This is a genomic window from Pseudomonas sp. DF11 (genome assembly GCF_058148565.1).
In genome coordinates, this window is sequence record NZ_JBYVYN010000012.1 from 57,672 (window position 1) to 113,445 (window position 55,774).

Below are 55,774 nucleotides of genomic sequence, written 5' to 3' on the forward strand. Positions count from 1 at the left end.
GCCATCATCTGCCTGCGCGGCGGCTACGGCACGCCCCGCCTGCTGGACCGCATCGACTTCGACCTCCTGCGACGCAACCCCAAGCCATTCATCGGCTACAGCGACATCACCGCCCTACACCTGGCCATCAGTCGTTACGCAGGCTTCGTCACCTTCCACGGACCTTTGCTCAACGCCGATCTGCTGGGCGACAAGGAACCTCCAACCGTCACCTCGTTTTTCAGCCTGCTGCGTGGACAGTTGAAGGCCGGTGGCACGCTGGACCATCCCGCCGCATATCCATTGACCACCGTCGAGCCGGGCGTTGCCCACGGGCGTCTGCTGGGGGGCAACCTGTCGATGATCGCCGCGACCATGGGCACGCCCTATCAAATCGATGCCGACGGGGTGATCCTGTTCATCGAAGACGTCAACGAGCCGCTGTATCGCATCGACCGGTTGCTGACCCAGCTACGCTTGGCCGGCACGTTGCACAAGCTACGCGGTGTGTTGGTGGGGGACGTGGCCGGGGTCGACGTCGAGGCGTTGAACCGCTTGCTCAAGCAGACCTTCGAACCGTTGCGCATTCCGGTGTTGTCGGGTTGGCGCAGTGGGCATTGCGATCCGAACCTGACCTTGCCCATGGGGGCGTTGGTGACGTTGGATGCGGGGGAGAAGAGGTTGGTGTTGGAGCAGGATGTGGTGGTCAGTCGCTAGTCATGTAGCGCCTGCGAATCAGTCATCGCGAGCAGGCTCGCTCCTACAGGTTGACCGCGAACACCTGTGGGAGCGAGCCTGCTCGCGATGGCGGTCGCCGCCATAAGCTGATTCAGCGGCTACGCAACGCCTCCAGCAACTGGTGCGTCGGATACCCATCCGCCGGCCAGCCGAACGACTGCTGGGCGCTGCGGATGGCCTTGCGGGTGTTGGCGCCGATGATGCCATCGGGGTTGCCCGCGTCGTAGTTGTGCTTGCCCAGCAGGGTCTGCAGTTCGATGCGTTCGCTGCGGCTCAGGGGCAGGTCTTCTTTTGGCCACTGGCCATAGACCAGCCCTGCACCATTGAAGCGCTGTGACAACAAGCCAACCGCCAGGGCGTAGGACGATGAGTTGTTGTACTTGAGAATGGCGCGGAAGTTATCGAAGATCAGGAACGCCGGGCCACGATGACCGGCCGGCAGCAGCAGGGCCGCCGATAGCTGTGCTTGATCGGGGGTTATCGGCAGGCCGCCAAATTCTGAAACGCCCAGCCGCATCCATTCGGAGACAGGCTTGCGGATCGTGCCATCGGCCAGCGTGTAGTCGAAGCCTTCATTGAGCGAGACCTCGAAGCCCCACGGTTGACCACGTTGCCAGCCGGAGCTTTGCAGGTAATGGGCGGTCGAGGCCAGGGCATCGGTGGAGCTGCCCCAGATGTCGCGACGACCGTCACCATCGAAGTCCACCGCATGGGTGTTGTACGTGGTGGGAATGAACTGGGTCTGGCCCATGGCGCCGGCCCACGAACCGAGCATTTTTTCTGGTGTGATGTCGCCCTGTTGCAGGATTTGCAGGGCCGCGATCAGTTGCGCATGGGCAAAGCCCGGGCGCCGTCCTTCGTAGGCGAGGGTCGCCAGGGAGTTGATCACCGACTTGGTGCCCTGGAACTGGCCGAAGTTGCTTTCCATGCCCCACACCGCCACCAGCGCCTCGCGATCGACGCCATAACGCTGCTCGATGCTTTGCAGGACCTGGGCGTTCTGCTGAATCAGGCTCTTGCCCTTGTTGACTCGCAGTGGCGACAACGCGCCATCGAGGTATTCCCACACCGGGCGGGTGAACTCCGGCTGACTGCGGTCGGCCTTGATCACGCTCATGTCCGGGCTGACGCCGATAAACGCACGGTCGAACAGATCTCCACGGATCCCGGCGGCCAGGGCTTCCTTGCGAAACCCGGCCTGCCATTCAGCGAAGGTCTGGGTGGGCGCAATGGTCAGGTCTTCACCGTTCGGCACCACGGGCGGCACGATGGCCGGAGCGGTCACGGCAGGGGCGGTCTGGAGTGGTTGGGCGTCGGCGGCGGTAGGTTTTTCGGCGCAGGCGACAAGCAGGGCGACACTTGCGGCAACGATCATTTGGCGCAGTGGCCAACGACGAGAAAGACAAAAGGGCATGCACGGGTCCAAAAATACAAATCAGGTGCTGACCTTATCATGCGAAAGGGCTGTAGGGCTTGTCCGGTTGTTTCAAGCTGCCAGAAAGCAAGAAGCCTCCCAGTTGTCAGACTGGAAGGCTTCGCGGCGGTAGCTGCCCTTGCCCTTGGCGGGTCGTTCCTGGCGGCTGCGGAACAGGGGTTGGGCGACGATGGACTTGGCCTTGTTGGGGCCATGCCTGGATGGCTTTTTGCTCATGATGGGATCTCTCGTGGGGTGGTTTTTGCGGGGCAAATCATGGGACAGAGTTGGGAGGTTGTCCAGTCCCTGGGTTGTGCAAGCAGTGTCATCAGACGGACACGCAACTTGTGGTGGAAGATGACCTGTGGCGAGGGGATTTATCCCCGCTGGGGCGCGAAGCGCCCTCATTACAAACTGCCTGACACTCCACGGCGCCTAGTTTTGGGGTCGCTTCGCAACCCAGCGGGGATAAATCCCTTCGCCACAGGTGTGCAGTGTGCTTCTGCTGAGTGACTACTCAGCGGGCAAAGGGAGTCGCTGCCCGGCCATCAACAGCGACAACCGACTCAGGCTCATCCACGGCGAGCCCGCGGCCTGGCCCTTGATCTGCGCATCGATGCGCTGGGCCTCGAGCAGCAATTGCGCCCAGCGCGGTGCGGAATAGCGTTGCAGGGCCTTGCTCATCAGCGGTTTGCGTTTGTCCCAGACGGGCGGGCGGGCCTGACTGAAGGCTTTGTCCAGCGGTACACCCTGGCTGTATTGCAGGGACAGATTGGCCAGCAGGCGCAACTCCCGGGCCAGGGCCCAGAGGATCACCGGCGGCTCGACGCCTTCGCCGCGCAGGCCTTCGAGCATGCGCAATGCATGGGCGGCTTCGCCGTTGAGGATCGCATCGGTCAGCCCGAAGACATCGAAGCGCGCGCTGTCGGCCACGGCGGCCTGCACCGTTTCCACGGTGATCTGCCCGCCTTCGGCCATCAGCTTGAGCTTTTCGATTTCCTGGGCGGCGGCCAGCAGGTTGCCTTCGACCCGGGCGGCAATCAGCTCTACCGCGTCCTGGCTGGCCGAGAGGCCGGCCTGGGACAGGCGCTGGCGGATCCAGCTGGGCAACTGGCTGACATCCACCGGCCAGATCTGCACGAACTGGGTCTGCGGGCCTTCGACCAGGGCCTTGCCCCATTTGGTCTTCTGCGCGCTGCCGTCGAGTTTCGGCAAGCTGATCAGCAACACTGTGTCTTCGGCGGGGCGAGAGCAGTATTCGATCAGCGCGGCGGCACCCTTGTCACCGGGTTTGCCGGAGGGCAGACGCAGTTCCAGCAGGCGTTTTTCGGCGAACAACGACATGCTCGCCCCGGCTTGCAGCAGCGTGCCCCAGTCGAAACTGGCGTCGGCGGCGAATACCTGGCGTTCATCGAAACCTTGCTGGCGTGCCGCAGAGCGGATGGCGTCGGCGGCTTCCTGGCACAGCAGTGGGTCATCGCCACTGATGATGTAGACCGGCGCGAGGACGCCTTGCAGGTGTTTGCCGAGTTGAGCGGGAGCGAGCTTCATAAGGGCGGGCGAGCGGGGCGCCGGAGCGCCCCGCAAGGCTTATTCAGCCGGGATCTGCATCGGCGACTGTTGCGGGGTTTCCGCTTCAGCCTTGCGTGCCGCTTCCAGCGCATCGGCTTCGGCCTTGGCACGGGCGTCGGCGGTCTGTTGCAGTTGCTCCAACTGGGCCGGGCTCAGTTGTTGCAGACGCAGCATCATGCGCTGTACGAGTTCACGACGCATTTCGCCGCGCACTTCGATGGACTCCTGGTCAGAGCCGGTGATGTTGTTGCCGTCGTGCAGGTAGACCTTTTGCACCTGGAGCTTGTCGTCCAGCAGCGACAGGTCGTTGTGGCCGCGGATCTCATAGTTCAGCACGTTGGTCAGTTCGTACTCGGCCGAACGACCGGCGCCGGCATAGCTCAGGCTGCGCTGGCTTTGTTGTTCACCGGTCAGCACCAGCTTGTACGGTGCACCGCTGTAGACCTTGACGCCGCTGTTCTCCAGGGTCTGGCGCAGCATTTTCACGGTTTCGCCATAGGCGTCCCGTGCGCTGAGGTCCAGTTCCTTGACCGCCAGCTCGGTGGTGCCGGTGCCGCGCAGTTGGAAGCCGCAGGCGCTCAACAGGACCGCCAGGCCCACTACCAGCAGATTACGTTTGATCATCTTGTTGCTCCCCTTGAACCCTATGGGGGTCGACCATGCGACCCCGCAGGTTGTATTCGGCGCCAGGCTCAAGCCTGCGCCCGATCCAATTAGCTTGCGACGATGTTGACCAGCTTGCCGGGCACGACGATCACTTTGCGAATCGTCAGGCCATCGACGAAGCGCAGTACGTTTTCATTGGCCCGCGCAGCGGCTTCGACTTCTTCGCGCGTGGCAGCGGCTGGCATTTCGATCTGGCCGCGCAGCTTGCCGTTGACCTGGATGACCAGGGTCAGGCTGTCCTGGACCAGCGCGGTTTCGTCCACCACCGGCCAGCCGGCGTCGATCACCGGGTCGGCGTGACCCAGGCGATTCCACAGCTCGTGGCTGATGTGCGGCGTGATCGGTGCCAGCAGCAAGGTCACGGCCTCCAGGCCTTCGTGAACCAGTGCGCGATCCTGTTCGGTGCCTTGCGCGGCTTTTTCCAGCACGTTCATCAGCGTCATCACCTGGGCGATGGCGGTGTTGAATTTGTGGTTCTGGCCGACGTCATGGCTGGCCTGCTTGATGGCCAGGTGAATCGAGCGACGAATGGCTTTCTGTTCGTCGTTCAGGCGGCTGATGTCCAGTTTGCCCGGCAGGCCCTGAGTGACGTGGGCCTGCGCCAGGCGCCAGACGCGCTTGAGGAAGCGGTGCGAGCCCTCGACGCCCGAGTCGGACCACTCTGCGCTCATGTCAGGTGGCGAGGCGAACATCATGAACAGGCGGCAGGTGTCGGCACCGAACTGGTCGATCATCGACTGTGGATCAACGCCGTTGTTCTTCGACTTGGCCATTTTCTCGGTGCCGCCGATTTCCACCGGCAGGCCATCGGCAATCAGCTTGGCGCTGATCACTTTGGCTTTGCTGTCGCGTTCGAGTTCGACGTCGCTCGGGTTGAACCAGGTGTAGGCACCGTTGGCTTCGCGACGATAGTAGGTCTCGGCGATCACCATGCCTTGGGTCAGCAGGTTCTTGAACGGTTCGTTGGAACTCACCAGGCCTTCGTCACGCATCAGCTTGTGGAAGAAGCGCGCGTAGAGCAGGTGGAGAATGGCGTGCTCGATGCCGCCAATATATTGATCCACCGGCAACCAGTGGTCAGCCGCGGATTTTTCCACCAGGCCACCTTCAAAGTGCGGCGAGGCATAGCGGGCGTAGTACCACGAGGACTCGACGAAGGTGTCCATGGTGTCGGTTTCACGCTTGGCCGGGGCGCCACATTTCGGGCAGCTGCACTCATAGAACTCAGGCATGCGTGCCAGGGGCGAACCGGCGCCGTCGGGTACGACGTCTTCGGGCAGGACCACGGGCAGTTGATCTTCCGGCACCGGTACGTCGCCGCAGGTGTCGCAATGCACGATCGGAATCGGGCAGCCCCAGTAGCGCTGGCGGCTGATGCCCCAGTCCCGCAGGCGGAACTGGGTGCGCGAAGCGCCGAGGTTCTTCTTGATCAGGGCCACTTCGATGGCATCGAACGCGCCGGGGAAATCCAGGCCGTCGAATTCGCCGGAGTTGATCAGCTCGCCGTGTTCGCCGTAGGCGTCCTGCCAAGGGGCTGGGGTCTGGTCACCGGCGCTGGTGCGCACGACGGTTTTGACCGGCAGGTTGTATTTGTGGGCGAATTCGAAATCGCGTTCGTCGTGGGCCGGCACGGCCATGACCGCACCGTCGCCGTAGTGCATCAGCACGTAGTTGGCGACCCACACCGGGAGTTTCTCGCCGGTGAGCGGGTGCTCGACGAACAGCGAGGTCGGCAGGCCTTTCTTTTCCTGGGTGGCGACGTCGGCTTCGGCGACGCTACCGCCCTTGCATTCGGCGATGAACGCTTGCAGTTCGGGGTTGTTGCGGGCGGCCAGGGTCGCCAGCGGATGCTCGGCGGCCACGGCCACATAAGTGGCACCCATCAGCGTGTCCGGACGGGTGGTGAAGACTTTCAGGGCGCCGGCTTCGCCAATGGAGGCGACGTCGTAGGGGAACTGCACTTCCATGCCCCGGGACTTGCCGATCCAGTTGCGCTGCATGGTCTTGACCTGTTCAGGCCAGCCAGTCAGTTCGTCGAGGCTCTCCAGGAGTTCATCCGCGTAGGCGGTGATCTTGAAGTAGTACATCGGGATTTCGCGCTTTTCGATCAGCGCGCCGGAACGCCAGCCGCGACCGTCGATCACTTGCTCGTTGGCCAGTACGGTCTGGTCCACCGGGTCCCAGTTCACAGTGCCGTTCTTGCGGTAGATCACGCCTTTTTCGAACAGGCGGGTGAACAGCCATTGTTCCCAGCGGTAGTACTCGGGCTTGCAGGTGGTGACCTCGCGGGACCAGTCCACCGCCAGGCCCAGGCTACGCAGTTGGGTCTTCATGTAGGCGATGTTTTCGTAGGTCCACTTGGCGGGGGCCACGTTGTTCTTCATCGCGGCGTTTTCCGCCGGCATGCCGAAGGCATCCCAACCCATGGGTTGCAGGACGTTCTTGCCTTGCATGCGCTGGTAGCGGGAGATCACGTCGCCGATGGTGTAGTTGCGCACGTGCCCCATGTGTAGCTTGCCGCTGGGGTAAGGGAACATCGACAGGCAGTAGTAAGTCTCCTTGCCTGGCTGTTCACTGACTTCAAAGGACTTTTGCTCGTCCCAGAACGACTGGGCGGCGGCTTCGATTTCACGGGGCTGGTAGTGTTCGTGCATGGCTACTTTTGTACTGAATGGGGTGGCCCAATCCTCTTCGTTGCCATGCTGGACGCAGACGACGCCGAATGCGGCGTTTTCGATGCCCAGCCAAGCTGGAAGTGGAGTTACAGGAAGCGCCGTAGCATACATGACCGCGCTCTGCCGAGGGAAACCCTGATTGCTGGTCAACCGTTGCCAAACCATTGCCAATCATCGGCGATGACCGGTGTTCAGGGCCGTTGGTCGCGGCGCCCTGCCGGTTTGCCCAGCGAAGCTAAGCTTCTCAATGGGGAGTGAGTCTTATCTTCAATGAGGTGAGGGATGGTTGAATCACAACGAAAAGTCGCTACACCTGAGTTATATGAAAAACTGATCGATCGTCTCGGGGTGGCCCTGGACGCTGCAAGAACCGCCGGTCGCTTGCGTGATGAGCGCCCGGCAGAGCTGGAACTGCGTGGCTTGAGCCCCGCAGAGTTCGAACTGGTCAAGGCTTACCTCGAACAGGCCGGACATCAAGTTCCCACCAGTGGGGCCCAGGTACTCAAGCGTCTCGATGCGCCCCGTTCGGCCAAGGTTGTATGGCTCAAGGACCGGACGCCTGACAAGGATGCTGTAAAGGTCCGGTCGCTGCAGTTCAAGTAAAGCCGGATTCACGCGTGTCGCTCTTTTTGATTCAAGGTTTTTTCGAATCTGTTGTCGCTTTGCGTCAACCCACCTAGGCTTCGGGCATCTATGGAGATGCCCGATGCCGTTTCGCTATTTCATCAAACAACTTTTGTTGCCGCCCGGCATTCTTTTGCTGCTGTTGGCGCTTGCCTGGTGGTGGCGCAACTCTCGGCCGCGGCTGGCCCGCTTGTGCTTTTTCGTTGGGTTGGGTGGTTTCTGGCTGATGAGCCTGCCGGTGGTGGTGCAGTGGAGCGCCAAGGCGTTGGAGCGTGAACCGCCGCTATTGCTCAGTGATTGGGCGACCCTGGCCCAACGTGCCGACGCCATTGTGGTGCTCGGTTCGGGCCGTGAGCGCGGTGACCTGGCCTGGGGCGCCGACCAACCCACCGGCGTCGGCTTGGAGCGCCAGCGTTATGCCGCGCGCCTGGCCAAGGCTTCAGGCTTGCCGGTGCTGACATCCGGCGGCTTGCACTATGGCTCCCCGCCCAGCGAGGCCCAGCTGATGGCCGACTCGATGCAGGAGGATTTCGGCGTCAACGTGCGCTGGCAGGAGGGGCGTAGCCGTACGACCTGGGAAAACGCCCGGATGAGCGCCGAGATCCTGCTGCCGCAAGGCATCAAGCGGGTCGTGGTGGTGTCCCAGGCCTGGCACATGCCACGGGTGGTCTGGAGTTTTCAGCGGTCGGGGTTTGACGTGGTGCCGGCGCCGGTGGGATTCCTGGGGCAGGACAATGCCCGGCCGTTGGGCGGCTGGATGCCGGAGTTCAAGGCGATCTGGCAATCCGGGCAGTTGATGAACGAGGCGGTGGGGCTGGTGGGGTATTGGTTGTTTTACCGCTGAGGGCGGCGGTTGTGGCGAGGGGATTTATCCCCGCTGGGGCGCTAAGCGCGCCCATTCAAACTGTCTGGCACACCGCTGTCTCAGGCTTTTAGGGCTGCTTCGCAGCCCAGCGGGGATAAATCCCCTCGCCACAAGTTATCGAAAACCTTAAACGGTCTTGGCCATCCGTCCCGCCATCAACGCCCAGCCCAGCAGCAACACGCACAGGATGATCAACGGCCACGAACGCCATTGCAGGTACGGCGTCAGGTCGTGCATCGGCACCACTTCGCCATACAGGATGCCACGCTCGAATTGCGGGATTTGTGCGGTGATCTGACCGAAAGGGTTGATCAGGCCGGTCACGCCGTTGTTGGTGGCGCGAATCATCCAGCGGCCGGCTTCCAAGGCGCGCATCTGCGCCATTTGCAGATGCTGCAACGGGCCGATCGAGGTACCGAACCAGGTGTCGTTGCTGATGGTCAGCAGCAAGTCGCTGCGTGCCGAGAGGCTGGCGGCAAATTCCGGGTAGACCACCTCATAGCAGATGAACGGTGCGATCTGGTAACCCTTGGCCTGCAGCAATGGCTGGTCGGCCGGGCCCCGGGCGAAATCCGACATGGGCAGGTCGAAGAACGCGATCAGGCCGCGCAGGATGTCCTGCAGCGGTACGTATTCGCCGAACGGCACGAGTTTCTGCTTCAGGTAGGTGCCATCGCCTTCGCCGGTCACGGTGATGCCGTTGAAATAGCGCTTCTCGTGGCGCACCAGTTGGCGAATCGGTACGCCGGTGATCAACGCCGACTGCCGTTCGGCGGCGAAGCTGCCCATCATGTCCAGGTAGCCCTGGGCGGAGTCCTTGAGCACCGGCACCGCGGTTTCCGGCCAGATCAGCAGGTCGACGCGCTTGGAGGCGAAGCTCATGTCGCGGTACAGCGCCAGTTGCGCGTTGAGCTGCTCGGGGTCCCACTTCATGCTTTGTTCGATGTTGCCCTGGATCGCCGCGACGCTCAGCGGATCGCCCGAAGGGCTGGTCCAGGCATGCCCCTTGAGAGCCATGCCGGCCACCCATGGGCCGATCAGCAGCACTACGCCTGCTGCGATAAAACCTTTGCGCCGGCTGCGGATCAATCGGGGCGCGTTGTAAAGCAGCGCGGCGGTCAGGGCCAGGGTGAAGGAGATCAGCCACATCCCGCCCAGCGGCGCGAGGCCGGACAGCGGGCCGTCGAGTTGGCTGTAGCCGGAATAGAGCCACGGGAATCCGGTGAGGAACCAGCCACGGAAGGCTTCCTGGCCCAACCACAGCGCGGCGAACGCCAAGGCATCGGCCAGCGGCGCCTCGTTGCGACGCAGCCAGCGCGCCCAGAGCCAGGCGGGTAGGGCGAAGAACCAGGCGATGGCGGCGATGAACAGCAGCATCAGCAGCCCGGCGAGCAGCACCGAGGCGCCGCCGAAGTTATGGATGCTGACGTAGATCCAACTGGTGCCGGCGCCGAACAGGCCAAAACCGAAACACCAGCCCCGGCCCAGGGCCTGGCGCGGCGACAACTCGCGCAGCCCGGCATAGAACAAACCGACCGCCAGCAATGCCAGCGGCCAGATATTGAACGGCGCCAGGGCCAGGGTGGTGATCGCGCCGGCCGCCATGGCCAGCAGGTTACCGGGCCAGCCGGGGCGGGTTATCCAGCGCATTTTTGTCCTTAGCGGGTCTCGCAGGGGTTATCGGCCAATGGGGGAAAGGCGCAGCAGGTGAATCCGACGGCTGTCGGCATTCAGGATGCGGAAGCGCCAGGAACCGATTTCCGTGGTTTCGTTGCGCTTGGGCAGATGCCCGAAAGCGCTCATCACCAGGCCGCCGACGGTGTCGAACTCATCGTCGGAGAATTGGCTGTCGAAGAATTCATTGAAGTTTTCGATCGGCGTCAGGGCCTTGATCAGGAAGTCGCCGCTGGGCAGGGGCTTGATGTAGCTGTCTTCCTCGACATCGTGTTCGTCTTCGATGTCGCCGACGATCTGCTCGAGCACGTCTTCGATGGTGACCAGGCCGGCCACGCCGCCGTATTCGTCGATGACGATGGCCATGTGGTTATGGTTGGCGCGGAACTCACGCAGCAGCACGTTCAAACGCTTGGACTCGGGCACGAAGGTGGCCGGGCGCAGCAGGTCCTTGATGTTGAAGCTGTCGCCGTTTTCCTGAAGGATCAGCGGCAGCAGGTCCTTGGCCAGCAGCACGCCCATGACATCGTCATGGCTTTCGCCGACGACCGGGTAGCGCGAGTGAGCGGAGTCGACCACGGCGGGCAAAAATTCACGCGGGGTCTGGGTCGCCTTGATGCTGACCATCTGCGAGCGCGGAACCATGATGTCGCGTACTTGCAGGTCAGCGACCTGGATGGCGCCTTCGACGATGGCCAGCGCTTCGCTGTCCAGCAGTTTGTTCTGGTGTGCATCGCGCAGCAGCTCCAGCAGCTCCTGGCGGTTTTTCGGCTCATGGGCAAAAGCCTGGGTGAGCTTGCCCAGCCATGACTTCTGCCCGTTGCTCGATCGATCTTCGCTCATAGCGATTACTCTGAATCCTTTGTCGTTACAGGTTGATGTATCAGTGTTCGTCGCCGGCGTAAGGGTCGGGATGACCCAGCTCTGCAAGCAACGTTCGTTCCAGTGCTTCCATTTCTTCGGCTTCGGCATCTTCTATATGGTCGTAACCCAGCAGATGCAAGCAGCCGTGAATCACCAGATGGGCCCAGTGGGCCTCAGGGGGCTTGCCTTGTTCGGCCGCTTCACGCTCCACCACCGGGACGCAGATCACCAGGTCGCCGAGCAACGGGATGTCGAGCAGTTCGTCGGGAACGTCGGCGGGGAACGACAGCACGTTGGTGGCGTAGTCTTTCTGCCGCCAGGTGTGGTTCAGTTCGCGGCCTTCGGGTTCGTCCACCAGGCGGATCGTCAGCTCCGAGTCGGCGCTGCGTTGGCGCAGGGCCAGTTCGCACCATTGGCGGAACTGGGCTTCGCTGGGGGCGGCGTGTTCGCAGGCCACTTGCAGGTCGAGTTCAAGCATTGCGGCCATTGCCTTGGCTGTCGGCCGACTCTTGCTCGGCGCGATGCTCGAAACGCTCGTAGGCTTCGACGATGCGCTGCACCAACGGATGGCGCACAACGTCCTTGGGCATGAAATGCGTGAAGCTGATGCCCGGCACGTCCTTGAGCACCTGGATCACATGGTTCAGCCCGGACTTGGTGCCACGGGGCAGGTCGACCTGGGTGATGTCCCCGGTGATGACGGCGGTGGAACCGAAGCCGATCCGGGTCAGGAACATTTTCATCTGCTCGACCGTGGTGTTCTGGCTTTCGTCGAGGATGATGAAGCTGTTGTTCAGGGTCCGGCCGCGCATGTAGGCCAGCGGCGCGACCTCGATGACCTGGCGCTCGATCAGCTTGGCGACGTATTCGAAGCCGAGCATTTCGTACAGCGCGTCATAGAGCGGGCGCAGGTATGGGTCGATCTTCTGGGCCAGGTCGCCGGGCAGGAAGCCGAGTTTCTCACCCGCTTCGACCGCCGGTCGCACCAGCAGGATGCGTCGTACCTGTTCGCGCTCCAGCGCATCGACGGCGCAGGCCACGGCCAGGTAGGTCTTGCCGGTACCGGCCGGGCCGATGCCGAAGTTGATGTCGTTGGCCAGGATTTCCTTCACGTAGCGCTGCTGATTCAAGCCGCGAGGGCGAATCATGCCTTTCTTCGTGCGCAGGGCCACGGCAGGTTCCGACGGGGCGTGGTTGTCGAGTTCTTCGACAGCCGACTCTTGCAGGAACAGGTGGACCGTATCCGGCGACAGCTCGCTCCCCTTGGTTTCCCGGTAGAGACGGCGCAGCAGGTTTTCCGCGGAGGTGGTGTGCTTGGGTTCGCCGATCAGCTCGAACTGGTTTCCGCGATTGCGGATCTCGATGGCCAGGCGCTGTTCGATCAAGCGCAGGTGCTCGTCGAATTGCCCGCACAGATTGGCGAAGCGGCGAGCCTCAAAGGGCTCGAGAATAAAGCGATGTGGTTCGATGGGTGCGTTCAAGGTCGTTTTTAGCCGCCCAGGGGCAATTAAGGTGAAATCAAGGATAACGCCAGTAGGCTGGGTGCGAAAGCTCTTAAAAAGGGCAATCTGATTCCGGCGACCGACGTGGTCTTGTGTGGGAGCGGGCTTGCTCGCGAAAGCGGTCTTACATTCAGTGCATGTGTTGCCTGGTATACCGCATTCGCGAGCAAGCCCGCTCCCACAGGGAAAGCTGTTGCTACTGGACCAGCGAACCGCGCAGCGAGTGCGGTTGCGCGGCGTCGATGTGCACGTCGGCGAACTGGCCGATCAGGGCCGGGGTGTCGCAGCGGAAGTTGACGATGCGGTTGTTCTCGGTCCGGCCTTGCAATTCGCCCGGATCTTTTTTCGAGTAATCGGTCACCAGGATCCGCTGGATGGAGCCGACCATTTGTCGGCTGATCTCGAAACCTTGCTGGTTGAGACGGTGTTGCAAGGCGTTGAGCCGTTCCTTTTTCACTTCTTCAGGGGTTTCGTCGGCGAGATCGGCCGCCGGGGTTCCAGGGCGCTGGCTGTAGACGAAGGAATAGGAAAAGTCGAAGCCCACATCTTCGATCAGCTTCATGGTCTGCTGGAAGTCTTTCTCGGTTTCGCCGGGGAAGCCGACGATAAAGTCCGAACTGATGCAGATCCCCGGCACTGCCGCGCGCAACTTGCGCAGCTTGGATTTGTACTCCAGGGCCGTGTGGTTGCGCTTCATGGCCGCCAGGATCCGGTCGGAACCCGACTGCACCGGCAAGTGCAGGTGCTTGACCAGCTCGGGAACCTCGGCATGGGCCTGGATCAGGCTGTCGGAGAATTCCAGTGGGTGCGAGGTGGTATAGCGGATGCGGTCGATGCCATCCACTGCCGCTACCACGCGGATCAGCTCGGCGAGGTCCGCCAGGCGGCCATCATGAGTCAAGCCGCGATAGCCGTTGACGTTTTGCCCCAGCAGCGTCACTTCGCGCACGCCGTTTTCCGCCAGGTGGATGATCTCGGCAATCACGTCGTCGAACGGTCGGCTGACCTCTTCGCCACGGGTGTAGGGCACCACGCAGAACGTGCAGTACTTGCTGCAACCTTCCATCACCGACACATAGGCACTTGGGCCGTCGATGCGTGGTTCGGGCAAGTGGTCGAATTTTTCGATCTCCGGGAACGAGACGTCCACTTGCGGCAGCTTGGTGCTGCGGGCGGCGTCGATCATCTCCGGCAGGCGGTGCAGGGTCTGCGGGCCGAAGACCACGTCCACGTACGGTGCGCGATCACGGATGGCGGCGCCTTCCTGGCTGGCCACGCAACCGCCCACGGCGATGACCATTTCCGGGTTGGCCAGCTTCAGCTCGCGCCAGCGGCCCAGTTGGGAGTACACCCGGTCCTGGGCGCGTTCGCGGATCGAGCAGGTGTTGAGCAGGATCACGTCCGCATCTTCAGCGCGGGCGGTGACTTCCAGGGCCTGGTGTTCACCCAACAGATCGACCATGCGCGAGCTGTCGTACTCGTTCATCTGGCAACCGTGGGTTTCGATGTAAAGCTTCTTGGCCATGGACGGGATCATCACGTGATTCAAAGAACCGCGCATTATAGGGAACAAGTCCCCCGGTTCCTACCGCTGCGCGAGCAGTGGCTATGCTATAGTTCGCGCCCTCATTTTTACCCGCCGATGTGTTTCGCCAGCCATGACCAAACGTGAAGCTCCAATCTACAAGGTGATTTTCCTCAACCAGGGCCAGGTGTTCGAAATGTACGCCAAGCAGATCTATCAAAGTGATCTGTGGGGCTTCCTGGAAGTGGAAGAGTTCGTCTTTGGCGAGCGCACGCAAGTGGTCGTCGATCCGAGCGAAGAAAAGCTCAAGGCGCAGTTCGAAGGCGTGGTGCGCAGCTTCGTGCCGATGCATTCGATCGTGCGCATCGACGAAGTCGAACGCCTGGGCACCCCGAAAATCAGCGAAGCCCGCGGCTCGGTCGGCAATGTGATGCCGTTTCCGATGCCGATGCCTGAGAAATAAACCTGTCTAGTAAGTTAAACACCGTACTTTGTGGCGAGGGGATTTATCCCCGCTGGGCAGCGAAGCGCCCCAAAGCAGTCAACTCAATCTCTAATACCGATGTGTCAGGTTTTAGGGCCGCTTCGCGCCCCAGCGGGGATAAATCCCCTCGCCACAGGTGAACTCAGGGCAGCGGCGAGAAAGGCGTACGCCCGTCGGCGTTCTGCAATTCCATCAGGTATTTGCGAAAGATCTGCCCCAGCACCTGGGTCGCCACTTCCAGCTCGTCGCGGGGCATTTGCTCGGCGACTTCGTCGGCGGTGTCCAGGGCCTCTTCGGCGCCGTTGACCGCCGCCATCTTCAGGACAATATAGGCTTGGACGTTGTTGGCCGGCACGCCTTCGCCATGAAAGAACATGCCGCCGAGCTTGAATTGCGCCTGGGCATGGCCTTGCAGGGAGGCTTTTTCGAAGTAGTTGAGGGCCAGCTTGAGGTCGCGCGGCGCAGCCTTGCCTTCGTAGTAGAACTCGCCCAACTCGTATTGCGCTTGTGCATCACCTGCATCCGCCGCTTTTTGACAGGCGTCGAGTGCCGGTGCGAGATCTTGTGGCTGGGTGTTGAGCGTGCAACGGCCCAGCGCCGGGATCAACAACGAGTTGCCGCCTGCCTGTGCATTCGCCAGCAGGGGCTGAAGGAGCAACAGGCAGCCCAAGGCAAGGGTGCGGCCGGTGCGGTTCATGGGAATCGACTTACCTCTGAGGGGCGCGCGGACCCTCCGGGGGATCCAATAAGCGCGCATTATGAAATAAGCAGGGCCATCCTTACAAAGTCTTTACTCGTTTTTCTGCTGCGAGGGAATGCTAATAGCTGCTTCGGGCATAAATACGTAGGAAAAGGGCGGGGGAGTTGTCGGCAATCACTGACGCCAGCTTCAGCCGGCGTCAGTTATCCACAGGCTTACTTCAGCGCAGCGAAGGCTCGCTCGGCCGCATCGAGGGTGATCTTCAGCTCGGTTTCGCCGTGGGCGATGGAGGTGAAGCCGGCCTCGAATGCGCTCGGGGCCAGGTACACGCCTCCCTCGAGCATCAGGTGGAAGAAGCGCTTGAACCGGTCGGCATCGCTGGCCATTACGTCTTCGAAGGTGACGATGTCATCGGCGCCACTGAAGTACAGGCCGAACATGCCGCCGGCCTGGGTGGTCACGAACGGGATGCCAGCCGCGTCGGCACGAACTTGCAAACCGTCGAGCAGGCGGGTGGTGTAGTCGGTCAGTTCGGCGTGGAAGCCCGGTCGGCTGATCAGGCGCAGGGTGGTCAGGCCGGCGGCCATGGCCAGCGGGTTGCCCGACAGCGTGCCGGCCTGGTAGACCGGGCCCAGCGGTGCGATGCGTTCCATGATCTTGCGTTTGCCGCCGAAGCAACCCACCGGCATGCCGCCACCGATGATCTTGCCGAAGGTGCTCAGGTCTGGCGTGACGCCGTAATGGGCCTGGGCGCCGCCGAGGGCCACGCGGAAACCGGTCATCACTTCGTCGAAAATCAACACCACGCCATGCTGGTCGCACAGGCTGCGCAGGCCTTCGAGGAAACCCGGCGCCGGCGGTACGCAGTTCATGTTGCCGGCCACCGGCTCGACGATGATGCAGGCCACTTCCTGGCCAACTTCGCCGAGCATCTTCTCGACTTCCTCGAGGTCGTTGAACGGCAAGGTCAACGTGTGCTTGGCGAACGCCGCCGGTACGCCGGCCGAGCTCGGCACGCCCTGGGTCAGCGCGCCGGAGCCGGCCTTGACCAGCAGGCTGTCGGAGTGGCCGTGGTAGCAGCCTTCGAACTTGATGATGCTGTCGCGCCCGGTGAAACCGCGCGCCAGGCGGATCGCGCTCATGGTCGCCTCGGTGCCGGAGCTGACCATGCGCACCATTTCCATCGACGGCACAATCGAGCAGACCAGGTCGGCCATCTCGGTTTCCATCGCGGTCGGGGCGCCGTAGGACAGGCCGTGTTGCAGTTGATTACGCACCGCATCCAGCACATCCGGATGGCTGTGGCCGAGGATCATCGGGCCCCAGGAACCGACGTAATCCACATAGCGCTTGTCGTCCTCGTCGGTGACGTACGCGCCTTCGGCGTGCTTGAAGAACAGCGGGGTGCCACCCACGCTCTTGAATGCGCGAACAGGCGAATTCACGCCGCCGGGGATATGTTTCTGGGCATTGGCAAAGAGGGTTTCGGAACGGGACATGGTTGGGCTCTCGAAATCGGAAAATAGACTATTTGATCTGCAGCAGTTCGTTGAAAGCGCGGGCGCGGCGCGTCACTTCAGCGCTGCTGTCGGCACCGAACAGGCCGTGGACCACTGCCAGCAGGTCGACCCCGTGGGCCACCAGCGGGGCGGCATTCTCCAGGGTGATGCCGCCGATGGCGCAAACCGGAATATGCAGTTTGATGCGCGCCTGTTCGAGCAGTTCAAGGTTTGCGCTGGGGGCGCCGGGCTTGGTGTTGGAATTGAAGAAGCGTCCGAACGCGACATAACTGGCGCCTTCGCTGGCGGCCTGTTCGGCCAGTGCCAGGCTGGCGTGGCAGGTGGCGCCGACGATCGCCTTGTGTCCGAGCAGTGCCCGCACCGGCGCCAACGGGCCATCGGTCTGGCCCAGATGCACGCCGACGCCCAGGCGCGCAGCCAGTTCAGCGTCATCGTTGATGATCAATTGGGTCTTGTAGCGCTCGCACAGGTTGCGCAGTGCCTCGGCTTCGCGCAGGCGTCGGGCCTCGTCGCTGCTTTTGTCGCGGTATTGCAGCAGGGTCACGCCACCTTCCAGCGCCGCTTCGACATAAGCGAGGAACTTGCCGGCCAGCAATTGGCTATCGGTGATGGCGTAAAGGCCACGTAATTTCATTCCACAGGCCTCCAGTGTTACGAGCAGAAATCCAGCGGCAGGCGACGCGGTACGAACTGGCCTTTGCCCAGTTGTTCGGCATCGCGCAAGGTACGCCAGGTGTAGTCCAGCGCAGTCTTGACGGCACTGGCGAGCTGTTCGCCCTGGGCCAGCCGACCGGCCAGGGCGCTGGCCAGGGTGCAGCCGGAACCGTGGTAACTGCCGGGCAAGCGCTGGCAGGTAAAGGTTTCGCGACGGCCATCGCGGCTGTACAGGCGATTATGGACTTCATGTTCGTCGCCGTGACCACCGGTGATCAACAGGTGCTTGACGAAGGGCAGCAGTTTTTCCGCGCACTCGTCGGCGCTGCCTTCGGGCAGTTCGGCGAGGATGCGCGCTTCCGGCAGGTTGGGGGTGGCGATGACGGCCAGGGGTAGCAGGCGTTCGCGCATGGCGTAGCCGACCTCATCCTTGCCCAGGCGCCCGCCACCGCCGGCGCGCAGCACCGGGTCGCAGACCATGGGCAGATGCGGGTACGCCTGGAGCAGTTCGACCACCGTGTCGACCATCTCCAGCGAGCCGAGCATGCCCAGCTTGACCGCCGCGACCTGCGAGTCGTTGAGCACGGCATTGGCTTGCGCCAGCACCCACTCTCGATCGAGCACCCGGAAATCGCTGACGTTGACCGTGTCTTGCACGGTCAGCGCGGTAACGGCGGGGGCGGCATGACATCCCTGGGCGAGCAGGGCTTCGATATCTGCCTGCAAACCGGCGCCGCCACTGGGGTCGTGGCCGGAGAGACAGAGGACAACGGGGCGGGAGCTGTAGATATTCATGGTGCGCGAGCTTACCACCAAACCCCTTCGATCGGCGCACGCCTGCACCAGAGGAAAATTTATGTGATAGAGGAATTTCTTTGTGGCGAGGGAATTTATCCCCGCTGGGGTGCGAAGCGCCCCCCATTCAAGTTGTCTGACACACCGCAGTGTCAGGTTTAGGGCTGCTGCGCAGCCCAACGGGGATAAATCCCCTCGCCACAGAAACCATGTGCCAGGTCCAAACAGTCGAGCCCGGCTCCAAGGCGCTATTCAATCTGACCAAAGCAACAGCTCTATCTCAATGCTTGGCGCTGAAACGCCCGTTCTAGAGCCTTCTGTAGGAAAGATTTCAATGGTGCAAATTGGCCATCAACGGCTATGCTAGAGGTGGATCCAACTCATAACAGGTAATGCCGGTTTTACGTCTACTCAGGGAATGGGGGGCTTCCTGACTCAACCGGACAGGCCACGCTGGGGCTTAAATGCGCTATTTGCTGATGTTGTTGCTGTGCTTGTCCCCGCTGGCAAGTGCTCTGGAATTCGATGAATTTACCCAAAGCCTGCCCTTGGGCCACGCCCTGCAGGTGTTCGAAGATGCGGGCGGCACTGCCACCATCGATGATGTCCTGGCCCAGGCCGGCACAGGCGCCTTCAAGCCCCATGACAAAACCACGCTGAATGCCGGTTACTCGCGATCAGCCTTCTGGTTGAAAATCGACCTGCACTACCGTCCCGGCAATCCGGACGCCCAGCGCACCTGGCTGCTGGAACTGGCATACCCGCCGCTGGACCACCTGGATTTGTATCTGCCCGATGCCGCCGGGGCGTACCGCCTGGTTCGCCAGACCGGCGATGCGTTGCCATTCGCCAGCCGCGAGATTCGCCAGAACAACTACCTGTTCAGCCTGGATTTCAAGCCTGAGCAGCGGCAGGTCCTGTACCTGCGCTTGCAAAGCCAGGGTTCGATCCAGGCGCCATTGACGCTGTGGTCGAGCACCGCTTATCTCGAACAGCAGCCGGTGCGCTTGTACGTGCTGGGGATCATTTATGGCGTGCTGCTGGGAATGCTGGTGTACAACCTGTTCATCTACCTGAGCGTGCGCGATACCAGCTACCTCTATTACATCTTCTATATCGCCTCGTTCGGCCTGTATCAGTTGTCGGTAAATGGCGCGGCCGTGGAGTATTTCTGGCCGGACAATCCCTGGTGGGCCAACGCCGCGACGCCGTTTTTCATCGGCTGCGCGGGCCTGTTTGGCAGCCAGTTCGCCCGCAGCTTCCTGCAAACCGCCCGGCATGGCCGTTGGCTGGACCGCATGCTGCTGGCACTGATCGCCTACAGCGCGGTGGTGGTCGGCCTGTCGTTGATGACCAGTTATGCCTTGGCGTTGCGCCTGGCAACGGCGTTGGCACTGGTGTTCACCGTAGCGATCTTTGCCGCCGGGTTGTTTGCCTGGTGGCGTGGCCTGCGGGTGGCGCGTTATTTCATCATTGCCTGGTCGGCGTTTCTGCTGGGAGGCATCATCAATACCTTGATGGTGCTGGGTTACCTGCCGAACGTATTCCTGACCATGTACGCCAGCCAGATCGGCTCGGCCATCGAAGTGGCGCTGTTGTCCCTGGCCCTGGCCGACCGCATCAATGCCATGCGCGAACAGCAGGCCCAGACCCTGTTGGACGCGGGACAGAAACTCGAAGTGCTCAACCAGCAACTGGCCCACGGCAACAAACTCAAGGATGAATTCCTCGCCACCCTGACTCATGAACTGCGCACGCCGATGAACGGTGTGATCGGTTCCCTGGAGTTGATGGAAACCGTCGAGATGGACGAGGAACTGACCCAGTATCAGCAGACCGCCGCCGGTTCGGCGCGGGACATGATGCGCATGGTCAACGGCATCCTCACGCTGACCGAGTTGCAGGCTGGCAAGCTCAAGGTCTATCCGGCGCCGTTCAGCCTGCGTGGGGTGGTCGATGCGCTGCAGGTGCAGTTTGGTGCCAATGCCGCGGCCAAGGGCCTGGATTTCAAGGTCGACGTGGCCCCGGGCCTGGCGGACCGACTGCTTGGCGACAGCGGCAAACTGGCCCAGTGCCTGGAATGCCTGCTGGACAACGCCATCAAGTTCACCCGGGTGGGCGGCCTGGCGCTGCGAGTCAGTGGCAGGCCGACGGAGCTTGACCGGCTGATGTTGTCCTTTGCCGTGATCGACACCGGAATCGGCTTTACCGATTTGGGGGAGGCGACCTTGTACCAGCGTTTCTTCCAGCTCGATGGTTCGATGACCCGCGAATACGGCGGCCTTGGCGTGGGCCTGGCCATCTGCCGGCAACTGGTGGAATTGCTGGGCGGACGCCTGACCCATACCTCCGAACCCGGTCGTGGCAGCCGTTTTCATTTGGACGTGGAGTTTGACCTGGCCTTGCCGGCAGCTGTGCCGACGCCGTTTTCCTTCGGTGGTCGCCAAGGCTCGCGCCTGCCACAGGATTGCACGGTGCTATTGGCGGATGACAACAGCATCGATCAATTGGTCATGCGCGGCATGTTGCTCAAGCTCGGCTATCGGGTGCGCACTGCCGACAGCGGTCGCGCGGCGCTGGATCTGCTGCACGGCGAGAGCTTCGATGCGGTGCTGCTCGATTGCCAGTCGCCGCCGCTGGACGGTGTGTCGGTCTGCTGCCAGATCCGTACCTTGTCCGGTTGCGAGGAACTGCCAGTGCTGGTGGTCAGCCCGAACCTGGGGCAAGAGCGCTGCCCGTCGGGCGCGCTGATCGATTACCTGAGCAAACCAGTGAAGTTCGAGACACTGCAGGCGACGCTCCAGCGCCGTGTGCTTTGCCATGGGCAGGGTGAAAGCGCCGATATTTAGGCGGATATGACACTTTGTTCGGCCTGGAGGCGGTGCTTAACTGAATCTCCTGGCTGATCGAGGAGCCCTGTCATGAACCTGCACCAGTTCGCTGAAACCCACGACGTCACCAATCAGCCGCCATCGCTCGATGGCGCCAACCTGTACCGCATCGACCTGCCGTTGCAAGAGTGGTCGCGGCGTTTCGGCGCTGGCTGGGCGCAGGCGCGGATAGATGCGTATGGGGCGCTGGCCGGCGGGCCGTTGATGGAAGCGGGCTTCCTGGCCAACCAGAACAAGCCGGTGTTCTCCAGTCATGACCGTTATGGCCATCGCATCGACCTGGTGGAATTCCATCCCGCTTATCATCAGTTGATGCGTACCGCCGTCGAGCACGGCCTGCCCAGCTTGCCCTGGGCCCATCCACAGCCCGGCGCCCATGTCGCCCGGGCGTCGATGACCTATCTGCACAGCCAGGCCGAAGCCGGCACCGGCTGCCCGCTGACCATGACCTTCGCCAGCGTACCGGCGCTGCGCTTGCAGCCGGACCTGGCCGAACGCTGGCTGCCGAAGGTGCTGGCCACCGAATACGACCCACGCAACGTCGGCATGGCGCACAAGGCCGGGGTCACCATCGGCATGGCGATGACCGAAAAACAGGGCGGCACCGATGTCCGAGCCAACACGACAAAGGCTTATCCGGTGGGCGCCAGCGGCCCGGGCCAGGCTTATGAGCTGGTGGGCCACAAATGGTTCTGTTCGGCGCCGATGTGCGACGCCTTCCTCACGTTGGCCCAGACCGACAAGGGGCTGACCTGTTTCCTGCTGCCGCGTCATCGCCCCGACGACACGCGTAATCAGTTCTACATCCAGCGGTTGAAGAACAAACTGGGCAACTGCTCCAACGCCTCTAGCGAAGTCGAGTTCCGTGGCGCACTGGCCTGGATGGTCGGTGAAGAAGGCCGAGGCGTGCCGACGATCATTGAGATGGTCGCCATGACCCGCTTTGATTGCATGGTCGGCTCCAGCGCCCTGATGCGCCAGGCGCTGACCCAGGCCAGCCACCACTGCGCGCACCGCAAGGTCGGTGGCAAGCTGTTGAGCGAACAGCCATTGATGCAAAACGTCCTGGCTGACCTGGCGCTGGAAAGCGAGTCCGCGTTGGCCTTGAGCCTGCGCATGGGCCGGGCGCTGGACCACTTGAATGACGAGCACGAGGCCAAGTTCGCCCGGCTGGTGACAGCGGTGGGCAAGTACTGGATCTGCAAGCGCGCGCCAGCGATGATCAACGAAGCCGCCGAATGCATGGGGGGCGCGGGTTACGTCGAAGACAGCATCCTGCCGCGCCTGTACCGCGAAGCACCGGTCAACTCGACATGGGAAGGTTCCGGTAACGTGCAATGCCTTGATGTGTTGCGCGCCTTGTCCAAGGAGCCGGGCGTGCTGGAAGTCTTGTTCAGCGAATTGGGCGACGGCCACGGCGACAAGCGCCTGGCCAGCCACATCAACCAATTGCACGCAGCCTTCAAAGACACCGACGACATCCAGTATCGCGCCCGACAACTGACCGAAGACATCGCCGTGGGCTTGCAAGCCAAGTTGTTGCTCGAGGCGGGAAACAACGACATCAGCGACGCTTTCATCGCCAGTCGCCTTGGCTCGGCTGGCCGGGTGTACGGTGCTTTGCCTCGAGGCTTGAATGTCGAGGCCATCGTTGCCCGCTCGACCCCCCATGATTTCTAGGAAGACCGCAAACCCTTGATCCAGCATCTGTGGTGACTGACACACCGCTATCGCGAGCAAGCTCGCTCCTACGAGGGATTGGCGGTGAATGAAGGTTTTGTAGTCACTGGAGGTCAAGGGTGGGAGCGAGCCTGCTCGCGATGGCGTCGGCACATCCAACAGCTCTGGTGACTGACACACCGCCATCGCGAGCAGGCTCGCTCCCACAAGGGATTGGCGGCGAATGATCGAACGCGCCAATACGCCACTGTTCCCGTCAGACGGCGATGCAGGCAAGATGAAGGCCTGCAAGTCAGAACACAGGAAGCTGATCGTGACCGAAGCGTTTATTGTCGTTCAAACCGCCGAGCAAGCCGTGGATCGGCTGGCTGCCCTGCACGAGCGTGCGACCACCGCGCTGAACCAGGCGCTGATGCGTTATCTCAAGGACCGCGTCGAGCCGGATGCCGAGCAACGTGCGTTGTTTCGCTATCCGGCCTTGCGCCTGACCTATCACTGCCACGGCGAAGTCCCGCAAACCACGCGTGCCTACGCCAAGGTCCAGTTGCCCGGCACCTACAGCGTCACCGTCACCCATCCCGCCGCGTTCCGTAAGTACCTGCTGGAACAGCTGGTCCCGCTGATGCACGACTTCACCGTCACCGTGGAAGTCGGTGTCAGCGAGCAGAACATTCCGTACCCGTACGTGGTGGAGCAGGGCGATGAACTGGCCGGCTCCGGTGTAACCGCCGCAGTGTTGGCGCGGGTGTTCCCCAGCACCGACCTGTCGGCCGCCTCCGACGGTATCGCCGATGGCCTCTATGACTGGGAAAACACCGACCCGCTGCCTCTGGCGCTGTTCGATGCCGCGCGGGTGGATTTTTCCCTGCGTCGGCTGGTGCATTACACCGGCAGCGACTGGCGCCATGTGCAGCCGTGGATCCTGCTGACCAACTATCACCGCTATGTCGACCAGTTCATCGTCCATGGCCTGGAGCAACTGCGCAGCGACCCGCGCTTTGTGCGCATGGTCCTGCCGGGCAATGTGATCATCGACAAGAACATGGAGCACAGCGAAGCGTCGGCCATCGCCGCTGGCGTGGTCTGGCACCGCTACCAGATGCCGGCCTATCACCTGCAGACCAACGATGGCCATGGCGTGACCCTGGTGAACATCGGCGTTGGCCCGTCCAATGCCAAGAACATTACCGACCACCTGGCCGTATTGCGCCCGCATTGCTGGTTGATGATCGGCCACTGCGGCGGGTTGCGACAGTCCCAGACCATCGGTGACTACGTGCTGGCCCACGCCTACATGCGTCGCGATGGCATTCTCGACCGAGTGGTGCCGCCGAACATTCCGATTCCGGCTCTGGCCGAAGTGCAGATGGCTTTGCAGCAAGCAGCGGCGAATATCACCGGCGAAAAGGGCGACGAGTTGAAGAAACGCCTGCGCACTGGCACCGTGCTGACCTACGACGACCGCAACTGGGAGCTGCGCTGGGCCCAGGAGCGTCCGCTGATCAACCTGTCCCGCGCCGTGGCGGTGGACATGGAGAGCGGCACCATTGCCGCCCAGGGTTATCGCCTGCGGGTGCCCTATGGCACGTTGCTGTGCGTCTCGGACAAACCTTTGCACAGCGAGATCAAGCTGCCGGGTTCGGCCAACGCGTTCTATGAGCGCGCGGTCAACCAGCACCTGAAGATCGGCATCGAGGCGTTGGACTTGCTGCGCACCGAACTCAACTCGTTGCATTCGCGCAAGCTGCGCAGCTTCGACGAGCCGCCGTTCCGCTGATACGGCGGTGGTTATTTAGCGGTCAGGCCACTAGCATTAGCGGCCCTGACCGCTAGATGTTGTGTTCGCCATGTCACGCCCCCCACGCCCTGTTTCCCGCCGCCCTGGCGCGAAACCCCCAGCTTCCGCGCCGCGCCGTGTGGCCAAGGCCCCGCCAGCCGAGCCGAAGCTGATCCTGTTCAACAAACCTTTCGATGTGCTGACGCAATTCAGTGACGGTGAGGGGCGGGCGACGCTCAAGGATTTTATCGACGTACCGGGCATCTACCCGGCCGGACGGTTGGATCGTGACAGCGAAGGCTTGCTGTTGCTGACCAACGACGGGCAGTTGCAGGCACGCATTGCCGACCCCAAGCACAAGCTGGCCAAGACCTACTGGGTGCAAGTGGAGGGCGAGCCGAGTGCCGAGCAATTGCAGCGTTTGCGTGCTGGGGTGGAGTTGAACGACGGTATGACCTTGCCGGCCGAGGCCCGCCAACTGGACGAACCGCAACTGTGGCCACGTAATCCGCCGGTGCGTTTTCGTAAAAGCGTGCCCACGAGTTGGCTGGAGCTGGTGATTCGCGAAGGACGCAACCGTCAGGTGCGACGCATGACAGCCGCCGTGGGTTTGCCGACGCTACGCCTGGTGCGGGTCAGGATCGGCGACTGGACGATCGAAGGGCTTGACCAGGGCCAGTGGAAAGAAGTGCCGGCGCGCTTATAGCGCCCCGGATTCGATCAGGCCGATCACCACGCTCTTGATGACGAATGCGGCTACGCCGAGGCCCAGCACGAAAAACAGGATGAACGAGCCGAAACGTCCGGCCTTGGACTTCTTCGCCAGGTCCCAGACGATGAAGCCCATGAAAATGATCAGGATGCTGACCAGGCCGGTCATCATCCACTCTTCGAAAACAGCAGGATCCATCAGGACACTCCGGCGTGAGCGGGATTGAAAAGGCGCGGCGAGTATACGGCATGGGGGGCGGGCGAGGGATTGACCTGCGGCTGTGTGTCGCAGCTATTCATCGCGTGCTGTAGATTTTGTGGCGAGGGGATTTATCCCCACTGGGCTGCGCGGCAGCCCTGAAGCAGTAAATTCAATCTTCCCGGCACACCGAGTTGCCTGGTTTAGGGGCCGCTTCGCAGCCCAGCGGGGATAAATCCCCTCGCCACAAAAGCAGTCAGCTACGCAGATGCGTCAACGGCAGTTCAGTGCTATTGAGCACCTGGTTCAGCACAAAGCTCGAACGCACGCTGGTGACGCCATCGATGCGCGTCAGGTGTCCCAGCAGCAACTTCTGGTAATGGTCCATGTCCGGCACCACCACCTTGAGCTGGTAGTCCGCGTCCATCCCGGTCACCAGGCTGCACTCCAGCACTTGCGGCAGGTTACGGATGGCGGCCTCGAAGTTCTCGAAACGTTCGGGGGTGTGGCGGTCCATGCCGATCAGCACATAAGCCGTCAGGCTCAGGCCCAGCAGTTTGCGGTCGAGCAGGGCGACCTGGCGGGTGATGTAGCCGTCATCCTCCAACTGCTTGACCCGTCGCGAGCAGGGGGAGGGCGACAGGCCGATGCGTTCGGCCAGTTCCTGGTTGGAGATGCGCGCGTCGCGCTGCAATTCCGCCAGAATGCTCAGGTCGTAACGGTCGAGTTTGCTCATCGGTCGGGCCTTTATCTTGATAATTGCGGCAGATTATCTATCCGGGGTTAAAAATTGCGCAAGTGATGTTTATTTCCGCAATCTTCGCAATCATCTGTCGGCGCCCCAGGCTTATGCTTACCACCAAGATCACTGCTCGGACAAACAGTCCAGTGCAGCCCGCCCAATCAGGCCGGCTGCGGCCGCAGTACCCACCGGTACTGGCAGGCCCCCGAGCTGCACACTGTCCAGAAGACGGCGTGAGGTGAGCCGACGTCATAAGCGTCGAGCACGGACGAAATTCCAAGGGGAGGCCGACGGGCCTCCCTTTTTTAATGCCTGCGAAATAAACCCCGTGGCTGATAATCTGTCGCAGAACCGGCCTGGGCTTTTCCAGTCTTATCTTCAGGCCCTGAACCGTTGTGAGGAATTTCATGAAGTCGCGCATCTGGCGTTTGGCAGGTGTTGGTCTGTTGTGGGCAAGTGTCAGTGCGCAGGGAATGGCAGACGATCAGCAAAACCGTGGCGGCCCGGACGGCGGTCGTGGGCAGGACGGGCGTGGCGGCAACGGCCAGGGTTACTCGGGCCAGCCGCGTCCGCAGAGCAACGAAATCATTCGGGGCGACAACAGTCGTCAGTTCGAGGTCAGGCCGCAGCCGCAGTACCAGGGCGGCCAACATTATGATCGCGGGCCTCAAGACCCTAACGGCCAGGGCCGCCCGCAACCGCAGCCCGGCAACAACTTGCCTATCCAGGGCCGGCCCGACAGCGTGACCCAGACCCGCGAGCCGCAACCGGGGTATTACCGCGACATCCCTCGTCGCAATGACGGCTATCCGAACGCAGGTCCGCGACCTGACCATGACGGTCGTCCCGATCAGCATTGGCCCGGTCGACCGGGTGGCCATGGCAACGGTTGGGGGCCGGGGCCGCAATACCGTCCGGGTTATGTGATCGACCGATTCCCGGATCGCAACTACCGCGTGCCCTATCGCGGCCAGGACTATTTCTATTCGGGCGGCTACTGGTATCGTCCCCAGGGGCCGCGTTACGTCGTGGTTGAGCCTCCGCGGGGCATCCGTACCCGTTACCTGCCCGATTACGCCCGGGAAGTGTGGATCGGCAGTTCGCTGTTCTTCCTCGCTGCGGGTGCCTATTACATCTACGAAGCCAATACCCAGGATTACGTCGTGGTCGAGCCACCTGTGGCCAACCCGCAACCTCAACCCCAGGGCAACAGCTTTGACGTGGTGGCCTATCCGGCCAACGGCCAGTCGCCCGAGCAGGTCAATCAGGATGGCTACGACTGCTATCGCTGGGCGGTGCAGCAGAGTGGGTTCGATCCGCGCACCTACACCTACCCGCCGGCACCGGAAGTGGTGCAGACCTATCGGCAGGCCCAGGGCAGTTGCTTGAGCAGTCGTGGGTATCAGGTGACGTACTGATCACCTAACCGAATCAGAATCGGGCTCTGTCCCTGTGGCGAGGGGATTTATCCCCGTTGGGCTGCGCAGCAGCCCTGAAAGCTCCCAACTCGGTGTGCCAGACAGGTTGAGTCGGCTGCCTTGGGACTGCTTCGCAGTCCAGCGGGGATAAATCCCCTCGCCACATCGTCAGTCAGGCGCTGGCGCGCTTCACCACTTCCGACGGATCGGCATGCACAAGCACTTCGGCCTTTGGATAAGCATTGTGGATAGCATCGGCGGCCTGGTCGCTGATGCCGTGGGCCACTGACAGGGTCAGATCCCCCGGCAATTCCAGATGCAGTTGCACGAACCAGTGGTTGCCGGAAATCCGTGTGCGCAGGTCATGGGCACCGACCACTCCTGGCACGGCGCAGGCCAGTTCCAGCATATGTTGGCTGACGTCGGGCGGCAGTTCTTCATCCATCAGCACCGCGAAGCTTTCCCGGGCGATCTGGATGGCGCTCCACAGAATGTACGCCGCGATGCCCAGGCCGAACCAGGCGTCGAGTTGATACCAGCCGAACCCGGCCAGCACCAGGGCGACCAGGATGCTGCCGTTGAGCAACAGGTCGGAGCGATAGTGCAGCGAATCGGCGCGCACGGCGTTGGAGCCGGTGGCGCGGATGACCCGATGCTGCAACGCCAACAAAGCCAGGGTCAGCCCGAGGGAAAACACGATCACGCCAACGCTGAGCCAGGGCGCGTCCACCGGCACCGGGTTTTTCAGGCGTTCGAAGGCCTGCAAGGCAATCAATACCGCACTGCCGCCGATGAACAGCGCCTGGGCCATCCCGGCCAGGGATTCGGCCTTGCCGTGCCCATAGCGATGGTCATCGTCGGCGGGACGCAAGGCGTAATGCACCGCCAGCAGATTGAGCAGCGAGGTGACGCCGTCCAGTGCCGAGTCGGTCAGGCCGGCGAGCATGCTCACCGAGCCGCTGAGCCACCAGGCCAGCGCCTTGGCGACGACCAGGATAAGTGCCACGGCCACCGAGGCCCGGGTGGCCAGGCGTAGCAGACGAGCGTGTTCGGTGCTGGCGGTCATGGCGCGATCGTTCCTTCAGTGGCGCCGGTCATGCGGCCGGTTTGAGACCGAGCGCGGCCAGTTGTTGGGCGCTGCCCTTGTGCTGGATCAGCCGTGGATCGTCCAGCGGGAAGCTGCGGCCCAGTTCGTGTTCCAGGATCGCCTGCAACTTGTGGTTATTGACGGTGCCGTCGGGGTTGATGGCCGGCTTGAGTTTTTCTGGCTCGATCTGGACGCTCTTGCCCGGCTCGAAATAGATGGCGCCAGTGGCAAAGTCCACGGCGAAGGCGATCAGGCCGGGGATGATGTAGAACAGCAGGCCGACGGCATCGAGCGCGGCAATCGCCGGGTCGATCTTGCCATCGATCTGGCCGCGACGGTCCGGGTAGAAGATCGAGCCACAGGCGCTGATCTGGGTCAGCAGGGAGGCGACCAGCACGCCACCGATCACGCGAAAGGGAATACGCATAGCAATCTCCTGAACAGGTAAAGGCGTTGCTGGTTGGAGTCCAGACCACGCTAAACAGTTCGCCGTTATACTCGGCCCTCTGTTTTGGAGCCAGCATGATTTCTTTGCCGATTGATGAAGTTTTACCCGCCCTGCGTCAAGCCCTGGCCTCACGCCACGAATCCGTGCTCGAGGCGCCGCCCGGTGCCGGTAAAACCACCCGTGTGCCCCTGGCCTTGCTGAACGAGCCCTGGCTGGCCGGGCAGACCATCCTGATGCTCGAGCCCCGGCGCCTGGCGGCACGGGCGGCGGCCGAGCGACTGGCCAGTGAACTGGGGGAAAAGGTCGGTGAAACCGTCGGCTACCGGATTCGCCTCGACAGCAAGGTGGGCCCCAAGACCCGCATCGAGGTGGTCACCGAAGGCATCCTCACCCGCCGCTTGCAGGACGACCCGGCGCTGGAAGGCGTGGGGCTGCTGATTTTCGATGAGTTTCACGAACGCAGCCTCGATGCCGACCTGGCCCTGGCCTTGAGCCTCAACGGCCGGGAGCTGTTTCGTGACGACCAGCCGCTGAAGATCCTGCTGATGTCCGCCACCCTGGAAGGGGAGCGCCTGGCCGGGTTGCTGGATAACGCGCCGATCCTGCGCAGTGAAGGCCGCATGTTCCCGGTGACGGTGCGCTGGGGCCGGCCGTTCCAGCCCGGCGAATTCATCGAGCCGCGGCTGGTGCAGACCGTGCTGGAAGCACTTCACGATGAAACCGGCAGTGTGCTGGTGTTCTTGCCCGGCCAGGCGGAGATCCGCAGGGTCCATCAACAACTGGCCGAGGCCTTGGGCGAAAACACCGATGTGCTGCTCTGCCCGCTGCATGGCGAGCTGGACCTGGCTGCCCAACGCGCCGCCATCGACCCTGCGCCACCGGGCCAGCGCAAAGTGGTGCTGGCCACCAACATCGCCGAAACCAGCCTGACCATCAACGGCGTGCGGGTGGTGATCGACGCCGGACTTGCCCGGGTGCCGCGTTTCGACCCGGGCAGCGGCATGACCCGTCTCGACACCCAGCGTATTTCCCGGGCCAGCGCCACCCAGCGGGCTGGGCGGGCCGGGCGTCTGGAACCGGGGGTGTGTTATCGATTGTGGTCCGAAGACCAGCATGAACAACTGGCTGCTTACGGCAGTGCGGAGATTCTTTCGGCGGATTTGGCCGGGTTGGCCCTGCAGCTGGGACGCTGGGGCGTTACGCCGCAGCAATTGGTCTGGCTCGATGTTCCGCCGGCCGCTGCATATGCCCAGGCCCAGGATCTGCTGCAACGCCTGGGCGCGCTGGAAGGCGAGCAACTGACTCGCCACGGCCAGGCCATGGCCGAGCTACCGGCTCACCCGCGCATCGCCCATTTGCTGTTGCGCGGCCAGGCGCTGGGGCTGGCGGACATGGCCAGCAACGTTGCCGCGCTGTTGGGCGAGCGCGACATTCTCAGGGGCGCCGGTGCGGATCTGCACAGTCGCCTGGCGCTGCTGTCCGGCGAAGAGCGGGCGGCACGCGGCGCTCAAGGCGGGGTGCAACGAGCGCGGCAACTGGCCCGGCAATATCGCGGTTACCTGCGGGGCCAGGCCGAAGAAGCCGTCGCCGACCCCGAGCATCCGCGCTGGCTCGGCGCGCTGCTGGCGTTGGCCTATCCGGATCGCGTCGCCCAGCAGCGCCGGCCCGGCGGCGCCGAATACCGTCTGGCCAACGGCCGCGCGGCGCTGTTTGCCGAGGCTGACAGCCTGATGAAGCAAGCGTGGCTGGTGATCGCCGACCTGGGCAGCCGCCAGGGCCAGCGGGAAGAGCGGATCTACCTGGCCACCGATTTCGACCCGGCGCTGTTCGATTCGGTGCTAGCCGAACAAGTCCGTGTTGTGGATCAACTGGATTGGGACGAGCGCGAAGGCGTGCTGCGCGCCGAGCGCCAGCGCAAGGTCGGCGAACTGGTGCTCAGTCGCGAGCCGTTGACCGGCCTGGATGAGTCGGCCCGCAGCCAGGCCCTGGTGAACCTGGTGCGGCGCAAGGGCCTGGAATTGTTGCCCTGGACCCCGGAGCTGCGACAGTGGCAGGCGCGGGTGGCGCTGCTGCGCCGGCTCGACCTGGAGGCCAAGGGTGAAAGCGAATGGCCGGACGTCAGCGATGCCGCGTTACTGGACAGTCTCGAACATTGGTTGATGCCCTATCTGGGACGAGTCTCGCGCCTCAGTCATTTCGCCAACCTGGACTTGTCCAGCATCGTTCACAACCTGTTGCCCTGGCCCCTGCCGCAACGCCTGGATGAACTGGCGCCGCACCATTTGAGCGTGCCCTCGGGCTCGTCCATCCGGCTGGACTACAGCGAGCATCCGCCGATCCTGGCAGTACGCTTGCAGGAACTCTTCGGCCTGGCCGACACCCCGCGCATTGCCGGTGGCCGCCAAGTCGTCAAGCTGCACCTGCTGTCACCGGCGCGTCGGCCGGTACAGGTCACTCAGGACCTGGCGAACTTCTGGCGCAGTACCTACGCCGAGGTGAAGAAGGACCTCAAGGGGCGGTATCCCAAGCATTACTGGCCGGACGACCCGCTGGTGGCGGAGGCGACGGCGCGGGTCAAGCCGCGTAAGTAATTGGGGCCGACACAAAACCTTTGTGGGAGCGGGCTTGCTCGCGAATGCGGAGTGTCAGTCAATAATTTATGTAACTGACCCACCCTATTCGCGAGCAAGCCCGCTCCCACAGTTGTTCGGTGATGGGGCTCAAATCACGGTATTGCCGGCAACAAAAACCGCGCAATCACCGGCAAATGATCGGAGATGCGCAAGGTGTCGTCCTGCCTTACCTGAGCTTCAACCCGTTTGATCCGCGGGCTGTAGAACAGGTAGTCGACGGTGCGGTCGGGGCCGTTGAGGCCGGGGTCGTTCGGGTAGTGGGTCAGCCAGTGTTCACGGTCAATGCCGCTGGCCTCGTTGTTGGTGGGAATCATCGGGTATTTGTCCCACAACAGGTGCAGGGGACTGTCGGCGGAGTAGGGCGTGCGTTGCTCGGACGGCAGGCGCCGGTACTGGCCGAGGGGCAACTGGTTGAAGTCGCCGCCGATCAACCAGGGCGTGCCTGTGGATTCGAATTTATCCAGTGTCTTGGCGACGGCGGTGATTTGTCTGGACGGGGTTTCTTCCGGCTCGGTGGCCCGTTCCAGATGCGTGTTGAGCACTGCCAGCTGGCTGCCATTGCTCAGCGGCAGATAGCTCACCAACAAGGCATTTTTCGGCTGGAACTGACGGCTGATGAAGTTGGCGTCGGCCACCGGCAGTTGTACTCGTTCGGCATGCTCGATGCGGTAGCGACTCAGGGTCGCCAGTTGCCGGCCGACGCTGCCGAAAATATGCGGGTTGGGGATGAAGTCGGCCTTCCAGTCGAAGGCGCTGGTGCCGCACGGGTAGAGGTCGGCCAGGCGTTCCTGCAACAGCTTGAACTGGTCCTGGTAATCGCTGGCCTTGGCGCCTTTATCCAGTTCCTGGAGCAGCACGACGTCCGGTTGCTCGTCGCGGATCACCCGTGCCACTTCATCGAGGCTGAAGGCCATGTCTTCCAGGGTCGGGCTTTCATCGTCGCCCTGGGCCAGGTCGTTCCAGAACACGTAGCGCTTGCCGGCGAGGAACTGGACGTTCCAGGTCATCACCTTCAAGGCCTGGCCGGGCGCCAGCGGTGCGGCGTTGGCGGTGCAACTGACCGGCACGGTTTCCCGGGGCTGCGGCCGCCAGGTCAGGCCGTAGATCGACAGGACGGCCAGGCTGAAGATCAACAGCAGGCCCAGCAAGGTGTAGCGCAGTAGACGGGTCATGGCTCGGCTTATGGGCGAAACGCGAAAGTGCTCCCGAGCATAACCGAGAGCGGTTCTCAAGCCCAAGCCCAGGGCCTTCGCAGTGTGCGATCAGCGGTTATCAGGCTTGGCCTCGATCAACATGAACATGCGGAACAGCACCACGCTGGTGAACAGTTGCAGAAAGCTGTGGAGGCTGTCGATCAGCAGGCTGAGCATGGGGTTCTGGGGCGGCGGATACACCGAGACGCTGACGCCCTTGAGCAGCCACAGCGGGCCCATCACCGCGAGAATGCACAGCAGGATCCGCCAGAAGTTGCCGCGGGTCATGTTCAGGCTTTCCTTCATCGCCGCCAGGGGTGTCAGGCCCCTGAGGACCAACAGGTATTCACCGAAGGCCAGGGTGACCATCAGCCACAGGCCCGGCAGGAAGTACAGCGAAAGCCCCACCAGGATCAACAGCGTGTTCAGGGCCGTCAGCAAGGCAAAGCGTGGCCACAGGGTGAGTGCCGTTGCGAGCAGGTCTCGCGTGCGTGGCGCTTCACCGCGGCTGCGGGCGTCGAGAAACAGGATCAACGCGGCGGTGTACAAGGGGTAGACCAGGAGCCCGACGATCACGCTGTAGCCGGGGAAGCCCTCGGGGCCGACGGCGCTGTCCACGCCTTGCTGCAGCACGGCCTCGAGTATGACCAACGGCAGGCACAACTGGGCGATCCGGCCCAGATGGCGCTTGAAGAAATACAAAGAGTCGCGCAACACGTCAAACGGATTCATGAGTCGGTATCGCAGTTCAAAAGCGGTCCGACACTTTAACCGATCAGGCGCCCGCACAAGCAAACGTAAACATCAGGTAAAGACCATTGAAACCTTTTTTGGCGAGCCCCATTACTGGTGGGCACCGGTCTTCGGGATCGGAATGGTTTCTACCCGGCAATCTAACGAGGTCGCCATGAACAGCGAAGAACAAACCCTGATCGATGGACTGTTTTCACGGCTGCAACAGGCCGAAAAGGATTCAGCCCCACGCGATGCCCAGGCCGAGGCGCGGATCAAGGAACACATGGTCAACCAGCCCGCGGCGGGCTACTTCATGACCCAGGCGATTCTGGTGCAGGAAGCCGCGATCAAGCGCCTGGATGAACAGAACAAGCAACTGAGCCAGCAAGTCGAGCAATTGCAGGCCGAGCTGCAACAGGCCCGCAAACAGACATCGGCGCCCAGCGGCGGCGGTGGTTTCCTCTCGAGTATTTTCGGTGGCAGCTCGCGGGATTCACGCCCATCGAGCCCGCCGGCCTCCAGTGGGGGTGGCTGGCGCGAACCGGCGCCGTCGTCCTTCAATGCTCCGCCCCAACAGGGCTTTGGCGCACCGCCCGGCAATTACGGTGCACCGCAGCAGCAGGCCCCGGCAGCGAGCAGCTTCCTCGGTGGCGCCCTGAAAACCGCGGCAGGCGTGGCCGGCGGCGTGATGCTGGCCCAAGGCATCAGCAGCCTGTTCCACAGCGGCCAGCAACCACAGGAAATTGTCGAGGTCATCAAGGAAGAGCCGGCCCAACCGGTCAACGACACCGCCAACAGCGGTTGGGGCGATGACCAGCGCGTGGCCGATAACGACACCTATGGCAACGACCAGGGTGGTTTCAGCGACGCGGACTACAGCGACGATTCTTCTTTCTTCGGCGACGACGACTCCTTCGTCTGACCCACCATTCGTCCGGGGCGCCCTGGCGCCTCGGGCCGATTATTCGCGGAACAATCCTTCAGGCTGGCATACTGGGCGACTTTTCGGCCCAGGTGGTCTGCGTGCATGTGCATCCAAGAGGAAACGCGGTGAAAAAAATTGCAGTGTTCGCCGATGTCCAGAACCTCTACTACACCGTGCGCCAGGCCTACGGCTGCCATTTCAACTACGCCGCGTTGTGGGCCGATGTGAGCAAGCAGGGGCAGATCGTCGAGGCCTATGCCTATGCGATCGATCGCGGCGACAGCAAGCAGCAGCAATTCCAGCAGATCCTGCGCAACCTGGGTTTCGTCGTGAAGCTCAAGCCCTACATCCAGCGCAGCGACGGTTCGGCCAAGGGCGACTGGGACGTGGGCATCACCCTCGACATCATGGACGCCGCCGATCACGTCGATGAAGTGGTGCTGGCCTCCGGTGATGGCGATTTCGACATGCTGCTCGAGCGCATCATCCAAAAGCACGGCGTCCAGGCCGTGGCCTATGGCGTGCCGGGGCTGACTGCCAACTCGCTGATCCGCGCCGCCAGCCGCTACGTGCCGATCGAAGGCGCCTTGCTGCTCAAGAATTGATTTTTACGGAGTTCAGACCGGTTTGGAACGTATCGCAGTCATCGACTTTGAAACCACCGGCATCACGCCAAGCAGCAGTTGTCGAGCCACGGAAATTGCCGTGGTGATCCTTGAGCAGGGCCGGATCGTCGACCGTTACCAGAGCCTGATGAATGCCGGTGTGCGCGTCCCGGCGTTTATCGAGCAACTGACCGGCATCAGCAATGCCATGCTGCGCAGCGCACCGTCGGCGGAAAAGGTGATGAACGAGGTCAACGAGTTCGTCGGTATCACGCCGCTGCTGGCCCATAACGCCGCGTTCGACCAGAAGTTCTGGGACTTCGAGCTGGGGCGAATCAAGCGCACCCGCCTGCAGAATTTTGCCTGTTCACTGTTGCTGGCCCGGCGCCTGATGCCGGCTGCACCGAACCACAAGCTCGGCACGCTCAACGCTTTCGCCGGCCTGCCCCACACCGGCCAGGCTCACCGGGCCATGGCCGACGCCGAAATGGCCGCCAACCTCACCGCGCACCTGGCCTCGGAACTGCGGCAAAAGCACGGGCTGCGGGAGTTGTCCCATGATTTGCTGTGCAGCTTGCAGAAAGTGCCGGCGGCGAAGATCAATGAGCATCTCAAGCGGCATCGCGGGTTCTAAACACACCACAAAACAAAAACTGTGGGAGCGAGCCTGCTCGCGATAGCGTTGGATCAGCCAACATCAATGTCGACTGACATACCGCAATCGCGAGCAGGCTCGCTCCCACAGTTTTGATTGTGTTGGGTCGTTTATTTCCCGTTGCCTTCCAACTGCCCCAACGGCACGCGCTTTTCAATGGCGCTGGACAGCACGATCGAAGTCTTGCTGAAACCGAACTTGGCGATGCGGTTGATCAGTTCTTCCAGTTCCGGCATCGAGCCGACCGCCGCTTGCATGATCACGCACGGATCGCCGGTCACCCGATGGCATTCGGTCAGTTGTGGGATCTTGCACAGTTCGTCGTAGGTCTTCTGCTTACCGTGCTGGTCCATCCGCAGTTCGATGACGCATTGGATCGGCAGGCCGATTTTCGCCATGTCGACTTTGGCCTGATAGCCGGTAATCACGCCGCTGGTTTCCAGCTTGCTGACTCGCTCGGCCACGGCGGGGGCCGACAGGTTCACTTTGCGGGCCAGTTCGGCGTAGGACGCACGACCGTTTTCCAACAAAGCGCTGAGCAGCATGCGGTCGTATTTATCCACGGTTTGGCTTCCGATGACATGACTTTCGAAAGCATGGTTTATAGCGTTTATCTCCGTGTTTTGAAAAGTGTATGGGTCGGATAAACAGGTTTTGTAACTTATTTTCCGTCTGTCGCCTTTCTAGAATAGCGTCTCTCATTGTCCTGACTTCGAGCCGACCATGCCTGGCCCACGCCGTTTTCCCCTGCCATTGATCGCTGCCTTTTTCGCCTTGTACGTCATCTGGGGGTCGACCTACCTGGTGATTCGCATCGGTGTCGAGCATTGGCCACCGCTGTTGCTGGCGGGGATTCGTTTCGTGCTGGCCGGTTCGCTGATGTACGGCTTCCTGCGCTGGCGCGGGGCACCGGCACCGACCTGGGCGCAATGGAAGGCCGGGGCGATCATTGGCGTGCTGTTGCTCAGTTTCGGTAACGGTGCGGTGAGTGTGGCCGAGCACACTGGTGTGGCGTCCGGGGTGGCGGCATTGGCCGTGGCGACGGTGCCGTTGTTTACCTTGCTTTGCGGATATTTCTGGGGGGCGCGCAATACCCGTCTGGAGTGGGCGGGGATTGTGCTGGGGTTGATCGGCATCGCCATGCTCAACCTCGGTTCGAACCTGCAATCCAGCCCCTTGGGCGCGACCTTGCTGGTGTTCGCGGCAGCGTCCTGGGCCTTCGGTTCGGTGCTGAGCAAGCACCTGCCGTTGCCGGCCGGGGCGATGGCCAGTGCCGTGGAAATGCTGGTGGGCGGCGTGGTGCTGTTGATCGGCAGCGTGGCCAGCGGTGAACACCTGGACAGCCTGCCGCCGCTGGAGGGCTGGTTTGCCTTGTTTTATCTGATCGGCTTCGGTTCGATCATCGCCTTCAACGCCTACATGTACCTGCTCAAGCATGTGCGTCCGGCGGCAGCCACCAGTTATGCCTACGTCAACCCGGCCGTGGCGGTGTTGCTGGGCATTGTCTTCGCCGGTGAGACCATCGGGATCGAAGAAGCCCTGGCGATGTTGGTGATCATCAGTGCGGTGGTGTTGATCGGCTTGCCCCAGTGGCGCAAACCCAAGCCTGCGCCGGCCACATCCTGATTTAGGGTAAACTGCCGCGCATTGCACACCTTGCGCTGATTTTTCCTACGGTACTTCCATGACTTTCGCCACCCTTGGCCTGATCGAACCCTTGCTGCGCGCCCTCGAGACGCTTGGTTACCAGACTCCGACCCCGGTGCAGGCCCAAGCCATGCCGGCGGTGCTGGCCGGTCGCGACTTGATGGCCGCTGCCCAGACCGGCACCGGCAAGACCGCCGGTTTCGCCGTGCCGCTGTTGCAGTTGCTGACCACCGAAGGGCCGAAAGTCGCGGCCAACTCGGTGCGGGCGTTGATCCTGGTACCGACCCGCGAGCTGGCCGAACAGGTCCATGAAAGCGTGCGCCAGTATGCGCAAAACCTGCCCCTGAGCACCTACGCTGTGTACGGCGGCGTCAGCATCAATCCGCAGATGATGAAACTGCGCAAAGGCGTCGATCTGCTGGTCGCCACGCCGGGCCGCTTGCTCGACTTGTTCCGGCAGAACGCGCTGAAGTTCAACCAGTTGCAGACCCTGGTGCTGGACGAGGCCGACCGTATGCTCGACCTGGGTTTCTCCGAAGAGCTGGCCAATATCTACAAGGCTCTGCCGAAAAAGCGTCAGACGCTGCTGTTCTCGGCAACGTTCTCCGATGCGATCCGCCTGCTGGCCGGGCAGATGCTCAACGATCCGCTGAGCATTGAAGTGAGCCCGCGCAACGTGGCCGCCAACACCGTCAAGCAATGGGTGGTGACGGTGGACAAGAAGCGCAAGCCGGAATTGTTCGTGCACCTGATGCGCAAGAACAAGTGGAAACAGGTGCTGGTCTTTGCCAAGACGCGCAACGGCGTCGATGCACTGGTGGAAAAACTCCAGGGCCTGGGCGTCAACGCCGACGGCATCCACGGTGACAAGCCCCAGGCCACCCGCCAGCGTGCGCTGGATCGTTTCAAGGCCAGTGAAGTGCAGATCCTGGTGGCCACCGATGTCGCTGCCCGTGGCCTGGATATCGAGGATTTGCCGTTGGTGGTGAACTTCGACTTGCCGATCGTTGCCGAGGACTACATCCACCGTATCGGTCGTACCGGCCGGGCGGGCGCTACGGGGCAGGCGATTTCTTTGGTCTGCGCCGACGAAGTGAATCTTCTGTCGGCCATCGAGATGCTGACCCGTCAGACATTGCCCCGACAGATGGAGCAGGACTTCGAGCCTGAGCATCGGGTGCCGGACACGGACGCCAGTGGCCAGGTGATCAAGAAGCCGAAAAAGCCGAAGAAACCGAAAATCTCCGGCGGTGGCGGCAAGCGCAACCTGGGCAAGTGGGTGGACAGCGGTGATTCATCGCCTGTGGAGCCTTCGGTCAAGCCGGTGCGCAAGGTGCCGGTGTTCAATACCGGGCCGCGTAAGCGTAAGCCTTGATGATCTGCTCTAGCTGATAAACCGCTATCGCGAGAAGGCTCGCTCCCACAGTGATCGCATTCTTTTTGAAAGAGTTCGGTCGAATGTGGGAGCGAGCCTGCTCGTGATGGCCGCGCCTCGATTTCAATCCAGGCGCTGTAACCACTCCACCATCCCCAATCCCACCGCCCGGCCGCTGGCAAAGCACGCCGTAAGCAGGTAGCCGCCAGTCGGCGCTTCCCAATCGAGCATTTCCCCAGCGCAGAACACGCCAGGCATTTGCTTGAGCATCAGGCGTTCATCCAGGGCTTCGAACGTCACGCCACCGGCGCTGCTGATGGCTTCGTCCAGCGGTCGGGTTTTCACCAGGGTGACTGGCAAGGCCTTGAGCGCCTGGGCCAGCCGTGCCGAGTCCGCGAAGCAATCGGCGGGCGTGAGCTCGCGCAACAGCGCCGCCTTGACCCCATCGATGCCCAACTGGCTGTGCAGGTGCTTGGCCATCGAGCGTGAACCACGAGGTTTGTCCAGGGCTTGCTGGATTTTGTCCACAGGTCGCCCTGGCAGCAGGTCCAGGTGGATCGTTGCGCTGCCGTGTTGGTTGATCGCTTCGCGAATCGCTGCCGACAGCGCATAGATCAAGCTGCCTTCGATGCCCGTGGCGGTGATTACGCATTCGCCGAGGCGCGGCACATCGTCGTTCAGGCCGATGGCGATGTTCTTCAGCGGGGCGCCAGCGAATTTGCTGATCATCAGGTCGCTCCAGGCCTCTACCTCGAATCCGCAGTTGCTCGGTTGCAACGGTGCCAGGGCCACGCCGCGCCGTTCCAGCGCCAGCATCCAGGCGCCGTCAGAGCCCAGGCGCGACCAACTGCCGCCGCCCAATGCCAGCAGTGTCGCGTCGGGGCGTAGCGTTTTCTCACCTTCCGGACTGGCTATTCGCAAACTGCCATCGGGGTTCCAGCCGAGCCAGCGATGACGGGTGTGGATTACTACGCCGGTATCACGCAGGCGCTTGAGCCAGGCGCGCAGCAGCGGGGCGGCTTTCATGTCGGTAGGAAACACTCGCCCGGAGCTGCCGACGAAGGTGTCGATGCCCAACCCGTGAATCCATGTGCACAACTCATCCGCACCGAATGCCCGCAGCAGCGGCGCGAGGTTCGGCGCGCGCTCGCCATAGCGGGACAGGAAGGCCGGGAAGGCTTCGGAGTGGGTGATGTTCATGCCGCCAACGCCAGCCAGCAGGAATTTCCTGCCCACCGATGGCATGCCGTCGTACAGGTCGACCTGAAGGCCGGCCTGGCTCAACACCTCGGCCGCCATCAGGCCGGCGGGGCCGCCGCCGATGATGGCGATGTTCGGGGTGGAAGGCTTGGCGGTCGAGGTCATGATTTGAACTGTGGGGGGCTGGAATAGGCGGGGCATTCTACCAGCACAGATCCCTGTGGGAGCGGGCTTGCTCGCGAACGCGGTGTGTCAGTGACATAAATATCGACTGGCGCACCGCATTCGCGAGCAAGCCCGCTCCCACAGGAGTAGGTAGGTGCTCTTGAGAGCTGATCAAAAAACAACCAGGACTGCGCAAGCTATAGTCAACACAGCCTGTAGGCCGTTTCGCTCAGGTTATCCACAGGCCGGCCCACAGGCATTGTGGGTAACGCGCCCAGCGTTCAATGACAACCTGATGACGACCAGACCTTTTGTGCGCTGTGGTGCAGGATCCCGTGGCGACGGGCCAGGGCCTGGCGGTCCTTGCTGTAGCCGCCGCCGATCACGCCGACCACCGGGATGTCGCGCCCCAGGCAATGGCGCATGACGCTCTCGTCCCGGGCGGCGAGGCCTTCGTCGGTCAGCTTCAGGTAACCGAGGGCGTCGTCCTTGTGGACATCGACACCGGCGTCGTACAGCACCAGGTCGGGCTGGTAGAGCGGCAGCAGGTAGTTGAGCGCATCGTCCACCACCTTCAAATAAGCGGCATCCTCCATGCCCATCGGCAGGGGAATGTCCCAATCGCTTTGGGCCTTGCGTGCGGGAAAATTCTTTTCGCAGTGCAAGGAAACTGTCACGGCGTCCGGGGTGTCATGGAGTATTCGGGCGGTACCGTCGCCCTGATGCACATCACAGTCGAAAATCAGCACCCGCGAGACGCGGCCGCTGGCCAGGAAATAGCGGCTGATCACCGCCAGGTCATTGAAAATGCAGAATCCGGCCGGGTGGTCGTAATGGGCGTGATGGGTGCCGCCGGCCAAGTGACAGGCCAGACCGTGCTCAAGGGCCTGTTCGGCGGCCAGGAGCGAGCCGCCCACGGCGCGTACCGTTCGACGGGCCAGGGCTTCGCTCCAGGGCAGGCCGAGTCGCCGTTGGTCCTCGCGGGACAACTCGCCGCCCATGTAGCGTTCGATATAGCCACGGTCGTGGGCCAGGGCGAGGATATCTGGCGGACACAGCGCCGGGCGCAGCAGGTCGGCGTCGCGGGTCAGGCCGCTGTCCACCAGGTGATCGCGCAGCAGGCGGAACTTATCCATGGGGAAGCGATGTTCCGCCGGGAATTCGGGACTGTAGTCTTCGTGATAGATCAGCGGCAGCGACATGGTGTTTTCAGCGGTGAATGAGTGACGGATCCTACCAGCGATGTAGACTCTGGGGCATGGAAGAGGAATGAAAATGGAGCCGATACTGGAACTGGAAAGCGCACGGCTGCTGTTGCGGCAGTGGCGCGACGACGACTTGCCGGAATTTGCCGCCATGTGCGCAGACCCACAGGTGATGCGTTATTTTCCCGCGCCCCTGAGTCGCCTGGAAAGCGCCGCCCTGATCGGTCGCGTGCGTGGGCATTTCGCCGAGCATGGTTTTGGGTTGTGGGCCCTGGAACGCAAGGACACCGGGGCGTTCATTGGCTTTACCGGGCTCGGCGTGGTCGGGTTCGACGCGCCGTTCACACCGGCCATCGAGATCGGCTGGCGCCTGGCGCGGGAGCACTGGGGGCTGGGCTATGCCAGCGAGGCGGCGTGGACCGCACTGCGCTGTGCCTTCGACCAGTTGTTGCTGGACGAAGTGGTGGCGTTCACTGCTGTGGATAACCTGCCGTCGCAAAAGGTCATGCAGGCCATCGGCATGCAGCACGATCCGGCTGACGACTTCGAACACCCAAAGCTCGCGGTCGGGCATCCATTGCGTCACCATGTGCTCTATCGCATCAACCGTGAACAGTGGCTACAGACCCTGCACGGTTAGCCGACACGGACGTTTACAATGCCCGCCACAATGGCCCGGGCCAACAATCGATCCACCGCCGCAGCGCAGACTGCGCGGTGTTGCGCTGTGTGAGGAAAATCTGAATGAGCCACGTGTTGGAAGATCTGGTCGACCTGCTGACCCTGGAACCGATCGAAGAAAACCTGTTTCGCGGTCGCAGCCAGGACCTGGGGTTCCGTCAGTTGTTCGGTGGCCAGGTGCTGGGTCAGTCGTTGTCGGCGGCTAGCCAGACCGTGGAGGAGGCGCGTCATGTGCACTCAATGCACGGTTATTTCCTGCGTCCGGGTGATGCCGCGCTGCCGGTGGTCTACCAGGTGGACCGGGTGCGTGATGGCGGCAGTTTCAGCACCCGCCGGGTGACGGCGATCCAGAAGGGCAATCCGATTTTCACCTGCAGTGCGTCGTTCCAATATGACGAACAGGGCTTTGAGCACCAGAGCAGCATGCCGCAAGTCGTCGGGCCGGAGAACCTGCCGTCCGAGCTGGAGCTGACCCAGCAACGCGCGCACCTGTTGCCCGAGCACATGCGCGAAAAACTGCTGTGCCCCAAGCCGATCGAGGTGCGCCCGGTCACCGAAAAAGACCCCTACAACCCGCAACCGGCCGATCCGATCAAGTACGTGTGGTTCCGCGCCGATGGCGCCCTGGCCGATTCGCCAGCGTTGCACAAATACTTGCTGGCCTACGCCTCGGACTTCGGCTTGTTGACCACTTCGCTGCTGCCCCACGGCAAATCGGTGTGGCACAAGGATATGCAGGTCGCCAGCCTCGACCACGCCTTGTGGTTCCACGCCGACCTGCGCGCCGATGACTGGTTGCTCTACGCCATGGACAGCCCATGGGCCGGCAACTCCCGTGGATTCTCCCGTGGCAGCGTGTTCAATCGCGCCGGGCAACTGGTGGCCTCGGTGACCCAGGAAGGCCTGATCCGCCATCGCAAGGACTGGGCATGAGCCTGGCCGAGGTCCGACACTGGGTATTCGACATGGACGGCACGCTGACCATCGCCGTACATGATTTCGCGGCGATCCGCGTGGCCCTGGCGATTCCTGCCGAGGATGACATCCTCACCCACCTGGCGGCGTTGCCGGCGGATGAAGCCGCGGCCAAGCATGCCTGGCTGCTGGAGCACGAACGAGACCTGGCGTTGGGCTCCAAGCCCGCACCGGGGGCGGTCGAGTTGGTGCGCGAACTGGCGGCGCGTGGCGTTCGCTTGGGGATCCTGACTCGCAACGCCCGCGAGCTGGCCCACGTGACCCTTGAAGCCATCGGCCTGGCGGACTGTTTCGCCGTGGAAGATGTGCTGGGCCGCGACGAAGCACCGCCCAAGCCCCATCCCGGTGGTCTGTTGAAGCTGGCCGAGGCCTGGAGCGTGGCACCTGGGGCGATGGTGATGGTTGGCGACTACCGCTTCGACCTGGACTGCGGTCGCGCGGCGGGGGCGCGGACGGTGTTGGTGAATCTGCCGGACAATCCTTGGCCGGAGTTGACGGATTGGCATGCGCGCGATTGTGTCGAGTTGCGGCGGATGCTTTTGGCTTGAGGGTTGTATTGTCTGATCGATCGTTATCGCGAGCAGGCTCGCTCCCACAAGGGGATTTCTGTTGATCGCAAAATTTGTGTCCACACCAGATCTACTGTGGGAGCGAGCCTGCTCGCGATGAGGTTCTGGCATTCGCTAAAAACTCACTGACCAAACAACACCTTCAACCCCTCAGGCGAAGTCAGCATCCCATTCCCGTTATGCCCCACTCCCGGCACTTCGATCAGCCGCTGGTTCAATCCCTCGGGATGGCGCCGGGTCAGGTAGTCAAAGAAGAAATGCCCGCGCAATAACCGATACGGCCCCTGGGTCTGCGCTTCGCAGCCCTTATCCAGCGCCGGCTGCTCCGGGTCGGTGTCTTGTTGCCCGAGCAAATAGACGATGTTGCGCTTGACGTAGTTATTTTCCAGTTGCGCGGGTATTTGTCCTGCTGCGTAGGCGGGCAAGTTCTGCAGGCCGTATTTCCAGTGGTTGAAGCCAGGGCAACTGGCAGGGTCGAAAGCCATGGGCCGTTGTGCATCGAAGTAGGCATAGGACGACGGGTTGGCGATGACAAAGCGTGGCTCGATCCGATATTGACCGTGGGCGAGCAGGGCATAGCGCTGCACGACCTGGGCGCCGCCGGAATGGCCGGCGATGACGATTTCTTTCACTTCGGGAAACTGCTGCCGGTCACTGACGCGCGCAACGATGTCGTCCAGAACCTGGTAGGAACTGACCGGATTGGGCCCTGTGGACAGGCCACCGGCCATCCAGTCGTTGCCGCGCCAGCGCAAGACATCATTGGGTAGCGTGTGGCGAGCCACGTCCTGTTCATTGAGGAACTGCGGGGCGATGATCAGGGTGGTGCCCAGTTGCCCGGCCTGCCCGGCAGCCTTTTCGGCGCTGTGCAGGTAGGTGTCGGCATTGCGCAGCCGACCGTGGAGGATGATCAGCACACGCTGGATAGACGCCGGGGGCGGGCTCACGGCGACGGCCATGGCTCCGCCCTTGAGTTGCAGGCGCCCTTGGGCGACCACCTTGACGCTGTGTTCCTCGGCCTGGGCCACGGCGCAGCACAGCACCAGCCCGATCAATGTCCCCCACTTCATCTACAGGGTTTTCGCCGCGAACGTGTCGCACTGGCTGACCTGGCCCTGGGCGAAGCCGGTCTTGAACCAGCGCACTCGCTGCGCGGACGTGCCGTGAGTAAAGGAATCCGGCACCACGCGGCCCTGGCCTTGTTGCTGCAAGCGGTCATCACCGATGGCATTGGCGGCGTTCAAGGCCTCCTCGATGTCCCCCGGCTCCAGCCAGTTCAAGCGTTTCTGTGCGTGGTTGGCCCATACGCCGGCCAGGCAATCGGCCTGCAACTCCTGGCGTACCAATAAGCCTCCATCACCTTCCATCTGCCGACCTTGTTGGCGCGCTTCCTGGATTTTCGCCGAAACGCCGAGCAGGGTCTGCACATGGTGTCCGACTTCGTGGGCGATGACGTAGGCCTGGGCGAAGTCCCCGGCCGCGGCGAAGCGTTGGGACATTTCCTTGAAGAAGCTCATGTCCAGGTAGACCTGGCGATCGGCCGGGCAATAGAACGGGCCGGTCGCTGACGAGGCGAGACCGCAGGCCGAGTTGACCCGACCGCTGAACAACACCAGTTTGGGTTGTTGGTATTGGCGTCCGGCTTGCTGGAAGACCTGGCCCCAGGTGTCTTCGGTATCGCCGAGGATCGAGCGCACGAATTCGGCCTGTTCATCGTTGGCCGGTGGCGCCTGGCGGGTTTGTGAGGAGGCGGGCGCAGAGGTCTGGTCCATCTGCCCGGCCAGTTGCCCGAGGATCTGCATCGGGTCCTGGCCGGTGATCCAGCCAATGCCAACGATCAGAATGATGGCTGTCAGGCTCAGACCCTTGCCGCCGCCGAAGCGCATCCCGCCACCGCCCCCACCGTCACCGCGAGCGTCCACCACGTTGTCACTGCGGCGACCTTTTTTCCATAACATGTGGGCGTTCCTCTGATTGACCGGAGTGTCACTGTACTGCCGTTGCGGTGAGTCTAGCTTTTGGGGCGTCAGGATGCGCGTGACGCCTGAGCTTTCAGGCAATCATCGCAGGGTTTGGTTCATCAGGGCATGAATGAATGGCTCATCGGTTCCAGAATTTGCATTACACTTTGCATATTCTGGAACTTGCGAACATTACCTCTGGATCTCTCATGGCCGGCAGTCAAATCGAACGGGTTTTCAATGTGCTGGAAAGCCTCGCCAGTGACCCTCGCGGGTGGCCGTTGCTCGGTTTGGCTGAACAGCTGCAGATCCCCAAGAGTGCCACCCACCGTTTGCTCGCCGAACTGATGCGCCTGGGCTATGTGCGCCAGAACCCCGAGAACCTGCGTTATCACTTGTCGACCCGCCTGGTTGCCATGGGTTTTCGCTATCTGTCGCGAAGCGGTGCCGATATCGTGCAGCCAGTGCTCGATCGCCTGGCACGGGAAACGGGTGAACTGGTGCGCCTGGGTGTCATCGAAGGGGAGTGCCAGACCTGGATCGCCAAGTCTCAGGGGGCCCGTTCCGGCTTGCGCTACGACCCGGACATGGGGCGTGAGACGCCGTTGTTCTATACCGCGTCGGGCCATGCCTGGCTGGCGTGCATGAGTGACGCCGAGGCGTTGGCGCTGGTGGCGCGCCAAGCCGTGCAAATGCCGGCGGACGCCGGGCCGAACGCGCCACGCAGCAAGGCTGAACTGCTCCAGTACCTGCACCAGGCCCGTGAGCAAGGCTATGCCTGTGTCGAGGAAAGCTCGGCGGTCGGCACGTCGGCCATTGCCGCCGTGGTCCGTCATCCATTGGATGGCCGGGTCATAGGTGTGCTGAGTGTTGCCGGGCCCAGCGCTCGGATGACACGGGCACGCCTGCATGAGCTGGCACCGACCTTGCTGGTGTTTGCCGAGGAGTTGTCGCAAGCCAGCCAGGCCTCGGAGTTGTTCAGTTGAATCCACGGTCGCAGATATTGGTTTTTCCCTACACACGTAACGCAGGATTCCTACATGACCGTCAGCACCCCGCTTTCCGGCGTCAATCAGGCCTTCAAGGGCATCCTGCTTATTCTCTGTGCGACGTTCCTGTTCTCCAGCCATGACGCCCTGTCGAAATATCTCTCGGGTTTCTATCCGATCATCATGGTGGTGTGGGCCCGATACGTGGTGCATACGTTGCTGATGGCAGGTATTTTCCTGCCGCGTTCGGGGCTGCGGGTCCTGCGGACCAAGCGTCCCCTGTGGCAACTGGCCCGGGCCCTGTGCCTGCTGGGCACCAGCCTGTTTTTCACCACGGCCCTGATGTATATCCCGTTGGCCGAGGCGACTGCGGTCAACTTCCTGGCCCCGGTGCTGGTCACCGCGCTGTCGGTGCCATTGTTGGGCGAGCACGTGACGCGTGGCCAATGGATCGCGGTGATCTTCGGTTTTATCGGGGTGTTGATCATCGTCCATCCGGGCGGGGATCTGTTCACGCCGGCGGTGTTGTTACCGTTCTGTTCGGCGCTGTTTTTCTGCTTCTACCAGTTGCTCACGCGCAAGCTCAGTGAGATCGACAGCCCGACCACCAGCAACTTCTTCGCCGGCCTGTGCAACACGTTGGTGATGAGCGCACTGGTGCCGTTCTTCTGGCAGGTGCCGAGCCTGTTGCACGGGGCGATGATGCTGGCGCTGGGGGCGTGTGGGATGACGGCGCACCTGATGCTGACCCAGGCCTTCCGCTTTGCCGCCCCGGCGCTGCTCGCGCCGTTCGGGTACTGCCAGATCGTGTTTGCCGGGTTGCTGGGGTGGTTGCTGTTCAACCACACACCGACGCTGACCACGGTGGTGGGTATCGCTCTGATTTGCTTGAGTGGGCTGGCGGCGGCGTGGCAACAGCGGCGTAAATAACCGTTACATAGTCCCCTGTTTAGACCAAGGACATGGTTAACACCTGTGGCGAGGGGATTTATCCCCGTTGGGCTGCGCAGCAGCCCCAAGAACTGAGATTTCGGTGTATCTGGCTCACCGCATTCCTCTGGCTTTGGGGCCGCTTCGCAGCCCAGCGGGGATAAATCCCCTCGCCACAAAGGTGTTCGACTTGATTGCTCGCTGGCCCGGTATCAGTTTTCCAGCGTCGGCACCTTGCGCGGCGCCATGAAGTACAGCCAGGTCAGGGCAATGAAGTACATCGCCGGAATCAGCGTGAACAGCACGGTGTAGTTGTTATTGGTGATCGTCAGGATGTGGCCCACCAGTTGGGTCATGAACATCCCGCCGATGGCCGCGCACATGCCGCCGAAGCCGAACACCGTGCTCATCATGTGCTTGGGCGTGTAATCCATCACCAGGCTCCAGATGTTGGCGGTCCAGGCCTGATGCGCACCGATGGCCAGGGAAATGGCAAACACCGCCATCCACAGGTTGCTTGCGCCGGCCGCCATGATCACGCCGATGATGCAGCAGGCGAACAGCAGCATGGACACCAGTCGCGCCTTGATCGGATTGAGGCCGCGACCGATCAGGAACGAAGACAGGATGCCGCCGCCCACACTGCCGAAGTCGGCGGTGAGGTAGATGATGATCAACGGGATGCCCATCTGGGTCACGTTGATGCCCAGGTTGTATTGCTGGTTCAGGAACGGCGGCAGCCAATACAGGTAGAACCAGAACACCGGGGCGGTGATCGAGTAGGCCAGGGCGAAGGCCCAGGTGCCCCGCATGCGCAGGATGCGGGAGAAGGGTACGCGGACCTGGTCCGGTTCGTCCTGGGCCTGGATGTAGTCCAGTTCCGACTGTTTGACGCTGGGGTGGTCTTCCGGGTTGAAGTATTTCAGGCCCCAGAACAGCAGCCAGACGCCGCCCAGCGCGGACATGCACAGGAACGCCGCCTGCCAGCCCCATACGTGCAGGATCAGCGGCAGCAGCATCGGGGTGAACATCGCGCCGACGTTGGTCCCGGCGTTGAAGATACCGGTGGCCACCGCCCGCTCACCGGCCGGGAACCACAGCCGCGTGGTCTTCACGCAGGCCGGGTAGTTGGCGGCCTCGGTCAGGCCCAGGATAAAACGGCAGACCATGAAGCCCACCGCCGAGGTCGCCAGGCCGTGGGCACCGGTCGCCAGGCTCCAGAGCAGCACGGCGCAGAAGAACACGCGCTTGACGCCGATCCGGTCGATCAGCCGCCCTTGCAGCACGAAGCCGACGGCATAACCGACCTGGAACCAGAAGTTGATGTTGGCGTAATCCATCGCCGTCCAGCTCATCTCCTTGGCAAGGATCGGCTGCATCACGCCCAGGGCGGCGCGGTCGATGTAGTTCAGGGTGGTGGCAAAAAACACCAGGGCGAGCATGCCCCAACGGGTCTTGCCTACGGCCATGGCGCCGCGGATCTTGTCACCGATGCCACTGGTCGAGACACCCAGGCCGGGGGCCAGGCGGGAGCTTTGGGAAGGAATCATAGCGGGTACCCGTTTTTGAAATTCTTATGGTTGGTCTGGGTCTGTCCATTGATGCCGGCGGCCAGGGCCTGCGTCAATGTGGAAGCGATGGTGCGCAGTGAGCAAAAAATCGTCAATTCGACAATCGGCATTTTGTTCGATAATCGCCCAAAAAACTAACCGGATGGTACATATTAAATTGCTGAAAGAAACCGGCAGCTCAATAATCGGCTGACTCTTTAAAAAGCGGCGCACCTTTTGTAGCCGATGCCTGTCCCGGGAGCCGAAGTCATGCAGCGTTCCATTGCCACCGTATCCTTGAGCGGTACCTTGCCGGAAAAACTCGAAGCCATTGCCGCCGCCGGTTTTGATGGGGTGGAAATTTTCGAGAACGACCTTCTCTATTACGATGGCAGCCCTCGGGAAATCAGGCAGATGTGCGCCGACCTGGGCATTGCCATCACCTTGTTCCAACCGTTTCGTGACTTCGAAGGCTGCCGCCGCGATCGCCTGGCGCGCAACCTGGAGCGGGCCGAGCGCAAGTTCGACCTGATGCAGGAGCTGGGCACCGACCTGGTGCTGGTGTGTAGCAATGCCTCGGCCGACAGCGTCGGTGACGAACAGATTCTGATCGATGACTTGCGCTTGCTGGCCGAACGGGCCGGTGCGCGGGGCTTGCGCATCGGTTATGAGGCGCTGGCCTGGGGCCGGCACGTGAATACGTATCAACAGGTCTGGAACATTGTGCGTCAGGCCGATCATCCCAGCCTCGGCGTGTTGCTCGACAGTTTCCATACCTTGTCCCTCAAGGGCGATCCGAGTGCGATTGCCGAGATTCCCGGCGAGAAGATTTTCTTCGTGCAAATGGCCGACGCGCCGATCCTGGCGATGGACGTGCTGGAGTGGAGCCGGCATTTCCGTTGCTTCCCCGGACAGGGCGAATTCGACTTGCCGGGTTTCCTGGCGCCGATCATCAAGAGTGGCTACACCGGGCCGTTGTCCCTGGAGATTTTCAACGACGGCTTCCGCGCCGCGCCGCCACGGGCCAATGCTGCCGACGGTCTGCGCTCGCTGCTGTACCTGGAAGAAAAGACCCGCCAGCGCCTGGCCGAAGAAGCGCCGTCCACCGGCAATGCCGATATCCTTTTCGCCACACCGCCGGCCAGCGAATACAACGGTATCGAGTTTCTCGAGTTCGCCGTGGACGATAACCTCGGCGCCAAGCTGTCCCACTGGCTGGAACGGCTGGGGTTCGTCAAGGCCGGCCAGCATCGCTCCAAGAACGTGAGCCTGCTGCGCCAGGGCGATATCAACCTGATCCTCAACACTGAGCCGTATTCCTTCGCCCACAGCTTTTTCGAAGCCCACGGACCGTCGTTGTGCGCCACTGCCGTGCGGGTGAAAAACAGCGCCAGTGCCCTGGAACGGGCGGTCGCCTACAAGGGCCAGCCCTATCGCGGGTTGGTGGGCCCCAACGAACTGGAGCTGGCGGCGGTGCGCGCGCCGGACGGCAGCCTGATCTACCTGGTGGATCAGGAAGCCGATGTCTATGGCACCGATTTCAACTTGCAGCCCGGCGCTGTCATCGGCGCCGGGCTCAAGCGCATCGACCACATGGCGATGGCGCTGCCGGCCGATAGCCTCGACAGTTGGGTGCTGTTCTACAAGAGCCTGCTGGATTTCGAGGCCGACGACGAAGTCGTCTTGCCCGACCCTTATGGCCTGGTAAAAAGCCGTGCGCTGCGTAGCCGCTGCAGTTCGATCCGACTGCCGCTGAACATTTCCGAGAACCGCAACACCGCGATCTCACATGCGCTGTCGAGTTATCGCGGCTCCGGCGTGCATCACATCGCCTTCGACTGCGACGACATCTTCGCCCAGGTCAGTCGTGCCAAGGAAGCTGGCGTACCGTTGCTGGACATCCCGCTCAACTACTACGACGACCTGGCGGCGCGGTTCGATTTCGACGATGAGTTTCTCAGCGAGCTGGCGTATTTCAACGTGCTGTACGATCGTGATGCCCAGGGCGGCGAGTTGTTTCACGTCTACACCGAGCCGTTCGAGGGGCGATTTTTCTTTGAAATCATCCAGCGCAAGAACGGTTACGCCGGTTACGGCGCGGCCAACGTCGCGGTGCGGCTGGCGGCCATGGCCAAGTCCCGCAGCGGTGGTTTGCGGCACGCCAAGTTGTAGGGAAATCGTAAATGCGGCGGTAAAGGGCAATGCCGTGGCTTCCTTCACTGCACGGTGCGGCCCATAATCGCCAGCCTGTGCAGTGATGGCCGTGAGCCCCGCAATGACTATGAATCCAGAGCTTTCCGCAGCGCTCGACGAACCCGTCGCCACGCCGCGCAAGAGTCGCAAGAACAACCCGGAGAAAACCCGGGAGAACATTCTTCAGGAAGCCATCGTCGAGTTCGTCCAGCAGGGCCTGTCCGGTGCCCGGGTCGACGCTATCGCTGAGCGCATCCACACTTCCAAGCGCATGATCTATTACTACTTCGGCAGCAAGGAGCAGTTGTACGTCGAGGTGTTGGAAAAACTCTATGGGGACATCCGTAATACCGAGAGCCGCCTGCACTTGGCGGAGCTGGCCCCGGTCGACGCGATCCGGCGCCTGGTGGAGTTCACCTTCGACCACCACGACCGCAATGTGGATTTCGTGCGCATCGTCTGTATCGAAAACATCCACAACGCCGAATACGTCAAGCAATCCAGCGCGATCAAGGCGATGACCAGTACCATCCTCGATTCCCTGGGCGTGATCCTGCGTCGCGGCGCTGAAGAGGGCGTGTTCCGTCCTGATCTCCAACCCCTGGACGTGCACTTGCTCATCAGTTCTTTCTGCTTTTACCGTGTGTCCAACCGCCAGACGTTCGGCGAGATCTTTCAGATCGACCTGTCGGACGAAGCGATCAAGCAGCGGCATCGCGAGATGGTTTGTGAGTCGGTGTTGCGGTATCTGCAGCCCTGAATCTGAAATCCTTGTGGGAGCGAGCCTGCTCGCGATAGCGGTGGATCAGCAATGTTGACGTGACTGACATACCGCTATCGCGAGCCGGCTCGCTCCCACAGGGAGTTATCACCAGGTTTTAGTGATTCATGCTCTGGAAATGCGCCAGCATCCGCTGCGCATCCGGCGCCACGCCGCTGAACAGTTCGAACGCCTTCACCGCTTGGAACACAGCCATGTTGCCGCCGTCCAGTGTGCGGCAGCCGAGGGCGCGGGCGTTGCGCAGCAGTTCGGTTTCCAGTGGGAAGTAGACGATTTCCGCGACCCACAACTCGCCCCGCAACAGCTCGACCGGCACCGGCATGCCCGGCAGTTTTGCCATGCCCATGGGCGTGGTGTTCACCAGGCCGTCGGCATCGGCCATGGCGCTGGCCAAGTCATGCCCGGCCCGGGCGCGGCCTGCGCCGAAGTGTTGGTTCAGGTTGTTTGCCAGGGCCTCGGCGCGGCTGACTTCGACGTCAAAAATGCTCAGCGTCTGTACGCCTTCTGCCAGTAGCGCGTGGGCAACCGCCGCGCCAGCACCACCGGCACCCATCTGGACCACGCGTTGGCGCGCCACATCTCCCAGGCCGCGCCGAAAACCCTCGGCGAAGCCCAGGCAGTCGGTGTTGTGGCCAATGCGTTTGCCATCCTTGAGCACCACGGTATTCACCGCGCCGATGCCCCGGGCCTCGGGAGACAGCTCGTCCAGCAATGGGATGATCGCCTGCTTGCAGGGAAAGGTGATGTTCAGGCCGGTGAAGTCCATGCGCTCGGCGGCCTTGAGCAAATCGGGCAGGGCGCCGCTGTCGAGTTTCAGCGCGTCGAGGTCGATCAGCCGATAGAGATAGCGCATGCCCTGGGCATCGCCTTCGTGCTCGTGCAGCGCTGGCGTGCGAGACGCCTGTATGCCCGCGCCGATCAGGCCGGCCAGCACAGTGATATTCGACATGCTCATCAACCCTTCAACCGCTGACTGAAATGTTCCAGGGCCATGCGATAACCATGGCTGCCAAACCCACACATCACGCCGATGGCGACGGATGAGACGAAGGAGTGGTGGCGAAAGGTTTCCCGGGCGTGGACGTTGGACAGGTGGACTTCGATGACCGGCACTTCGCTCGCCACCAAGGCGTCGCGGATTGCCACCGAGGTGTGGGTCCAGGCTGCCGGGTTGATGACGATGCCGGCACATCGGCCGCGTGCGCCATGTACCCAGTCGAGCAGCTCGCTTTCCTGGTTGGTCTGGCGAAACTCCACCGCCAGGCCGAGTTCTTCAGCGGCGCGACCGCACAGTGCCGAGATGTCGGCGAGGGTTTCGTGGCCATAAGTCGCTGGCTCGCGGGTGCCGAGCAGGTTCAGGTTCGGGCCGTTGAGCACCAGAACGATCGGAGGCATCGCAATTTCTCCACATTTTTATTGTTGGTATCGGCCAGGGTTCAGCCGCTGGAGATAAATTGTACTAGATGGTTAATTTGGTCAAACAAAGCAGCCGACATCAGCCAATAAGTGTTCGATGATCGAACACTGCCACGGTTCGAGATATAGGGGAGGGGCAATTGTGGCGAGGGGATTTATCCCCGCTCGAGTGCGCAGCGCTCGCAAGATGCCAGAGAAGAAAGAGCAAAGGGCTGCTTCGCAGCCCAGCGGGGATAAATCCCCTCGCCACAGGGTAATTCTTCACCCCAAAAGAGGGGACTCAGCGCCGCGTCAGCAACACCCCGGACTCCATGTGATGGGTCCACGGGAATTGATCGAACATCGCGCAGCGGGTGATGCGGTGGGTGTCGTGCAGTTGCGCGATGTTGGCGGCGAGGGTTTGCGGGTTGCACGAGATGTAGAGGATGTTCTCGAAACGCCGGGTCAGCTCGCAGGTGTCCGGGTCCATGCCGGCGCGCGGTGGGTCGACGAAGACGCTACCGAATTCGTAGCTCTTGAGATCGATACCGTGCAAGCGACGGAACGGCCGGACTTCGTTCAGGGCTTCGGTCAGTTCTTCGGCGGACAGACGCACCAGCGTGACGTTATCCACAGCATTTTCGCTGAGGTTGCTCAGCGCGGCATTCACCGAGGTCTTGCTGATTTCGGTGGCCAACACTTTGCGTACGCGAGTGGCCAGGGGCAGGGTGAAGTTGCCGTTGCCGCAGTACAACTCCAGCAGATCGTCGTTGCGCTCACCCAGCGCTTCATACGCCCAGTTGAGCATCTTCTGGTTCACCGTGCCGTTGGGCTGGGTGAAGGCGCCTTCGGGTTGGCGGTAGCTGAAGGTGCGGCCGCCGACGTCGAGTTTCTCCACCACGTAGTCATGGCCGATCACTTCGCGCTTGCCCTTGGAGCGACCGATGATGCTCACGCCCAGGTCGCTCGCCAGTTTCGTGGCCGCTGCGTGCCAGTGTTCATCCAGCGGGCGGTGATAGCACAGGGTGATCATCGCATCGCCCGCCAGGGTGGTCAGGAACTCCACCTGGAACAGCTTGTGGCTCAAGGGCGCGCTGGCCTGCCAGGCGGCCTTGAGCTGCGGCATCAACTGGTTGATGCGCAGGCTGGCGATGGGGAACTCTTCGATGAGGATCGGCGTGCGCTTGTCGTCCTGGGAGAACATCGCGTAATGCCGTTCGCCGGCCTCGCGCCACAGGCGGAATTCGGCGCGCAGGCGGAAGTTCTTCAAGGGCGAATCGAACACCGCGGGTTCCGGTGCATCGAACGGAGCCAACAGGTCACGCAAGCGAGTGACCTTGTCTTGAAGCTGAGCGGCGTAAGCCTGGGAATCAAAAATCATGCGTTGAACCAACCCAACTTGATCACGAACAGAATCGACAGGATGACCAGCGCCGGGTTCAGCTCACGGCCACGACCAGACACCAGTTTGATGGCGGTCCAGGCAATGAAACCGAAGGCGATGCCGTTGGCGATGGAATAGGTGAAGGGCATCGCCAGGGCGGTGATCACCACGGGGGCGGCGACGGTGATGTCGTCCCAGTCGATTTCCGCCAGGCCCGAGGTCATCAGCACGGCGACGAACAGCAAGGCCGGCGCGGTGGCGAAAGGCGGGACACTGGCGGCCAGTGGCGAGAAGAACAGCGCCAGCAGGAACAGGATCGCCACCACGATGGCGGTCAGGCCGGTGCGGCCGCCGGCGCTGACGCCCGCTGCCGATTCGATGTAGCTGGTGGTGGTGGAGGTGCCCAGCAGTGAACCGGCCATGGCGGCGGTGCTGTCGGCGATCAGCGCGCGGCCCATCTTCGGCATGTGGCCGTCCTTGCCCATCAGCCCGGCGCGCTTGGCGACGCCGATCAGGGTGCCGGAGTTGTCGAACAGGTCGACGAACAGGAAGGCGAAGATCACGCTCACCAGGCCAATGTCCAGAGCGCCCTTGATGTCCAGTTGCAGGAAGGTTGGGGCCAGGGACGGTGGTGCGGAAATAATGCCGCCAAACGGGGTGAAGCCCATCAGGATCGAGACGATGGTGACCGCCAGGATGCCGATCAGCACCGCGCCGCGGACTTTCAGCGCTTCGAGGGCGACGATCAGGATGAAACCAAGGGTGGCGAGGATTGGCGCCGGCTGTTTCAAGTCACCGAGGCCGACCATGGTCGCCGGGTTTTT

At 62.3% G+C, this 55,774-nt stretch carries 52 protein-coding genes (2 of these 52 only partly in view); 22 read left to right on the plus strand and 30 right to left on the minus strand.

All coding sequences use genetic code 11. The features are described 5' to 3' along the window. On the plus strand, positions 1–696 hold the 3' portion of the coding sequence (locus AC30D9_RS26565) for a S66 peptidase family protein (RefSeq protein WP_490145182.1). The gene continues 243 nt to the left of window position 1, outside the view; 696 of the gene's 939 nt are visible here — the last part of the coding sequence; its start codon lies beyond the left edge, outside the window; its stop codon occupies positions 694–696. 112 nt (positions 697–808) lie between these two features. Here the strand turns inward: AC30D9_RS26565 and AC30D9_RS26570 are convergent, their stop codons facing one another. From AC30D9_RS26570 to leuS, 5 genes are all read right to left on the minus strand, one after another. Next, positions 809–2,131, minus strand: a complete 1,323-nt coding sequence (locus tag AC30D9_RS26570) for a lytic murein transglycosylase (protein ID WP_490145183.1) — start codon at positions 2,129–2,131, stop codon at positions 809–811. A 72-nt stretch (positions 2,132–2,203) separates the two neighbouring features. Next, a complete protein-coding gene (gene arfA, locus AC30D9_RS26575) occupies positions 2,204–2,368 on the minus strand; it encodes an alternative ribosome rescue factor ArfA (protein WP_030140368.1) in 165 nt (54 codons plus the stop codon). A gap of 276 nt (positions 2,369–2,644) precedes the next feature. Then, complete coding sequence (gene holA, locus AC30D9_RS26580; protein WP_307575186.1) at positions 2,645–3,682, minus strand: DNA polymerase III subunit delta; 1,038 nt, start codon at positions 3,680–3,682, stop codon at positions 2,645–2,647. Positions 3,683–3,721: 39 nt separating this feature from the next. Then, a complete protein-coding gene (locus tag AC30D9_RS26585) occupies positions 3,722–4,327 on the minus strand; it encodes an LPS-assembly lipoprotein LptE (protein WP_134925960.1) in 606 nt (201 codons plus the stop codon). 89 nt (positions 4,328–4,416) lie between these two features. Beyond that, positions 4,417–7,023, minus strand: a complete 2,607-nt coding sequence (gene leuS, locus AC30D9_RS26590) for a leucine--tRNA ligase (protein WP_490145184.1) — start codon at positions 7,021–7,023, stop codon at positions 4,417–4,419. Positions 7,024–7,326: 303 nt separating this feature from the next. Here leuS and AC30D9_RS26595 point away from each other — a divergent pair, with 303 nt between their 5' ends. Both AC30D9_RS26595 and AC30D9_RS26600 read left to right on the plus strand, forming a co-directional pair. Continuing rightward, on the plus strand, positions 7,327–7,647 hold the full coding sequence (locus AC30D9_RS26595; RefSeq protein WP_134925958.1) for a hypothetical protein: 321 nt from the start codon (positions 7,327–7,329) through the stop codon (positions 7,645–7,647). Positions 7,648–7,750: 103 nt separating this feature from the next. Beyond that, the gene (locus tag AC30D9_RS26600; RefSeq protein WP_134925957.1) at positions 7,751–8,512 is read left to right on the plus strand and encodes a YdcF family protein; all 762 of its coding nucleotides are present in this window, start codon (positions 7,751–7,753) and stop codon (positions 8,510–8,512) included. A 147-nt stretch (positions 8,513–8,659) separates the two neighbouring features. Here the strand turns inward: AC30D9_RS26600 and lnt are convergent, their stop codons facing one another. The 5 genes from lnt to miaB form a co-directional block, all read right to left on the minus strand. Next, entirely contained in the window at positions 8,660–10,183 is a 1,524-nt protein-coding gene (gene lnt, locus AC30D9_RS26605; protein ID WP_307575180.1) for an apolipoprotein N-acyltransferase, read from the minus strand. Positions 10,184–10,210: 27 nt separating this feature from the next. After that, complete coding sequence (locus AC30D9_RS26610; RefSeq protein WP_003205870.1) at positions 10,211–11,050, minus strand: CorC family transporter; 840 nt, start codon at positions 11,048–11,050, stop codon at positions 10,211–10,213. A gap of 40 nt (positions 11,051–11,090) precedes the next feature. Continuing rightward, positions 11,091–11,549, minus strand: coding sequence for an rRNA maturation RNase YbeY (gene ybeY / locus AC30D9_RS26615; protein WP_490145185.1), 459 nt, complete (start codon positions 11,547–11,549; stop codon positions 11,091–11,093). Then, on the minus strand, positions 11,542–12,552 hold the full coding sequence (locus AC30D9_RS26620; protein ID WP_134925954.1) for a PhoH family protein: 1,011 nt from the start codon (positions 12,550–12,552) through the stop codon (positions 11,542–11,544). The genes ybeY and AC30D9_RS26620 overlap by 8 nt, the downstream gene beginning before the upstream one ends. A gap of 217 nt (positions 12,553–12,769) precedes the next feature. Then, positions 12,770–14,098 carry a tRNA (N6-isopentenyl adenosine(37)-C2)-methylthiotransferase MiaB gene (gene miaB, locus AC30D9_RS26625; RefSeq protein ID WP_167659362.1) on the minus strand — a complete coding sequence of 443 codons (1,329 nt, stop codon included), beginning with the start codon at positions 14,096–14,098 and terminating at the stop codon, positions 12,770–12,772. A gap of 133 nt (positions 14,099–14,231) precedes the next feature. On the opposite strand from miaB, the gene AC30D9_RS26630 reads away from it, so the two are divergent. Beyond that, positions 14,232–14,561 carry a DUF1820 family protein gene (locus AC30D9_RS26630; RefSeq protein WP_095080627.1) on the plus strand — a complete coding sequence of 110 codons (330 nt, stop codon included), beginning with the start codon at positions 14,232–14,234 and terminating at the stop codon, positions 14,559–14,561. Positions 14,562–14,724: 163 nt separating this feature from the next. Here the strand turns inward: AC30D9_RS26630 and AC30D9_RS26635 are convergent, their stop codons facing one another. From AC30D9_RS26635 to AC30D9_RS26650, 4 genes are all read right to left on the minus strand, one after another. Continuing rightward, positions 14,725–15,279 carry a tetratricopeptide repeat protein gene (locus tag AC30D9_RS26635; RefSeq protein WP_014340359.1) on the minus strand — a complete coding sequence of 185 codons (555 nt, stop codon included), beginning with the start codon at positions 15,277–15,279 and terminating at the stop codon, positions 14,725–14,727. A gap of 218 nt (positions 15,280–15,497) precedes the next feature. Continuing rightward, positions 15,498–16,781, minus strand: coding sequence for a glutamate-1-semialdehyde 2,1-aminomutase (gene hemL / locus AC30D9_RS26640; RefSeq protein ID WP_490145186.1), 1,284 nt, complete (start codon positions 16,779–16,781; stop codon positions 15,498–15,500). 28 nt (positions 16,782–16,809) lie between these two features. Beyond that, entirely contained in the window at positions 16,810–17,436 is a 627-nt protein-coding gene (thiE, locus tag AC30D9_RS26645) for a thiamine phosphate synthase (protein ID WP_134925951.1), read from the minus strand. A gap of 17 nt (positions 17,437–17,453) precedes the next feature. Further along, complete coding sequence (locus tag AC30D9_RS26650; RefSeq protein WP_490145187.1) at positions 17,454–18,251, minus strand: hydroxymethylpyrimidine/phosphomethylpyrimidine kinase; 798 nt, start codon at positions 18,249–18,251, stop codon at positions 17,454–17,456. Between the two features lie 464 nt (positions 18,252–18,715). Here AC30D9_RS26650 and AC30D9_RS26655 point away from each other — a divergent pair, with 464 nt between their 5' ends. The 4 genes from AC30D9_RS26655 (at position 18,716) to AC30D9_RS26670 (ending at position 25,305) form a co-directional block, all read left to right on the plus strand. Then, positions 18,716–21,100, plus strand: a complete 2,385-nt coding sequence (locus tag AC30D9_RS26655; protein WP_490145188.1) for a 7TM diverse intracellular signaling domain-containing protein — start codon at positions 18,716–18,718, stop codon at positions 21,098–21,100. A gap of 72 nt (positions 21,101–21,172) precedes the next feature. Next, the gene (locus tag AC30D9_RS26660; protein ID WP_490145189.1) at positions 21,173–22,822 is read left to right on the plus strand and encodes an acyl-CoA dehydrogenase family protein; all 1,650 of its coding nucleotides are present in this window, start codon (positions 21,173–21,175) and stop codon (positions 22,820–22,822) included. 277 nt (positions 22,823–23,099) lie between these two features. Further along, positions 23,100–24,599, plus strand: a complete 1,500-nt coding sequence (gene amn, locus AC30D9_RS26665; RefSeq protein WP_167659398.1) for an AMP nucleosidase — start codon at positions 23,100–23,102, stop codon at positions 24,597–24,599. 139 nt (positions 24,600–24,738) lie between these two features. Then, a complete protein-coding gene (locus tag AC30D9_RS26670; protein WP_162893925.1) occupies positions 24,739–25,305 on the plus strand; it encodes a pseudouridine synthase in 567 nt (188 codons plus the stop codon). Here the strand turns inward: AC30D9_RS26670 and AC30D9_RS26675 are convergent. Together AC30D9_RS26675 and AC30D9_RS26680 are read right to left on the minus strand one after the other, a co-directional pair. Next, positions 25,300–25,509 (minus strand): DUF2788 domain-containing protein, encoded by a 210-nt coding sequence (locus tag AC30D9_RS26675; RefSeq protein WP_003185724.1) that lies wholly within the window; start codon positions 25,507–25,509, stop codon positions 25,300–25,302. The two genes, AC30D9_RS26670 and AC30D9_RS26675, sit on opposite strands and share 6 nt — an antisense overlap. A gap of 256 nt (positions 25,510–25,765) precedes the next feature. Beyond that, entirely contained in the window at positions 25,766–26,245 is a 480-nt protein-coding gene (locus AC30D9_RS26680; RefSeq protein WP_003185723.1) for an Lrp/AsnC family transcriptional regulator, read from the minus strand. Between the two features lie 413 nt (positions 26,246–26,658). Between AC30D9_RS26680 and AC30D9_RS26685 the strand changes: the two genes are divergently transcribed. After that, entirely contained in the window at positions 26,659–27,669 is a 1,011-nt protein-coding gene (locus AC30D9_RS26685; RefSeq protein WP_490145190.1) for a DUF6515 family protein, read from the plus strand. Between the two features lie 172 nt (positions 27,670–27,841). Here the strand turns inward: AC30D9_RS26685 and AC30D9_RS26690 are convergent, their stop codons facing one another. Next, positions 27,842–28,735 (minus strand): cation diffusion facilitator family transporter, encoded by an 894-nt coding sequence (locus AC30D9_RS26690; protein WP_134925945.1) that lies wholly within the window; start codon positions 28,733–28,735, stop codon positions 27,842–27,844. A gap of 28 nt (positions 28,736–28,763) precedes the next feature. After that, complete coding sequence (locus AC30D9_RS26695; protein ID WP_109756263.1) at positions 28,764–29,183, minus strand: polyribonucleotide nucleotidyltransferase; 420 nt, start codon at positions 29,181–29,183, stop codon at positions 28,764–28,766. A gap of 95 nt (positions 29,184–29,278) precedes the next feature. Between AC30D9_RS26695 and hrpB the strand changes: the two genes are divergently transcribed. Beyond that, entirely contained in the window at positions 29,279–31,795 is a 2,517-nt protein-coding gene (gene hrpB, locus AC30D9_RS26700; RefSeq protein ID WP_490145191.1) for an ATP-dependent helicase HrpB, read from the plus strand. Between the two features lie 134 nt (positions 31,796–31,929). On the opposite strand, the gene AC30D9_RS26705 is transcribed toward hrpB, so the two are convergent. Then, positions 31,930–33,009 (minus strand): endonuclease/exonuclease/phosphatase family protein, encoded by a 1,080-nt coding sequence (locus tag AC30D9_RS26705; RefSeq protein ID WP_490145192.1) that lies wholly within the window; start codon positions 33,007–33,009, stop codon positions 31,930–31,932. A 90-nt stretch (positions 33,010–33,099) separates the two neighbouring features. After that, the gene (locus tag AC30D9_RS26710; protein ID WP_490145193.1) at positions 33,100–33,762 is read right to left on the minus strand and encodes a hypothetical protein; all 663 of its coding nucleotides are present in this window, start codon (positions 33,760–33,762) and stop codon (positions 33,100–33,102) included. 175 nt (positions 33,763–33,937) lie between these two features. On the opposite strand from AC30D9_RS26710, the gene AC30D9_RS26715 reads away from it, so the two are divergent. The 3 genes from AC30D9_RS26715 (at position 33,938) to AC30D9_RS26725 (ending at position 35,929) form a co-directional block, all read left to right on the plus strand. After that, complete coding sequence (locus AC30D9_RS26715; RefSeq protein WP_490145194.1) at positions 33,938–34,687, plus strand: DUF2076 domain-containing protein; 750 nt, start codon at positions 33,938–33,940, stop codon at positions 34,685–34,687. Positions 34,688–34,815: 128 nt separating this feature from the next. Beyond that, complete coding sequence (locus tag AC30D9_RS26720) at positions 34,816–35,295, plus strand: LabA-like NYN domain-containing protein (RefSeq protein WP_053182045.1); 480 nt, start codon at positions 34,816–34,818, stop codon at positions 35,293–35,295. Between the two features lie 22 nt (positions 35,296–35,317). Continuing rightward, entirely contained in the window at positions 35,318–35,929 is a 612-nt protein-coding gene (locus AC30D9_RS26725; RefSeq protein ID WP_116833518.1) for a 3'-5' exonuclease, read from the plus strand. 131 nt (positions 35,930–36,060) lie between these two features. Here AC30D9_RS26725 and AC30D9_RS26730 read toward each other — a convergent pair whose 3' ends face one another. After that, on the minus strand, positions 36,061–36,513 hold the full coding sequence (locus AC30D9_RS26730) for an Lrp/AsnC family transcriptional regulator (protein WP_109756256.1): 453 nt from the start codon (positions 36,511–36,513) through the stop codon (positions 36,061–36,063). Between the two features lie 160 nt (positions 36,514–36,673). On the opposite strand from AC30D9_RS26730, the gene yedA reads away from it, so the two are divergent. Continuing rightward, on the plus strand, positions 36,674–37,576 hold the full coding sequence (gene yedA, locus AC30D9_RS26735) for a drug/metabolite exporter YedA (RefSeq protein ID WP_134925939.1): 903 nt from the start codon (positions 36,674–36,676) through the stop codon (positions 37,574–37,576). 58 nt (positions 37,577–37,634) lie between these two features. Beyond that, positions 37,635–38,972, plus strand: a complete 1,338-nt coding sequence (gene rhlE1 / locus AC30D9_RS26740; protein ID WP_307575149.1) for an RNA helicase RhlE1 — start codon at positions 37,635–37,637, stop codon at positions 38,970–38,972. A gap of 123 nt (positions 38,973–39,095) precedes the next feature. Here the strand turns inward: rhlE1 and AC30D9_RS26745 are convergent, their stop codons facing one another. Beyond that, a complete protein-coding gene (locus AC30D9_RS26745) occupies positions 39,096–40,337 on the minus strand; it encodes a TIGR03862 family flavoprotein (RefSeq protein ID WP_490145195.1) in 1,242 nt (413 codons plus the stop codon). 281 nt (positions 40,338–40,618) lie between these two features. After that, positions 40,619–41,539, minus strand: coding sequence for a histone deacetylase family protein (locus tag AC30D9_RS26750; protein ID WP_307575145.1), 921 nt, complete (start codon positions 41,537–41,539; stop codon positions 40,619–40,621). Positions 41,540–41,612: 73 nt separating this feature from the next. On the opposite strand from AC30D9_RS26750, the gene AC30D9_RS26755 reads away from it, so the two are divergent. The 3 genes from AC30D9_RS26755 (at position 41,613) to AC30D9_RS26765 (ending at position 43,746) form a co-directional block, all read left to right on the plus strand. Further along, the gene (locus tag AC30D9_RS26755; protein ID WP_134925921.1) at positions 41,613–42,182 is read left to right on the plus strand and encodes a GNAT family N-acetyltransferase; all 570 of its coding nucleotides are present in this window, start codon (positions 41,613–41,615) and stop codon (positions 42,180–42,182) included. A gap of 104 nt (positions 42,183–42,286) precedes the next feature. Continuing rightward, positions 42,287–43,156: an acyl-CoA thioesterase II gene (gene tesB, locus AC30D9_RS26760; protein WP_003185696.1), complete on the plus strand. Its 870-nt coding sequence runs from the start codon at positions 42,287–42,289 to the stop codon at positions 43,154–43,156. Next, complete coding sequence (locus AC30D9_RS26765; RefSeq protein ID WP_490145196.1) at positions 43,153–43,746, plus strand: HAD family hydrolase; 594 nt, start codon at positions 43,153–43,155, stop codon at positions 43,744–43,746. The genes tesB and AC30D9_RS26765 overlap by 4 nt, the downstream gene beginning before the upstream one ends. Positions 43,747–43,889: 143 nt before the next feature. Here AC30D9_RS26765 and AC30D9_RS26770 read toward each other — a convergent pair whose 3' ends face one another. Next, entirely contained in the window at positions 43,890–44,837 is a 948-nt protein-coding gene (locus AC30D9_RS26770) for an alpha/beta fold hydrolase (RefSeq protein ID WP_490145197.1), read from the minus strand. Next, positions 44,838–45,725 (minus strand): KPN_02809 family neutral zinc metallopeptidase, encoded by an 888-nt coding sequence (ypfJ, locus tag AC30D9_RS26775; RefSeq protein WP_134925918.1) that lies wholly within the window; start codon positions 45,723–45,725, stop codon positions 44,838–44,840. Between the two features lie 212 nt (positions 45,726–45,937). Between ypfJ and AC30D9_RS26780 the strand changes: the two genes are divergently transcribed. Next, positions 45,938–46,714, plus strand: coding sequence for an IclR family transcriptional regulator (locus tag AC30D9_RS26780; protein ID WP_134925917.1), 777 nt, complete (start codon positions 45,938–45,940; stop codon positions 46,712–46,714). Positions 46,715–46,768: 54 nt separating this feature from the next. Beyond that, a complete protein-coding gene (locus AC30D9_RS26785; RefSeq protein ID WP_116833508.1) occupies positions 46,769–47,647 on the plus strand; it encodes a DMT family transporter in 879 nt (292 codons plus the stop codon). Between the two features lie 212 nt (positions 47,648–47,859). Here AC30D9_RS26785 and AC30D9_RS26790 read toward each other — a convergent pair whose 3' ends face one another. Beyond that, positions 47,860–49,197 carry an MFS transporter gene (locus AC30D9_RS26790; RefSeq protein ID WP_134925915.1) on the minus strand — a complete coding sequence of 446 codons (1,338 nt, stop codon included), beginning with the start codon at positions 49,195–49,197 and terminating at the stop codon, positions 47,860–47,862. Positions 49,198–49,467: 270 nt separating this feature from the next. Here AC30D9_RS26790 and quiC point away from each other — a divergent pair, with 270 nt between their 5' ends. Both quiC and AC30D9_RS26800 read left to right on the plus strand, forming a co-directional pair. Continuing rightward, positions 49,468–51,369: a 3-dehydroshikimate dehydratase QuiC gene (quiC, locus tag AC30D9_RS26795; RefSeq protein ID WP_134925914.1), complete on the plus strand. Its 1,902-nt coding sequence runs from the start codon at positions 49,468–49,470 to the stop codon at positions 51,367–51,369. 103 nt (positions 51,370–51,472) lie between these two features. Continuing rightward, positions 51,473–52,150 (plus strand): TetR/AcrR family transcriptional regulator, encoded by a 678-nt coding sequence (locus AC30D9_RS26800; protein WP_134925913.1) that lies wholly within the window; start codon positions 51,473–51,475, stop codon positions 52,148–52,150. A 118-nt stretch (positions 52,151–52,268) separates the two neighbouring features. Here AC30D9_RS26800 and AC30D9_RS26805 read toward each other — a convergent pair whose 3' ends face one another. The 4 genes from AC30D9_RS26805 to AC30D9_RS26820 form a co-directional block, all read right to left on the minus strand. Further along, on the minus strand, positions 52,269–53,120 hold the full coding sequence (locus tag AC30D9_RS26805) for a shikimate dehydrogenase (protein WP_490145198.1): 852 nt from the start codon (positions 53,118–53,120) through the stop codon (positions 52,269–52,271). 5 nt (positions 53,121–53,125) lie between these two features. Further along, positions 53,126–53,566, minus strand: coding sequence for a type II 3-dehydroquinate dehydratase (aroQ, locus tag AC30D9_RS26810; protein ID WP_307575130.1), 441 nt, complete (start codon positions 53,564–53,566; stop codon positions 53,126–53,128). A gap of 301 nt (positions 53,567–53,867) precedes the next feature. Beyond that, on the minus strand, positions 53,868–54,947 hold the full coding sequence (gene trmA, locus AC30D9_RS26815; RefSeq protein WP_490145199.1) for a tRNA (uridine(54)-C5)-methyltransferase TrmA: 1,080 nt from the start codon (positions 54,945–54,947) through the stop codon (positions 53,868–53,870). Beyond that, positions 54,944–55,774 carry the 3' portion of an NCS2 family permease gene (locus tag AC30D9_RS26820; RefSeq protein WP_490145200.1) on the minus strand. It continues 465 nt past the right edge of the window, so 831 of the gene's 1,296 nt are visible here — the last part of the coding sequence; its start codon lies beyond the right edge, outside the window; it ends in the stop codon at positions 54,944–54,946. Before AC30D9_RS26820 ends, trmA begins: the two co-directional genes overlap by 4 nt.

What these genes read in the sequence shown, in the direction of transcription:
- AC30D9_RS26570 (WP_490145183.1), bottom strand. Translation starts at nt 2,131, where the DNA reads ATGCCCTTTTGTCTTTCTCGTCGTTGGCCACTGCGCCAAATGATCGTT.
- arfA (WP_030140368.1), bottom strand. Translation starts at nt 2,368, where the DNA reads ATGAGCAAAAAGCCATCCAGGCATGGCCCCAACAAGGCCAAGTCCATC.
- holA (WP_307575186.1), bottom strand. Translation starts at nt 3,682, where the DNA reads ATGAAGCTCGCTCCCGCTCAACTCGGCAAACACCTGCAAGGCGTCCTC.
- AC30D9_RS26585 (WP_134925960.1), bottom strand. Translation starts at nt 4,327, where the DNA reads ATGATCAAACGTAATCTGCTGGTAGTGGGCCTGGCGGTCCTGTTGAGC.
- leuS (WP_490145184.1), bottom strand. Translation starts at nt 7,023, where the DNA reads ATGCACGAACACTACCAGCCCCGTGAAATCGAAGCCGCCGCCCAGTCG.
- AC30D9_RS26595 (WP_134925958.1), top strand. Translation starts at nt 7,327, where the DNA reads ATGGTTGAATCACAACGAAAAGTCGCTACACCTGAGTTATATGAAAAA.
- AC30D9_RS26600 (WP_134925957.1), top strand. Translation starts at nt 7,751, where the DNA reads ATGCCGTTTCGCTATTTCATCAAACAACTTTTGTTGCCGCCCGGCATT.
- lnt (WP_307575180.1), bottom strand. Translation starts at nt 10,183, where the DNA reads ATGCGCTGGATAACCCGCCCCGGCTGGCCCGGTAACCTGCTGGCCATG.
- AC30D9_RS26610 (WP_003205870.1), bottom strand. Translation starts at nt 11,050, where the DNA reads ATGAGCGAAGATCGATCGAGCAACGGGCAGAAGTCATGGCTGGGCAAG.
- ybeY (WP_490145185.1), bottom strand. Translation starts at nt 11,549, where the DNA reads ATGCTTGAACTCGACCTGCAAGTGGCCTGCGAACACGCCGCCCCCAGC.
- miaB (WP_167659362.1), bottom strand. Translation starts at nt 14,098, where the DNA reads ATGGCCAAGAAGCTTTACATCGAAACCCACGGTTGCCAGATGAACGAG.
- AC30D9_RS26630 (WP_095080627.1), top strand. Translation starts at nt 14,232, where the DNA reads ATGACCAAACGTGAAGCTCCAATCTACAAGGTGATTTTCCTCAACCAG.
- AC30D9_RS26635 (WP_014340359.1), bottom strand. Translation starts at nt 15,279, where the DNA reads ATGAACCGCACCGGCCGCACCCTTGCCTTGGGCTGCCTGTTGCTCCTT.
- hemL (WP_490145186.1), bottom strand. Translation starts at nt 16,781, where the DNA reads ATGTCCCGTTCCGAAACCCTCTTTGCCAATGCCCAGAAACATATCCCC.
- thiE (WP_134925951.1), bottom strand. Translation starts at nt 17,436, where the DNA reads ATGAAATTACGTGGCCTTTACGCCATCACCGATAGCCAATTGCTGGCC.
- AC30D9_RS26650 (WP_490145187.1), bottom strand. Translation starts at nt 18,251, where the DNA reads ATGAATATCTACAGCTCCCGCCCCGTTGTCCTCTGTCTCTCCGGCCAC.
- AC30D9_RS26655 (WP_490145188.1), top strand. Translation starts at nt 18,716, where the DNA reads ATGCGCTATTTGCTGATGTTGTTGCTGTGCTTGTCCCCGCTGGCAAGT.
- AC30D9_RS26660 (WP_490145189.1), top strand. Translation starts at nt 21,173, where the DNA reads ATGAACCTGCACCAGTTCGCTGAAACCCACGACGTCACCAATCAGCCG.
- amn (WP_167659398.1), top strand. Translation starts at nt 23,100, where the DNA reads ATGAAGGCCTGCAAGTCAGAACACAGGAAGCTGATCGTGACCGAAGCG.
- AC30D9_RS26675 (WP_003185724.1), bottom strand. Translation starts at nt 25,509, where the DNA reads ATGGATCCTGCTGTTTTCGAAGAGTGGATGATGACCGGCCTGGTCAGC.
- AC30D9_RS26680 (WP_003185723.1), bottom strand. Translation starts at nt 26,245, where the DNA reads ATGAGCAAACTCGACCGTTACGACCTGAGCATTCTGGCGGAATTGCAG.
- AC30D9_RS26685 (WP_490145190.1), top strand. Translation starts at nt 26,659, where the DNA reads ATGAAGTCGCGCATCTGGCGTTTGGCAGGTGTTGGTCTGTTGTGGGCA.
- AC30D9_RS26690 (WP_134925945.1), bottom strand. Translation starts at nt 28,735, where the DNA reads ATGACCGCCAGCACCGAACACGCTCGTCTGCTACGCCTGGCCACCCGG.
- AC30D9_RS26695 (WP_109756263.1), bottom strand. Translation starts at nt 29,183, where the DNA reads ATGCGTATTCCCTTTCGCGTGATCGGTGGCGTGCTGGTCGCCTCCCTG.
- hrpB (WP_490145191.1), top strand. Translation starts at nt 29,279, where the DNA reads ATGATTTCTTTGCCGATTGATGAAGTTTTACCCGCCCTGCGTCAAGCC.
- AC30D9_RS26705 (WP_490145192.1), bottom strand. Translation starts at nt 33,009, where the DNA reads ATGACCCGTCTACTGCGCTACACCTTGCTGGGCCTGCTGTTGATCTTC.
- AC30D9_RS26710 (WP_490145193.1), bottom strand. Translation starts at nt 33,762, where the DNA reads ATGAATCCGTTTGACGTGTTGCGCGACTCTTTGTATTTCTTCAAGCGC.
- AC30D9_RS26715 (WP_490145194.1), top strand. Translation starts at nt 33,938, where the DNA reads ATGAACAGCGAAGAACAAACCCTGATCGATGGACTGTTTTCACGGCTG.
- yedA (WP_134925939.1), top strand. Translation starts at nt 36,674, where the DNA reads ATGCCTGGCCCACGCCGTTTTCCCCTGCCATTGATCGCTGCCTTTTTC.
- rhlE1 (WP_307575149.1), top strand. Translation starts at nt 37,635, where the DNA reads ATGACTTTCGCCACCCTTGGCCTGATCGAACCCTTGCTGCGCGCCCTC.
- AC30D9_RS26745 (WP_490145195.1), bottom strand. Translation starts at nt 40,337, where the DNA reads ATGACCTCGACCGCCAAGCCTTCCACCCCGAACATCGCCATCATCGGC.
- AC30D9_RS26750 (WP_307575145.1), bottom strand. Translation starts at nt 41,539, where the DNA reads ATGTCGCTGCCGCTGATCTATCACGAAGACTACAGTCCCGAATTCCCG.
- AC30D9_RS26755 (WP_134925921.1), top strand. Translation starts at nt 41,613, where the DNA reads ATGGAGCCGATACTGGAACTGGAAAGCGCACGGCTGCTGTTGCGGCAG.
- tesB (WP_003185696.1), top strand. Translation starts at nt 42,287, where the DNA reads ATGAGCCACGTGTTGGAAGATCTGGTCGACCTGCTGACCCTGGAACCG.
- AC30D9_RS26765 (WP_490145196.1), top strand. Translation starts at nt 43,153, where the DNA reads ATGAGCCTGGCCGAGGTCCGACACTGGGTATTCGACATGGACGGCACG.
- AC30D9_RS26770 (WP_490145197.1), bottom strand. Translation starts at nt 44,837, where the DNA reads ATGAAGTGGGGGACATTGATCGGGCTGGTGCTGTGCTGCGCCGTGGCC.
- ypfJ (WP_134925918.1), bottom strand. Translation starts at nt 45,725, where the DNA reads ATGTTATGGAAAAAAGGTCGCCGCAGTGACAACGTGGTGGACGCTCGC.
- AC30D9_RS26780 (WP_134925917.1), top strand. Translation starts at nt 45,938, where the DNA reads ATGGCCGGCAGTCAAATCGAACGGGTTTTCAATGTGCTGGAAAGCCTC.
- AC30D9_RS26785 (WP_116833508.1), top strand. Translation starts at nt 46,769, where the DNA reads ATGACCGTCAGCACCCCGCTTTCCGGCGTCAATCAGGCCTTCAAGGGC.
- AC30D9_RS26790 (WP_134925915.1), bottom strand. Translation starts at nt 49,197, where the DNA reads ATGATTCCTTCCCAAAGCTCCCGCCTGGCCCCCGGCCTGGGTGTCTCG.
- quiC (WP_134925914.1), top strand. Translation starts at nt 49,468, where the DNA reads ATGCAGCGTTCCATTGCCACCGTATCCTTGAGCGGTACCTTGCCGGAA.
- AC30D9_RS26800 (WP_134925913.1), top strand. Translation starts at nt 51,473, where the DNA reads ATGACTATGAATCCAGAGCTTTCCGCAGCGCTCGACGAACCCGTCGCC.
- AC30D9_RS26805 (WP_490145198.1), bottom strand. Translation starts at nt 53,120, where the DNA reads ATGTCGAATATCACTGTGCTGGCCGGCCTGATCGGCGCGGGCATACAG.
- aroQ (WP_307575130.1), bottom strand. Translation starts at nt 53,566, where the DNA reads ATGCCTCCGATCGTTCTGGTGCTCAACGGCCCGAACCTGAACCTGCTC.
- trmA (WP_490145199.1), bottom strand. Translation starts at nt 54,947, where the DNA reads ATGATTTTTGATTCCCAGGCTTACGCCGCTCAGCTTCAAGACAAGGTC.